This window comes from Leisingera aquimarina DSM 24565 (genome assembly GCF_000473165.1).
GTDB classification, from domain to species: domain Bacteria; phylum Pseudomonadota; class Alphaproteobacteria; order Rhodobacterales; family Rhodobacteraceae; genus Leisingera; species Leisingera aquimarina.
Genome location: NZ_KI421506.1, coordinates 61,227 through 118,613, shown reverse-complemented (window position 1 = coordinate 118,613; position 57,387 = coordinate 61,227). Strand labels below are relative to the sequence as shown.

Here is a 57,387-nt window from a genome sequence, read left to right as displayed (position 1 = left end):
TTTGGCGCGGATGCCCCTGAAGGCCTGATTCAAGTGCTGATCGGCGAACGCGATCTGGGCGAGGCGCTGACCGCCTCCAAGGATGTCGCCATCATCTCCGCCACCGGCTCGGTGCCAATGGGCAAGGCGGTAGCGGCGGATATGTCGAAACGCCTGGGCCGCACTATTCTGGAGCTTGGCGGCAACAACGCGATGATCGTGGCCCCCTCCGCCGATCTGGAAATGGCCCTGCGCGCCATTGTGTTCTCTGCCGTCGGCACCGCCGGTCAGCGCTGCACCAGCCTGCGCCGCCTGATCGTGCATGAAGACATCTATGACGCACTGATCCCGCGCCTGATCAAGGCTTACGCGGGCCTGCCCATCGGCGATCCGCTGGCGGACAGCACCCTGGTCGGCCCGCTGATCGACCGCAACGCACTGGACGCCATGACCAGCGCGCTGCAGCGTGCGCAAAGCGAAGGCGGCACCGTGCATGGCGGCAGCCAAACCTTGACGGACACCTACGGGGATGCCGCCTATGTGCATCCGGCCATCGTCGAGATGCCCGCCCAGACCACGATCATGCACACCGAAACCTTTGCCCCGATCCTCTATGCGGTGAAATACAGCGATCTGGACCAAGCCATTGAAATGCAGAACGAAGTGCCGCAGGGCCTGTCATCCTGCATCTTCTCTACGGACGTGCGTGAATGCGAATATTTCCTCTCGGCAGCGGGCTCGGACTGCGGTATTACCAATGTGAACATCGGTCCCTCCGGCGCTGAAATCGGCGGCGCCTTCGGGGGCGAAAAGGAGACGGGCGGCGGCCGCGAGAGCGGCTCCGACGCCTGGAAAGGGTATATGCGCCGGCAGACCAACACGGTGAATTATTCACGCGAGCTGCCGCTTGCTCAGGGGATCAAATTTGACATCTGAGCTGGCGTCCTGCCTCTGGCACCAAACCTGCCAGGAAAATCCAACCTTCCCGGAACTCACCGGGGAGGCAGAGGCCGAGCTCGTAGTAATCGGCGGCGGCTACACCGGCTGCTCCGCCACATTGAAGGCCGCGGAACTGGGCACCTCGGTCCGCCTGATCGAGGCAGACACAATCGGCAGCGGCGGTTCGGGCCGCAACGTGGGGCTGGCGAATGCCGGCCTCTGGCTGCCGCCCGAGGACATCAATGCCGAACTGGGCATGGAAACCGGCAGCCGCCTCTCCCAGCTTCTGGGCTGCGCACCGCAGATGGTGTTTTCGCTGATCGAAAAACACGCCATCCAGTGCGAACCCGAACGCAACGGCACCCTGCACTGCGCCCATGCCCCTTCCGGCTTGAAAGACCTGCAGCGCCGCCATGCCCAGCTGACCGCCATCGGCGCCCCGGTCGCGCTGCTGTCGCGCGAGGAAGCCGTCACGCGCACCGGCTCGGATGCCGTGCATGGTGCCCTGTTCGATCCGCGCGCCGGCACCATCCAGCCACTGGCCTATGCGCGCGGCCTCGCCCGCGCCGCCGCCGCTGCAGGCGCGCAGCTGCACAGCCATTCCCCGGCCAGCGCCATCAGCCGCGAGGGCAGCAGCTGGCACGTGGCAACCCCCAAGGGCAGCATCCGCGCCAAACACTTGATCATGGCCACCAATGCCTATGCCCGCGACATCTCCGGCTATGACGCGCCGCAAGTGATCCCGGTGCATTACTTCCAGGCCGCCACCGATCCGCTGCCTCCCGCCCTGCTCGAAAACCTTCTGCCAAAGAAAGAAGGCTGCTGGGATACCGCGCTGGTGATGTCGTCTTGGCGGCTGGATCAGGCCGGGCGGCTGGTGATCGGCGGCATGGGCGCGCTCAACCATTTCGGCAGCGCCCTGCACCGCAGCTGGCTGCCCCGTAAACTGGCAGCGCTTTATCCGGAGTTGAGGAACGCCAAGTTGCGCAGCCATTGGCACGGCCGCATCGCCATGACCACCGAACACCTGCCCAAGATCATTGACATGAACGGCGGTTTTGCCTGTTTCGGCTACTCCGGCCGCGGGATCGGCCCCGGCACCCTGTTCGGCACGCGCCTCGCCGAAGCCCTGCTGACCGGTGACAGCGCGTGCCTGCCGGTCCCGCCCGCGAAAAGCCACGCAATCCCCCTGTCAGGCCTGCGCAGCGCCTATTACGAGACCGGCGCCACTCTCACCCATCTGATCAGCGACAGGTGAAAAGGCGGGCCGCACCGGCCCGCCCGTCCATCATTCGCAACCGGCAATCGCCGCGCCGATATCCTGCAGCAGCGCCGGGTAAAACCGCGGCCCTGCCTCCAGCTTGGCGCCCAGCGGATCCAGCACCGCGGTGCCCGCTCCGGTGCCATCCAGCACCGTGGCGACCATGCCCGGGTTGAACTGCGGCTCCGAGAAGACGCAGGCCACCTTCAGATCCGCCACCACGCCGCGCACCTCGGCAATCCGCGCCGGGCCCGGCTTGGAGGCATCGCTGATCGAGATTGCCCCGGCGGCATTCAATCCAAACCCGCGTTCGAAATACTGATAGGCATCGTGGAACACGATGAATTGTTTGGCGCGGAACGGCTCCAGCGCAGCCGAGACGCTGGCGACAGTGTCCGCAATCTCCTTCTTGCCGGCTTCGGCATTGGCCATGTACACGGCCGCGTTGCCGGGGTCATGCTCTGCCAGTTCCTCCGCGATCACATCAAGCCAGGCCTGGGCATTGGCCGGCAGCAGCCAAGCATGCGGGTCGGCACCGTCATTGTGATCACCGTGATCGCCGCTGTGGTCATCCTCTTCCGCATCGTCTTCATGGGCCTCATGATCATCGTGATCGTCAGGGCCCTCAGCATGCTCTTCATGACCGTGATCATCATGATCTTCATGCGCATCGTGACCGTCATGATCCGCGTGGTCCTCTTCATCGCCATCATGCGCATGCGCCTCAAACCGGGCGCCTTCCCGGAAAGGCAGCACCACCGTGCCTTCAGCCTCCAGCAGCTCTACTCGGTGCGCGTCGCCGGCCAGTTCCTCCAGCGGGCCCTGCAGCCAAGGGGTCAGCGGCTCGCCCAGCCAGAACACCACATCCGCCTGGTCCAGCGCCCGCGCCTCCGAGGGGCGCATCGAATAGCCATGCGGCGAAGCACCGGTTGGCACCACAAGGGCCGGTTCGCCCAGGTCCTGCATCACCCGCGCCACCAACCCGTGCACCGGCGTGATATCCGCCGCCACACGCGGCACCTCCGCCCAAGCCGCCCCGGTTCCCGCCAGCAAAGCCAGTACCGCCGATCCACTTCTCCACATGCCGGAGTTCCGCATATCACGCCCCATGTAATCTTATAACATCACGCAGTTGATAAACGTCATAACATAACATATCAAGAGGCAAATCAGCCTCGACCCAAAAGGACACCGCAATGGACTCCATCGGTTTCGAACCGCATGACCACAGCAGCTGCATTCACGATTGCATCGCGGCGGTGGACGCCCAGTGCCGGACGGCTGGGCTGCAATTCACCCCGGTGCGCCGCCGGGTGCTGGAGATCCTGCTGCAGGAACACCGCGCGCTCGGGGCATATGAAATCCTTGACCGGCTGCGCGAAGAGGGCCTTGGCTCGCAGCCGCCGGTCGCCTACAGGGCTTTGGATTTCCTGGTGAAAAACGGCTTTGCCCATAAGATCGAACGCCTGAACGCCTTCATCGCCTGCACCCATCCGGGCGAGCATCACGCGCCGGTCTTCCTGATCTGCCGCGCCTGCGATGCGGTGGCTGAATCGCAGCGGGAGCCGACCCAGGGCCAGCTCGGCCAAGCCGCCCGCGAGGCGGGATTTGTCATTGAACGCGCGGTGATTGAGGCCGAGGGCCTGTGCCCCAAATGCCAGCACGTGGGCGCCGCATGAGCCTGATTTCCCTCGAACACCTGACCGTTGCCTATGGGGGCAAGACAGTGCTGTCCGATGTAAACCTGGCTATTGAGTCCGGTGAGATCGTCACCGTGGTTGGCCCCAACGGGTCCGGTAAATCTACCCTGCTGCGCAGCGTGATCGGCGCGCTGAAACCGTCACGCGGTGCGGTCAAACGCGCGCCTGGCCTGCGCGTCGGCTATGTGCCGCAGAAACTGCACATCGACCCGACCCTGCCCCTGACCGTGCGCCGGTTCCTCAGCCTGCCCGCGCGGGTATCTGACGCCCGCGCGTCCGAGGCGCTGGAGCAAGCCGGCGCCGGCGATCTTGCGGCCCGGCAGATGTCCGCCCTATCGGGCGGTCAGTTCCAACGGGTTCTGCTGGCGCGTGCCCTGCTGACCGATCCGCAGCTGCTGATCCTCGATGAAGCCACCCAAGGCCTGGACCAGCCCGGCTCCGCTGCATTTTATCAGCGCATCGAGAAGGTCCGGCAGGAGGTCGGCTGTGCGGTGCTGATGGTCAGCCACGAACTGCATGTAGTCATGGCGGCCTCGGACCGGGTGGTCTGCCTCAACGGCCATGTCTGTTGCGAGGGCGCGCCGGAACATGTCGCCTCGGCACCGGAATACCGCGCCCTGTTCGGCACCGGAACCCAAGGTGCGCTGGCGCTCTACCGGCACGAGCACAATCACAGCCATGATCAAGATTGCAACCATGGCCACCATCATCACGAGGCCGCGGAATGACCCTGCTTGACGATTTCCTGATCCGCGCAGCCCTTGCCGGCATCGGCGTGGCGCTGGCCGCGGCACCTTTGGGCTGTTTCGTGGTCTGGCGGCGGATGGCCTATTTCGGCGACGCCACTGCGCACGCGTCGATCCTGGGCGTGGCGCTGGCGCTCAGCTTTGATGTGTCGGTCTTTGCCGGCGTGCTGGCCACAGCGCTGGCCATGGCCACCACCGTGTCCGCCCTCGCCGGGCGCGGCTATGCGATGGACACGCTTTTGGGCGTGCTGGCGCATTCCTCGCTGGCTTTTGGCCTGGTCGCGGTGTCTTTCCTGCAGGGCGTGCGGATCGATCTGATGGCCTATCTGTTTGGCGATATCCTGGCAGTGGGGCGCGGCGATCTGGCGGTGATCTGGGGCGGCGCAGCCCTGGTGCTGGCACTGCTCTGGTGGCGCTGGTCCGCGCTGCTGACCGCCACGCTGAACCCGGATCTGGCCCATGCAGCGGGCATTGATCCCCGGCGCGAACAGATGGTGCTGACACTTGCCCTGGCCCTGGTGGTGGCAGTTGCCATCAAGGTGGTCGGAGTTTTGCTGATTGCCGCCATGCTGCTGATTCCGGCTGCGGCCGCCCGCCCCTTTGCCGCAACACCCGAGCGGATGGCGGTGATTGCCGCGCTGCTGGGGATGCTGGCGGCCTCTGGCGGGCTGCAGCTGGCGTTTGTGTTCGACACCCCCGCCGGTCCCAGCATCGTTTGCCTGGCGGCGGCTCTCTTTGCCGCGTCCAGCCTTGCCGGCCTGGTGCTGCAGCGGCATCGCGGCTGACTGCCGCCAGTGACAGCAAATAGCTCTAGTCCGGGAATAGCCCATAGCCGGGCCTGCCTGCGGCAACACCCTTTGCCGGCCCGCGCTGGTGGCCTCAGCTGCCAGTGCGCTGCAGGTCATCACCGCAGGTCCATTTGCTGACCGCTTCGGTGAGCGCCTTCTTGTTAATCGGCTTGCTGAGGAAATCATCCATCCCCGCCTCCAGGCATTTTTCCCGGTGGCTCTGAAGCGCATTGGCGGTCAGCGCCACGATCGGGCATTTTCGGCCGCCGGTCTCCACCTCGATCCGACGCATCTCGGTCGTGGCTTCAATCCCGTCCATCTCCGGCATCATCATATCCATCAGGACAAGGTCGGGCCGCTCTGCCTGGAACTGCGCAACAGCCTCCACACCGTTTTTGGCAACGCTGATTTTCAGCGGCGCATCTTTCAGCATCTTGGTGACGACCAGCTGGTTGGTTCGGTTATCCTCGGCAAGCAGAACTTTCAGCAGCCGGCCTTGCGGCGCTTCGTCTCTGCCGCCGCTGTCAGCAATCGCCGGTTTTTGGTCCTGAACGCTCAGCACCCGGGTGATCACCTGCCGCAGCTGTACTGCCCGCACAGGTTTCAGCGCAAACTCGCAAACCCCGATGGCCTCGCAGTCCGAACGGCTCAGCGCGTGTTCCACCGAAGACAGCACAATCAGCGGCACCGCTTCAAAACCTGGCATGGCGCGGATCCGGGCCGCCAATTCCCGCCCGTCCATCGCCGGCATCTGATAGTCCAGTATGATGAAATCAAACTGGCGCCCGTCCAGCTGCGCATCCGACAGGATCTCCAGCCCCTCATGCGCCGAGGCTGCCAGCGTGCAGGTCACCCCCCAAGAACTCAGCCGTTCAGACAGGATCACCCGGTTCAGCTCCAAGTCATCCACCAGCAAGCCGTTGAGCCCGGCAAAGCTGAGCGGGCTGCCCGCCCGTGCCGAGGCGACATGGCCGCCGGCCTGCAATGGCATCTCGATGGTGAATACGGACCCTTTGCCCAGCTCCGACTGCACTTGCACCGAACCGCCCATCAGCTCCAGCAGCCGTGCCGAGATTGCCAGCCCCAGGCCAGTGCCCTCGAAATTGCGGGTGGCGGCATTGTCTGCCTGCTCAAAGGCGCGGAAAATCTGTCCTGTCCGCTCCGGCTCAATGCCTATGCCGGTATCGGTGACCTGCAGCGTCAGCATATGCCGGCCGCCCTGCTCGCGGCCGGTTATCTCTATGTAGACATAGCCTTGGCGGGTGAACTTCACCGCGTTGCCGGCGATATTGGTGATCACCTGGCGGATCCGCCCGGCATCCCCCTCAAAGATTTCCGGCAGCGCGGGATCGTACCGCATGGTAACCTCGACCCCCTTTTCCGCCGCCTTGGGCGACAGCAGGGTGACCACATCCTCCAGTGCCGTCTGCAAGTTGAACGGAGCAAGGTTAAGTTCGACCTTGCCGGCCTCAATCTTGGAGAAGTTCAGGATGTCGTTGATAATCGTCAGCAGCGCGGTGCCGGATTTGGCAATGGTCTCTGCATACATCCGCTGGTCTTCGTCCAGCGCGGTGTCCTGCAACAGCTCTGCCATGCCGATCACCCCGTTCATCGGCGTGCGGATCTCATGACTCATATTGGCAAGGAATTCCGACTTGGCGCGGTTTGCAATATCTGCGGCCTCACGCGCCTGCTCCATTGCAAATTCCCGCTCGTCGCGCTCGGCGAACGTATCTTCCAGCACACCGACCGAAAAATCCAGTGCCCGGAATTCCCGGGATGCAAACCAGGGCAGCGGCCGCAGCGGGCTGCGCAGCCCCGCAATGGCGTCAGACATCCGGTTATGGATCATATTCAATGGCCGCAGCGCCAGAATATGCACCAGCAGCAACACCAGAAGCGACAGCGCCAGCACCGGCACAACTGTCCAAATGATGATCTGGCGCACTTTGGCCGCCACCAGCGCTTTACCGTCCTGGGTCGACCAGTCCACCACCATGGTGCCGAAGGAGGCGCCTTCCAGCTCAATCGGTCGCTCATAGATCACATGCGCGTCCGGCGGCGGCGCACCCGGCGCACCCGGCGCGTTGGCCGCAGCCAGCAGCTTGCCTGCAGGGCTGCGGATCTGGATCGACACGATCTGCGGGTTGCGTGTGACGGCTTCAATCAGCCCGGTCTCCAGGACCGGAACATCCTCTACAATAATCGATTCCAGCATCAGCCCGCTCAGCAGGGAAACCGTCAGGTCGGCCTGACCAGCAAGCTGCTCTTCAAGCCGCTGCACCTCCTGGCGCTGCGCCATATTGCCAACTGCAAAGCCAACCGCCGAAGCGGCCAGCAGCAGCGACAACACGATCTGAAAAAGGATGCCTGTACGTTTCATATCTTCACTGCGGCGCCTCAGAATGCCAGGCTTCGCTCCATCGCCCGGCGGATGATATCATAGTCGTCATCAGCCCCCAGCAAGAAGCCGTTCTTTGAAATCCGGCGCACGATTTCCTCGTTGTCCGAGGACAGCATGACCTTGCGCATCGCTTCCAGCACCGCTTGCGGCATCGCTTCCGAGGCCAGCCAGGGTTTGGTCACATTGTCAAAGGAAGCCAGCACCCGGATCGGAACGCCTTTGGCGACCAGTTTTTTGAAGGTGCTTTCCTTGAGGGCGCCCGCGGAAAATTTTCCGGCGCCCACTGCTTCGCCGACCAGATCATGACGGCCGAGATAGGCGTATTCATGCAGATCGGCGCTGCTGATACCGGCCTCCAGCAGGTACTCCTGCGCCAGGTAGCGGCCGATCGTCGACAACTCGTCGCCGAAGGCAAAGCTGAGCCCGGCCAGATCCTCAACCGACTGCACGCTGCTGTCCTTGTGCACCACGATCACCCCCTTGAACCACTTTCCGCCGTTCTTGGATTCCATCGCGACAATCCGGATTTCCGGATTCTCCTTCATCACATGCACATAAGACGCCGGGCCGAAACGGGCAAAATCCACCTCGCCGCTGGCCAGCTGGCGGATGCCCTCGCCATACTCCTTGGCGATCTTCAGCCGGATGGAAACCGGCTCGCCCAATTCCTCGCTCATCCGGCTGGACAGGAAAGACAGGAAAGGCTGGTACTTTTTGACCGTTGCAGTAGGTTTATCCGCCGCATAAGTGCCAAACACCAATTCAGTCCCGGCCTGGCCCGCACCGGGCAGAAGGGCTGCAAGTCCAACCGCCAGAACAGCCCCGGGGGCTGCTCCCCGCAGGCGTGTCCTGAAAAGATCAATGATACCAAAGGTCCACTCAAAAAGTGTCACGGTTCTAGCCTCCTGACTGCGATCGGCTGGCACGGCAGGCGGGCCGCCGTACTTCGTTACATGGCACATGGTTAAGAATACAATGTTAACGCGCTTGCAATTCTTTAAAAAATTTTACGGTTCTTTTATTCTCCGCCCCCTATCTTAACCCTTCAGTAAGCTTTTCGTAATCTTTTAGGCAAATTCGCCATAATGTCAGAATATCAGCCTCAACTGGCTCAACAGGAACTGCCGTGAAGAATACCACTTTGCCCTCCAGGACCTCCCGGTCCTTTCACCGCTCAGCACAAGTCACTGTGCTTGCATCGCTTTTTCTAGCGTTTCCCGTCGCGGCCCTGGCCATTCCATCGCCGGAACTGGTGATCGGCTCGGTGTCTTCGCTATCGCAGGTTCTGGCCGTTGGAATTGCTATGATTTCCGGCCTTGGCGCAGTCATTGCAGCGAAACTGGGTTTTACCCCCAAACCGGGCGGCTCTCCACGCCGCTACCCGGTCAAGCTGATCTCCGTCCTCGTACTGGCGGCCATTGCACTGGCTGCAGGAAACTATTGGCAATACTCCTCGCATGCGCAGGCCGAGCTGACAAGGCTGCAGACCACTTTGACGCGGCCGGCGCAGTTTGACGGCACCACCATCAAGGACGCCACCCTCAAGGAGACCAGTTTTTCCAAGCAGGAAGACCACCCGCTGGCGATGAGCACCACTGACGCCGCCGCGGCGCTGGAGGACGGCTCAACCCTGTTCTACGACATCCGCGAGACCGGCGAAAACGCCATGGGCACCCTGCCCGGCGCCACCCACATCCGCTTCCCGGACTTCCTGCAGAGCCGCCCGGTGCAGCCGGGCCAGAAGGTTGTGCTGTTCTGTCACAACGGCAACCGCTCTTCGGAAACATGCGCCAAGCTGGCGGCGATGGGCATCGACTGCAGCTTCATCGCTGGCGGCATCGAGAAATGGATCGTCGAGGGCCGCGACTTCTCCGACAAGGACGTCAAGACCCTCTCCGACCTGCGCGCCATTCCGGAATACCCGGGCAAGGACGTGCTGCTCAACACCGCTGATTTTGAGGCGCTGCTGACCACCGAGGATCTGCAGATCGTCGACACCCGCTATCCCGGCGACTTCGATGCCGGCCACCTGCCCGGTGCCGTCAACATCCCGATCCGCAAGATGACCACCGCGGACCTGATGGACCGCATCGCCGAGCTGGACCCTGACAAGCCCACCATCGCCGCCTGCTATGACCGCCGCAGCTGTTTCATGAGCCAGGTTCTGGGGCTGGAGCTGTCGCAGCAGGGCATCGATTTCCTGGGCCGCTACACCTTGCCGTGGGAATACTTCGTCGCACCCAAGCCGAAACCGCATGTGCAGGACTGGCTGGCCGATCAGCAGACCGGACTGTGGGACAAGGCGATCTCGGCACTGGCAACCGCCCTCCTCTGGGTGCATGAGCGCAGCCATATCCTCTTGGGCCTCCTGGCGCTGTCGATCGTGACCCGCATCCTGGTGCTGCCCGTCGCGCTGAAATCCGAACGCGATCAGATCATCACCAATGACACCGCGGATGAGATGAAGGCGCTGAAGGCAAAGCTGGCCCATGACCCGGTGCGCAAGGCGCGCGCGGTGCAGGCCTTCTATGCCGACAAGGGCCTGACCCCGATGAAGAACCTCACTGCGCTGCTGTTCCTGCCGGTGATGATGCTGGGTGTCTCTTCCGCACAGGAAGCCAGTGCCAGCTTGCAAACGCCTTTCCTCTGGATGGCTGACCTCGGCATGCCCGATCCGCTGTTCATCATGCCGGTACTGTTCTGCGCCCTGGCTGCCGTCTACCTCTTGTGGGCCGTCGCCAAGACCAAGCGCCAGAAACTCCTGTGGATGGTGCTGGGCATGCCTGCGCTCTTTGCCATGGTGTTTTCCCTGACAGCAGCCGCCAATGCCTATCTCTGTTTCAGTCTGACATTGCTGCTGGTGCAGCGCGCCTATGTCACCGGCATGCACCGCAATCTGGCCGAAGCCCTGTCCCTGCGCGCCCATAAACGCAAGCTTGCCAAACTGCCGCGCGGTGTGATCCCGATGGGCTACACCGAGGAACTGGCAGAGGCCGGCAACAAGGCCCTGCGCCTGTCGATCCTCAAGAATGCAGGCTTGCCGGTGCCCGGCGGCGTTATCGTCCGCTCGGATGCAATTCACGATTACCGCGCCATGTCTGATGCCCGGAAAGATGCATTTGCCGCACAGGTATTCCTGCTGGCCGGCGGCAAACCCGTCGCCGTGCGCTCCTCTGCCAGCAACGAGGACGGTGCCGATCAAAGCTTTGCCGGAGTGTTTGAATCCGTGCTGGACGTCACCGCAGACACCATGCGCGCCGCACTGGACGAGGTGGTGGAAAGCTTCTCCTCCGCGCGTGCCGCCAGCTATTCCGGCGAGGGCGACAGCACCGATCAGGGCAATATCGTGGTGCAGGAGATGGTGCAGGCGGAATTTGCCGGCGTCCTCTTCACCCAGGACCCGATGGCGCCCGGCATGGCGATGATCGAATGGGTCGAAGGCTGCGGCGAGGATCTGGTGTCAGGCCGCGTCACCCCCACCAGCTTGCGTTTCGGCCGCTACACCGGCCTGCCGGCAACAGAAGATCAGGACCAGACGCTCGATATGGCGCCGCTGCTGGCCCTTGGCAAGCAGATCGAGGACACCTTCGGCGCCCCGCAGGACGTGGAATGGGCCTATGCCAACGGCCAGTTCCAGATTGTGCAAAGCCGCGACATCACCACCCTCAGCCTGGGCACCGAGCAGGAACAGACCCGTCTCGCCGAATGGCGCGATGTGCTGGACCGCTACGCGGATGCAGATCCGGACCAAACCATCCTGGAACAGGACGAAATGTCCGAGGTCCTGCCCCGCCCCACGCCGCTCTCCTTCTCGCTGATAAGCGATCTGTGGGCGCCCGGCGGCAGCGTCGACCTGGCCTGCCGCGAGCTGGGTGTTCCCTATGGCCTGCCCGAGGGGCGCGACGGCCATCTGGTCAACCTGTTCGGCAAAACCTATGTCGATGTGGAATTGAAACAGGGTATGACCCTGAAACTGACGGCCTCCAAGGCCAAGCAGCTGCGCAAGCAGGCGCATCCGATGATCACCCGGTTCCGGGATGAGGTGATGCCGGAGCTGAAGAACAAGCTGGCGATCTGGCAGGCCGTGGATTATGCCGCCCTGCCGCAGGACAAGCTGCTGGAAACCATCGCCACGCTCAAGGAGCTGTTCATCCGCGAAATCTATCTGGAGGCGGAAAAGATCAATATCCTGGCCGGCTTCACCATGGGCGAAGCCGGGACTGCCGCCGCAGGCGATCCCGCCCTGCGCGCCCATCTGATGCACGCCGAGTTGCCCAATGCGCCCTCCAGCCTGATTGCCTCCTGCACCGGCAAGGACGCCCAGACGCGTGCCATGCAGCTGATGGGCCACCGCTCGATCTTCGATTACGAGCTGTCCTCGCCCCGCTACGCCGAGGCGCCTGCGCTGCTGAACTCCCTGCTCAGCAGCGCGGTAGAATCGATTGGCGCTGTTCCGACACCCGCCAACCTGCCGGATGAGCTGGACGATACCATCGGTATCGCCATCGCCTATCAGGACCTCAAGGAACAGGCCAAGCACGAAGCCCTGCGCGTCGTCGCCGAGCTGCGCCGCGCCCTCCTGGCACTGGGGCAGATCAGCGGGCTGGAGGATCTTGTGTTCAACCTCACCTTCGACGAGGTGCTGGACAGCAACTGGTCCAGCCCGGACGCCCTGCGCGACCTCGCCCAGGCCCGTGCCGAAAAGGAAACACTGCGAAAGAAATCCGCGCCCACCGCCGTCACTCTTACCCTGCGCGACTGCGAGATGCTGTCGCTGGGCGTCCAGGCCCAGGCCGGCGACGGCACCATGGGCGGCACCTGCGTGGCCGGCAGCGGCAGCGCCACCGCCCGTGTGTTCTGGATGGAGGACGACAGCGACATCAGCCCCGAGGCCTTTGCCGGCTTCCAGGACGGCGACATTCTGGTCTGCCGCATGGTCAACCCGGCCTGGCTGCCGTGGGTCCAGCGTTCCGGCGCGGTGCTGTCTGAGGTCGGCGGCTGGCTCAGCCACATGGCCATTGTCGCCCGCGAAAAGGACGTCCTGATGCTGGTCGCCTGCAAGGGCCTCGACAGCCTCAGCCACGGCGAACAGGTGACCGTCACCGAAGATGGCAGCATCCAGCCGATGGAGAACAAGGGCCTCAAGGTGGTTTCGGCCTGATCCGGCCAGAAAAGAACAAAGAAAGGCCCGCAACAACTGGTTGGCTCATTCCGGAATATGGGACATAGGATGGCCCCGCCGATTTTTTTCGGCGGGGCCTGTTGATTTATTTGGACAAAAAATCGGAGCGCGCCCCCGAAAGAGCTTGGCGGCTTCTTATGCCTTTGGTTCCACTACACCCATCTCAAACAGGCTTTCGATGATTGGGCAATCAGGCACATCGCCCTTCGCGCACTCGGAAGCCATATCCTGAAGCGCGCTTTCCAGAACCTGAAGGTGGGCGATCTTGGCGCGCACCGTGCCCAAATGCTGCATCGTCATGCGATGGACATCGCCACAGCTCACATCCTTCTGATCGACCATGCTGAGCAAGGCCCTGATTTCCTCGATCCTGAATCCCAGATCTCGGCTGTGCCGGATGAAGGACAATCGTTTGAGATGGTCGTGTGAATACTGCCGGTTGCCTCCAGAGGTGCGCCCAGGATCCGGCATCAGGGCAATTTTCTCATAGTATCGGATGGTTTCTATATTTACCCCGGTTTCCCGCGATATCGCTCCGATGCCATAGCCTCGCGTGTTCGTGATCCCGGACATGTCAATTCTTCCTTGCATCTGTAGCCACTACAGATTCCAGACTATCAATCAAGATGAATAGAAACGAGGATTTTCATGGTCGAGACCGTTGAACATGTTGCGAGCGATGACCGCAAAACCGCCAGGTTAGTGGCATTGGGCGGTGTCCTTGGCGCGATCGGAGCATCTACCTGCTGCATCATGCCGCTGATCCTATTCAGCCTGGGTGTGTCTGGTGCCTGGGTTGGCAATCTGACGGCCTTGGAACCCTACAAGCCGATCTTCATAATCTTCACGCTTGGATTTCTCGGCTACGGCTACTGGATGGTCTATCGCAAACCAAAAGCCTGCGCCGAAGGAGAGGCTTGCGCGCGTCCACTTCCCAATCGGTTGGTGAAGTCCGCCCTTTGGGTTTCGACCTTCCTAATCCTCATAGCACTCTTCTGGAACTGGATCGCACCCATTGTGGCCCCGATCCTGCTTGGACTTTGAAAGGAACATCATGCAACTGAACCCCCTATTCCTCAGCGCGGTGCTGGCCGCCTTTTCTTTCCCCGCATTCGCGGCAGAGCAAACGGCCACGTTCTCGGTGCCGGGAATGAACTGTCCCAGCTGCCCCTTCATCGTGCAATCAGCCATGTGCGCTGTTGAGGGCGTTCAATCGGTCGAGACAAGTCTTGAGGATCGCACGGCTCGTGTTGTTTTTGATGACGCGCTGACTGCGGCCGATGCAATTGCTCTTGCTTCAACCAATGCCGGTTATGCGGCTGAGTTGATCCAAAGCGGCAGCGCCTCCTGAGGGCTGGCCTTGTCGCGCAGATCCTACAACAAGCTGCTGACCACCGGCGTCGCCGGCACTTTCGTTGCCGCTGTTTGCTGTTTCACTCCGGTCTTGGGCGTGTTTCTGGGCGCAGTTGGGCTGTCCGCATTGTTGGGATTTCTGGATTTTGTCCTAATCCCAGCGCTTCTTGTCTTCGTCGGCATCACGATCTTCGCCCTGGTTCGCCAACCCAATCCCAGTTCCGCACCAAGAAGCGGCTCCAAAGAAAGCTGACCTCATGTCCGATTGCTGTTCTCCAGACTCGAATGCCCCATTTGACCTTGCTGTGATCGGTGCAGGGTCTGCGGGGTTTTCCGCGGCGATCACTGCTGCGGATCAGGGCGCGCGCGTAGCATTGATCGGTGAGGGAATGATCGGCGGCACCTGTGTTAATGTCGGTTGCGTTCCCTCGAAGACGATGATCCGGGCTATGGAAGCCGTTCATTCCGCAACAGCAGCGCGACGGTTCGATGGTATCGAAGTTTCCTCTCGGATAACCGACTGGGCCGCAGTCGTTCGCCAAAAACAGGCACTGGTCGAAGAACTGCGGGCGGCCAAATACACGGAAGTCCTGCCAAATTACAACGCCATCTCCTTCATGGAGGGCGCTGCCCAGTTTTCCGACGATGGCCGGTTATCTGTTGCAGGCCAACCCGTCCATGCTCGCAAGATCATCATCGCAACGGGATCGCACTCCCATGTGCCGGACATCCCAGGGCTGCGCGACGTGCCTTTTTACGACAGCACTTCGTTTCTTGAGCTTGAGACGCTGCCTGCTTCGCTCATCGTCATGGGTGGCGGCTATATCGGCGCGGAGCTGGCCCAGGTGTTCGCCCGCGCTGGTGTGAAGGTGATGATCGTCTCCCGGCGCGGCCTCCTGCCTGAGGCGGAACCTGAGATCGGCACCGCTCTGACCTCGTATTTCGAAGCTGAGGGCATCGTTGTTCGTTCGGAGCTGCAATACGAACGCGTTGATCAAGACGGCGACGGAGTGGCCCTGAGTACTTCTGTCCCCGCAGGCAAGGAAACCCTTCGTGCCGAGGCATTGCTCTTGGCCACAGGTCGAGTGCCCAATACGCAGGGTCTGAACCTTGATACAGCCGGTGTGCGGACCAACGGAAATGGCGGCATCTCCGTTGATGATGCACTTATGACCAGCCGCGAGGGCGTCTATGCGGTGGGAGATGCCACCGGGCGCGATCAGTTCGTCTATATGGCGGCTTATGGAGCCAAGTTGGCGGCTCAGAATGCCCTGAATGGCAACACGCTGTCTTACGACAATTCTGCCATGCCTGCCGTTGTATTCAGCGACCCTCAAGTTGCCAGTGTGGGCATGACGGAAGCGCAGGCCGTTGCTGCAGGGCACATTGTGAAAACCTCTGTTTTATCTCTTGAGCATGTGCCGCGCGCCCTTGCTGCAAGAGACACGCGCGGCTTGATCAAGCTCGTCGCAGATGGCGCAACCAAGCGGCTTCTGGGCGCTCATATTCTTGCGCCGGAAGGAGCCGACAGTATCCAAACCGCAGCAATGGCCATTCGCGCAGGGATGACATACGAGGAGTTGGGCTCGATGATCTTTCCCTACCTGACGACCGTCGAGGGCCTGAAGCTGGCAGCTCAAACCTTTGAGCAGAACGTAGCTAAGCTGTCTTGCTGCGCTGGGTGAATACTTCGCAAAATCAAAACCTCCGGTGGGATTCTTGGTTCAGCTATCGCGTTTCGAACTTTTTCCACAGCGGCGTTCCATGAAACAACCAGGGGCGATAGAGGAGCCGGAGCCTTCTCCATGTCTGCCCCTTTAGGGCGCTTATCGGCGCCGAGGCGGACAGCCGGAGTGCTGAGAGATGGGGCAGCCTTGCGACACTTCTCAATCCTCGCCCCCTTTTGTCCCTGACAGGGCTTGTGGATGATCCTGAAGCCGGCAGGCTTGGCTTTCCTTCCGTTTTTTCCTGGATTGAGCTTGCCGTGAGTTCCGTTGAAGATGAACTCTTCCGGCGCATCCAGATACCGCTGTCCGCAATTGCCACACACCGGCCCCTTCAGGAGATCGTTCTGAAGCCGCAGTCGGTTAAATTCGTCTTCGAAGTGATTGTTGGACAGGACATTGAACGAGATATCGCAACTTCTGTTCCGCTTTTGATGCCGGCAAACCATCTCTCGGCCATCGTCCCACCCATGAGGATCATCCTCATACTCAAAGACAGTTGAGATGCGTTGTTTCTTGTCGTCTCCGTTCAGGGTGTAAGACCTTCGACCGGATGCCAGCGCAGGAATGCTCACCGGAGCCGCCATCTTCCTCTGCTGTGCTCCCGGTTCCTTGAAAGTCGGCAAAGAAAAATCCGGGGCCACTCCGAAGTTTCCACAATCCGGATCACCACAGGTGTTCAGGTTGATTTTGGATGAAAAGGGAGGATACACTACCTCCAACGACAGTTTCGGAATACTCTTGACCATCAGACCTTCCCGTTCTCTGAGCATCAAGATGGCTTCCGTGAGCCGACTGCTATATTGGCCAAAGTTGGAAAATCCGAAGCTCTGGCATGCATTTTTTCGGAAAGTGTTACCGAGGGACTTTTCCCCTTCAGATTCCGCTCCTTCTCAAACTTTTTTCTTCCTGAAAAATCAAACGCCTACCGAGAAAAAATCTCGATAGGCGCAATCTTTATGTCCCGCTTTCCGGAATGAGCCAACAACTGGTTGCGGGCCTTTTTGCGTTGGGTAGCAATCTGCCCGCCATTCCGCCGCCACACCCTCCCCCTTGCATGATTGGCAAAGATTGCCATATGCTGTTTCAGCGAAAGGAACCCGCCATGGCCACCATGAACGTCTCCCTGCCGAACCAGATGAAAGACTGGGTCGAGGAACAGGCCCGCACCGGCACCTATGCCAATTCCAGCGATTACGTCCGCGACCTGATCCGCCGCGATCAGGCCCGCACCGCCGCCATAGGTGAACTGCAATCCGCCATCGACGCAGGCCTCGCCAGCGGCCCGGCGGAAGGGCTGTCAGCACAGGACTTCAAGGCCGCCATGCGCCGCAATGGCTGAGCTGCGCTGGCTGATCCGCCCCGCCGCCCGCGCCGACCTTTCGGCCATCTGGCGCTATGGGTTGGAAAGCTTGGGCGAGGCACAGGCGGATGCCTATGCCGACAGCCTCTTTGCCCTGTTTGAGCTTCTGGCGGATTTCCCGGAAATGGCGCGTGAACGTCCCGAATTCACCCCGCCGGTTCGTATTCACCCCTCGGGCGCGCATCTGGTGATTTACCGGCTGGAAAACTCCCGCCCCGAGATCATCCGCATCCTGCACGCCCGCCAGGACCTGACGGCCTTCCTCTCGGAATAGAACCACACGAAACACCCGTTCCGCTCTTGCCATTTTCCGCACATCTGCTCTGATACGGCGCATGGACCCGCATCTCGACCCCCGGAAAACCGCCCGGCTGATCCAGCACCTCAAGGATCAGATGGACCACCTGCCGCCCAAGCTGAAGGCGGCGGCGAAATACGTGATCGACAATCCTGGCGACTTCGGCCTCGATACCGTCCGGGTCTCAGCGCAGAAAACCGGCATCAGCGCCAATGGCTTTGTCCGCCTCGCCCAGCACCTGGGCTATGACACGTTCGAGGCCTTCCGCGCCCCCTTCCGCGCCGCGCTGACCACCACGCACGAGGCAGACCTCGGCCAGGATTGGCTCGACCGGATGCAGGACCAATGCCCCGCCGGCGCACTGCAAGCCGCCGCCGCGCGCAACCAGCTCAACATCACCTCGCGGTCATTGCGGCTGATGACCGCGGAACGCACTGAGGCTGTTACAGAAACGCTGCTCTCCGCCCGCCGCAGCTATGTCACCGCAACCCGCTCTTCCTACGCATTGGCCTACTACTTCCACTACGTTGGCCGCATGGCCCTGCCGGGGCTGGAGCTGGTCCCGCGCCACATGGGTGCCGCGCTGGACGATCTGCTGGAAATCACCCCCGAGGACTGCCTGATCGCCCTCACCTTCGCCCCCTATTCCGCCGGCACCATCCAGGCGCTGCGGTTCGCGGCTGAGCGCGGCGCCAAGGTGATCCTGATCTCCGACAGCGAAGTCATCGCCCCCGGCATCCGCACCGATCATGTGCTGGCGGTGGCTGCCAATTCGCTGCACCCATTCGGCGCCATCGGCGGCGCCATGGCAGTGCTGGAATGCCTGCTTACCCATCTGATCGAAGCTGCCGGCCCCGAAGCCCTGCGCCGCATCGAAGCCTACGACGCCCTGCGCCAAGACAGCGGTGCCTATTGGAGCGGCCCGAAATTGCCGCGGGTCAGCCGCTAGGGAACTTGGGTGAAGCAGCCTGTCAGGGCTTGCCCGCCGCCGCATTCGCGCGTCTAGTACCTGCACAATGGATGGAGAACCCCGCCATGGATATGATGATGGCTTTGGCGCTTGCGGGCGCAACCGCGCTGCTGGTCGCCGTGCCGGGACCGAATGTGGCGCTGATCATCGCCAATACCCTGGCCCGCGGCTTCCGCCTTGGCGCGGTCACGGTGCTTGGCACCACCGCAGGCGTGGCCCTGCAGCTTGCCGCTGTGGTGCTGGGGCTGGCCGCCGTGCTGGAATTCGCCGCCTCCGCCTTCCTCTGGCTGAAATGGGCCGGGGTCGCCTATCTGCTCTATCTGGGTATCCGCTCCTGGCGGCAAGGCCTTGCCGGCATGGAAGAGGCCAAGGCCAGCCGCAAACCGCTGCGCATCATTTTCTGGCAAGGGCTGCTGCTGGCCATCATCAATCCGAAAACCCTGCTGTTCAACGCGGCTTTCCTGCCGCAGTTTGTCGCCCCCGGTGCAGGATCATCGTCCCTGCTCACCGCAGCGGCGATCTACTTGGCAGTGATCTTCGCAGGCGACATGCTCTGGGCCGCCTCGGCGCAATCCGCACGGCCCGCGATCCTCCGGCTGGGCCGCCTGCGCCACCGGCTGACCGGCGCGCTGTTCATCACTTCCGGCCTTGGCCTGGCATTGGCGCGCACGGACCGCTGAGGGGCGATACCTTTTCCCTCAGACATCACCGTCAATGAACGGGTTCTGAGCCTCATATTCGTCCCGGGTGGCCCGTTTGTGATTTCCTTCCAGCCGCACCGCGGCCATCGCCCGGTCCGTATAAATCTCCGACCGCAAAGGCCAGCTCAGCGCCGCCTCAAACAGCCCCGGCATCAGGTCATAGCCTTCATTTTCCCCATCCGTGTCCCGCATCCACAGATGCGACCCGCAGGTGCTGCAAAACGCCCGTTCCGAAAAGGCCGAGGATTGATACCGGGTTACCGGCCCTTCAACCGAAACGGCCTCAGCAACCGCTTCGAAACACAGAAACAGCCCGCCGCTCCAGCGCTGGCACATGCGGCAATGACAGGCCCCGGGCCGCGGATCATGCGCCCCTTTCACTAGGATCTTTACTGCACCGCACAGGCAGCGGCCTTCCAGAACGTCATTCATAACCAAACTCCCCACAGCCCGGAAATAGGCCGCAGGCGCCGGGCAAGCGGCGGCCCGTCCGGGCGGGCTGGCGCTTTTGCTAGATCACGCCCTGCAAGCGGTCAGAGGTATGCTGCAGGGTTAATGCGGCAAACGCAACGGCAGGCGCCGCCGCCCAACGGGCCGCCGCCTGCCCTTAGCACTTGATCAAAGCCGCAGATCCGCCTGATCCGGCGCCAGCACATATTTCAAGTCATAGACCAGCGCGCCATCAGATCCCAAGGCGCGGATCGCTTCCGCGCCCATCTCCCGGAACTCCGAATGCGCGACAGCCAGAACCATCCCGGAATAGGCCCCCTGCTCCGGCGCGGGAACCAGCGAAACCCCGTATTCTTCACGCGCTTCCTCCGGGTCCGCGTGCGGGTCAAACACATCCACCGCGACCCCGTATTCCTCAAGGCTGCGCACCGCATCAATCACCCGCGTGTTGCGCAGGTCCGGGCAGTTCTCCTTGAACGTCAGCCCCATCACCAGAACCCGCGCGCCAGCGACCGGCAGGCCGCGTTTCAGCATCGCCTTCACCATCTCGCCGGCCGCATAAGCACCCATGCCGTCATTCAGCCGCCGGCCCGCCAGCAGGATTTCAGGATGATAGCCCAGCTGTTCCGCCTTGTGAGTCAGGTAATAGGGGTCCACCCCGATGCAGTGCCCGCCCACCAGACCGGGGCGGAACGGCAGGAAATTCCATTTGGTTCCAGCGGCTTCCAGCACTGCCTGGGTATCAATCCCCATCCTGTTGAAAATCTTGGCCAGCTCATTCACCAGTGCGATATTGATATCGCGCTGGCTGTTCTCGATCACTTTGGCCGCTTCCGCCACCCGGATGCTCGCGGCTTTATGGGTGCCCGCAGCGACCACCTCGCGGTAGAGCGCATCCACCCGCGCCGCCACTTCGGGCGTGGAACCGGATGTAACCTTCACCACATCCTTCAGCCGCCGCTTCTTGTCGCCGGGGTTGATCCGCTCCGGGCTGTAGCCGGCCGTGAAATCCCGGTTGAAGACCAGCCCTGAGCGCGCCTCCAGAATGGGCACGCAATCGTCCTCGGTGGCACCGGGGTAGACAGTGGATTCATAAATCACCAGATCGCCGGGCTTCAGCACGCTCCCCACGATAGCCGAAGCCGCTTTTAGCGGGCCGAGATCAGGACGGTGGCTGCTGTCCACCGGCGTCGGCACGGTGACGATATAGATAGAGCTATCGGCAATCTCAGCCGGGTCGGAGGTGAAGCTCAGAAACTCCGCTTCAGCCAATTCCTGCGGTTCCAGCTCGCGGGTGCGGTCCGCGCCTTGGCGCAGCTCCGCGATACGGCCCGGATCGATGTCAAATCCGACAACCTTCCGGTGCTGCCCGAACGCAGCCGCCAAGGGCAGCCCCACATAGCCAAGGCCAATGACACAGATCTTATCCTGCACGCCGCTCATCCGGGCTGCTCCTTGTTCTTGCGGGGCGTCTTAAGCCCCCTGCCCGCCCACATAATGCTCTGCCCCCAAGGGGTTCAACCGCTGCGGCGCAGATTAGGCCTCACGCCTCCACAACAATCGTCGAGACCCCGCCATCGACATCCCGGCAGGCCGACAGCAGCCGTGGCATCAGATGCGACATCACGTAATTCGCATGGAACCGGCTTGGCGCCTTCAGCACCAGCCGGCCGCCAGCCCGGCTGGCCTTCTCCAATCCTTGCACCCAGGACGCATAATTCGCCGGGTCCTCCGCATGGAGCACCGCCTTGGCCAGGCTCCATTCGCTGCCGTCCGAGATATCCGGAGCCCGCGGTGCAGCCCCTGGGCGCAAAGGCACCACATTCAGCGCTGGCTCATCATTGTTTTGCATCCGGTGTTCAAAGTCCGGTCCCACCGCGCCCCAGCGCTCCTGGGTATCTGCCAGCAACCGCTCCAGGTCGATGCCGTATTCCGTGACCCGCCCGCGTGCGCCCTGGCGTTTCACCACCAGCCAGCCCCAGCCCCGCAGCTTGGCCATCTCGCGTTTCACCGTGCGTTCGTCCACATCCCACAACCGGGCAATCTCGCGCTGGCCCACCGCCAGCTCATTGCGCTGCCAGTTGTAGCGCGCGGTCATCAATGTCATGAACCGCAGCACTAGCTTTTGCGGAGCCTTGCCCTGGCCAAGCGCATACGCCCCCATCGCCGTGAGGATGTCATACTTCAATGCAGAGGCGTTGCGCCCCGCAGGCCGTTTGGCAAGCATTGCTGCCCCCGTTTCTCCCTCCCTGCCCTCCTGGGCTGGGATATGCTGCCTCAAGTGCTCTCAGCCTGTTTGCTGAGAATTGCGCTGGCGGGTTTGCCCTGAACTCAACGCTATTCGTTTGTTGTATCTGATTTGCGTCCGGAATTCCGATTCTGTCAAGCGCCGGCGGGAATTGAATTCAGCCCCAATCCCTTTTTCGAAAGAAAAATTGGTATCAATGGTATAGGGGGACATTCTGTGTGTCCCCTATTTGGGCTAAAATGTCCCCCAATCTACTGTGTCCGGCCTTGGGGTGTCCCCCTAAATCTGGTCCCTAAACGCCAGAAAAACCCAATAAAACGAATCGCTTGGCACTCACCTTCCGAATCGGTTCCGCCCTTGTTTTGCTGGGCCTTTTGCAGATGTGTCCCCGCGGGGACAGGACGCTGTTCCCAACCATATTTGCTTTTGCGTTTTTTGCAAATTCGGCGTAAATGAATATTGAGGCTGAATTAGCGTCCGCAAGAATTGGGCGCTGTAAAAAACAACACCGTGTGAGGCTAAGGAGCAGCGATGTTTACGCACGAAGACCTGTCCAAAATGCAGGCCCAATCCCTGAAGATGCAAAGCTGGATCCGCCAGCAGACCTTCTCCCCCGAAATGGAAAAGACCCTGCGCCGGTTCTCCTCCTGGGAAGTGGCGGAACTGATCTTCCGGGTCAACCAGTCGACCCTGCGGGGACGGCTGTCCGCCGATCCTTCCCTGCCCCAGGGCCATGTCGAGGAGGACGGCCGCCAGCGCTGGTATTCGCTGGAGGAGATCAACGAGCTGCGCCGCCGCATCAAAATCAACCGCAAATCCCTGCTGCCCAAGCGCCCCGCGGGGAAGCGGGCGCTGCGGGTGGCGATCTCCAACTTCAAGGGCGGCGCCGGCAAATCCACCGTGGCGCTGCATTTCGCCCATGCCGCGGCGCTGGACGGCTACCGGGTGCTCTGTGTCGACTTCGACCCGCAGGCCACCCTTTCGCATTCCATGGGCCTCAGCGATGTCACCGAGGATTACACCGTCTGGGGCATCATGGCCCGCGACCTGGTGCGCGAAACCGAGCGGATGAACGCTGTGCCGCAGGGGGCCGAGTCCGGCACAGCCCTGCCCCGGCGCCAGCTGCCCGACGCGATCACCGGCATGGGGCTGCAGGACCTGCGGGTCAGCGACTTTGTCAAACCCACCAGCTGGCCGACAATCGACATCATCCCCTCCTGCGCCAATGCGGCCTTTGTGGAATTCGCCTCCGCCCAGTACCGCCACCTCAATCCGGAGTGGTCTTTCTTTGCTGCGGTTTCCCGCTACCTCGACCAGCTGCCGGCTGAAGACTACGACCTGATGATCTTCGACTGCCCGCCCGCCATCGGCTACCAGTCGATGAATGCGGTCTTTGCGGCTGACATGCTTTATATCCCCTCCGGCCCCGGTTATTGGGAGTATGACTCGACCACGTCCTTTGTTGGTCAGCTGTCCGAGGCGCTGGAGGATTTGTCGGCCTTTAACGGCGTTGTCCCCGCGGGGACATTCACTTTGCCCAAGGTTTTTCAGGACGTCCGCTTCCTTCTCACCCGTTACGAGTCCGGTAACGATTTGCACCGTGCGATGCGTTCGGCATTTATGAAGGTGTTCGAGGGTAGGATGACTGAACACCCGATCGAGATGACCCGCGCAGTCGAACAATCGGGCAGGTTCTTAAGTTCCATCTATGAAATCGACTACCGGGATATGACACGCGAAACCTGGCGGCGCGCACGTGCGTCGTTTGATCAGGCTTATGACGAATTCAGGTCTTACGCGTTGGAAGCCTGGGAAAACCTGGAGGATGAGGCATGAGCAAACGCAGAGTCTTCGACATCGACTTCCCGTCTGAACCAGAGGTGTTCCCCGCGGGGACAGCCGCAAAAAAGCCGGACGAGAAACCGTCCGAATCCCGCCGCGGGCCGATGGCCACCGCGATTTCCGAAAACGCCGATGCGTTGCGCACGCGCGCAGAGGCCGAGCAGAACATCCGCGCCGAAAACGACCGGCTGGCACATGAATTTGTCCGGCTGAAAAAGCTGGGCCTGGTGATCGACCGAATCCCGCTTGGCATGATCCGCATGGACAAACTGACCCGTGACCGCAAGGAAGAGCGCGATCCGGAACTGGATGAGCTGAAGGAATCGATCAAATCCGTTGGCCTGTCGAACCCGATCCGGGTGGAAGAGCGTGGCGACGGAAAATATGAGCTGATCCAGGGCTACCGCCGGATGCGCGCCTATTTTTCGCTGCTGCAGGAAACTGGCGACGAAAGCTACGCCGCGATCCCCGCGGGTTTGGTGGCCAAGGGCGACAGCCTGCAGGCTCTCTACCGCCGGATGGTTGATGAAAACCTGGTGCGCCGCGATATCTCATTTGCCGAGATGGCCCAGCTGGCGCTGCGCTATGCTGAGGACACCCAGACCGGGGCTGAGACCACCGAGGATGCGGTCAACGATCTTTATGCCTCCGCCGGGCGCCAGAAGCGGGTCTACATCCGCCATTTCGCCCAGGTGCTGAAGGCGGTGGGCGAGGTGCTGAAGTTTCCGGAGGCAATCCCGCGGGCGCTGGGGCTGGACCTGAAGAAACGGCTGGAGGCGGATGCGATGAACGCCCAGGTGCTGCGGGACACGCTGGCGCGGGTTCAGCCGCACAACGAAGAAGCCGAGCTGGAGGTGTTGCGCAGTTTTGCCGAGGGCAAGCGCAAGAACGCCCCCCGCACCCCCGCTGCGCCGCGTGCCGGTGTTGCCAAGACCACCCTGCGCTGCACTGTCCCCGCGGGGACTGTCCGCTGCCAGGCGCGTGACGGCAAGATCGAGATGGCGATGGAACGCGACTTCTCGGAGATCGACCGGCACAAGCTGGAGGATGCCATTGCCGCGTTTTTTGAGGCATTGGAACAGGAAGACTGACGGGCTGTCCCCGCGGGGACAGCACCGGAAAATGGCTGAGGCCCGGCAGAGATGCCGGGCCTTTTTTGCGTCTGCTGCACCCGCCCGCCGGAGTTTTCAGTGGCCTTTCCCCGCGGGGACAAGCCAGGCTGCGGGGGATGCCCAACAGGCCTCACAGTCTCTAATCCGGTTATTTGAGCCTGTATTTCTGTATCTGTCCCCGCGGGGACACTGGATGGATTTTCGCGAGCGGCGCGGCAATCCTCTTGTGCAGAAGGCCCCTTGACCGGGAACGCGAGGGCCGGAAGTTGGCACCTGTCCCCGCAGGGACAGATGTTAAAAATGCGGATCGGACTGCTGCCGGACTGCTGGGGTGGTCCCAACCGTGCGGCTTTGTTCCTGCCCGCTTTGCCCCCTGAAATTCCGGACTGTCCCCGCGGGGACAAAGGTGCAAATCCGCGGCGGCGGCCTGCAAAGGCCAGTCTGGTCCAGCGGAATTTCCGCCTCTGAGTTTAAAAAAAACCACGTGTCCCCGCGGGGACAAATCTGCGGGGGAACGGATGCTGTGCGCAAAAACGCCTGGTGTTCGCGCTGGAAATGAAACCTGCAGAGCAAGCAATCAGGCCAGCCGGAGAGCCGGAACTTTCACCTGTCCCCGCGGGGACAGATACGCATAAGACCCGCGGAAGAAATGTGTCTGGTGGCAAAAAAAGACCCGGCGCGGGGCCGGGTCCTGGGAGTATCAGGCGCTGTCCCCGCGGGGACAGGCGGGAATTTTCAAGATCAATGGTGGTTCAGTTCAAAATCTTGAACTCAATCCGCCGGTTCTTAGCCCGGTTCTGCACCGTGTTGTTGGGCACCAGCGGCGTGGTTTCACCATAGCCCACGGCCACCAGGCGGCCGTCCGGAATACCCATTTTCTGCAGATACCCGTTGACTGCCGCGGCGCGTTTCTCGCTCAGCTTCATGTTCCAGGCGGCCTTGCCCTGGCTGTCGGTGTGACCGCCGACCTCCACCACCATGCCGGGGCAGCGGCGTATGATGTCCGAAAGGCTTTCCAGAAAGTCGCGGGAACTGGCATCAAGCCGGGCGGTGGAGGGCGCAAAGTTCACGCTGCGCCCTTGCGACAGGATTTCAAACCGGCCGGCACAGGCCTCGCGGCTGAAGTCGCCGCTGGATTCCAGCGCAGTGGCGGCGCCTGCGGTGGCTGTCCCGGCAGGGAAAGCTGCGCTGCCTGGGGCCGTGCGGTCAAACATCAGATCCATGCTGACGAGGCCAACCGGGGTAATGGTGACACCTGCGGCTTCCTCCAGCTTTTCGCGGCCCGGGTTGAGGTTGAAAGCCTCCAGTTTGAGGATGACCGGTTGCACAGTGGCAACGGCGACGCGGTCGTTGCCAAGCAGTGTTACCGCTACCGGAATGGTCAGATCTGCCGTGACCCCGTGCAGCGACAGGGTGACCGGCAGCGCGATCTGTTTGCGCTGCGCTGCAGCAAGATCGGCGATCAGCGCCGGGTCAATGCGGGCAGTGATCACGGCTTCGGGATAGGTGAAGGTTTCAAAGAACAGGAACCGCATCCGCACGTTGCGCAGATCAATGGAGGTATCGACGGAATCCAGCGCGATATGGATCTTGGCATCGCCCTGCTCGGAAATACTGCCGGAAAAGGCGGCAAAGCGGCTGGATTCCGCAATGCTGCCCTTTTTGATCGATATAAAGCGGATGGCGGAGGATTCGGGGTTGAGCTGCCAGCCGTGTTCAAACGGGCCGGCAGCCAGGGCTGGACGGATAAGAAGAAAGAAAACTGTTAAAAATGAAAGGGTTGTACGGAGCATGCGCGATCCATTTGGGTTGCCAGCGTGAAATCCCTGCCGCCAGGCAGGGACAAAAGAGATGGGCCCAGACTAACAGCACACTTGCTGCCGGGCGCAAGGGCACGATAGTTTCGTAACCAAATACCCTTAAGAATTGGGAAGCTGCCCTGAAGGGGCGAGAATTGGAGCAGGTGCGTGCGTGGTTTGATGATCTGGGTCCGGCTGGCGGTGCTGGCTGTTGCGGCGGCCTGCTGGGGTGCCAGAGCGCTGGCCGAAGAGCGGCTGGCGCTGGTGATCGGCAACTCGGCCTATGGTTCGGTGCCGTCGCTGGACAATCCGGTGCGCGACGCCCGGCTGATTGCAGAGACGCTGGAAGGGCTCGGCTTTGATGTCACTCTCGCGGCTGACGCCAAGCAGATAGACATGAAGCGTGCCATCGGCCAGTTCGGGCGCAAGCTGCGCGGGGCAGGGGAGGACGCGACCGGCCTGTTCTATTATGCCGGCCACGGGGTGCAGAGCTTTGGCAGCAACTATCTGCTGCCGGTAGATGTGGCGCTGGCGGATGCGGCCGACCTGGATCTGATGGCAGTAGAGGCGCAGTCGGTTCTGCGGCAGATGGCCTCGGCCCGCAACCGCACCAACATCGTGATCCTGGACGCCTGCCGCAACAACCCGTTTGAGGCGGTGGCGGATTTGAATGAAAGCGGCCTGGCGGAGATGAAGGCGCCGACCGGCACCTTCCTGGCCTATGCAACGGCACCCGGCGATGTGGCGCTGGACGGGGAGGGGGCGAACAGCCCGTTCACTGCGGCGCTGGCGCGCGAGATCACCGCGCCGGGGCGGCCGGTGGAACAGGTCTTCAAGCAGGTGCGCCGGGCGGTCCTGGAGCAAAGCGGCGGCAGCCAGACACCCTGGGACACGTCCTCGCTGGTGAGTGATTTTGTCTTCGCAGAGGCCGGGCCCGAGGTGGTGATGAGCGCCGCGGAGGTGCAGGAAATGCAGATCTGGACCTCGGTCAAGGCATCGCGGGATGCGATGCAGATCATGCTGTTCCTGCGCGGCTATGGCGATGGTAAATACGCGGATGAGGCCCGCGCCATATTGGGGGAGCTGATGGCGGAAGAGCTGCAGGGCGGTGCTCCCGCACCGGCAGTTGCGGCTGCGGCCCCTGCAGCGGCCCCTGCACAGGACGCCGAAGCGGCGATGTTCCTGGCGGCGCAGGGTGATGGCAGCAAGGCGGCCTATGAGGCCTATCTGATGGCCCATCCGGAGGGCCGGTTTGCGGAGATGGCGTCCGCCGAGCTGGCGGCGATGCGGGCTGGCGCGGGCCAGGACCCGGAGGCTGGCAGCGAGGTGGCGGCAGCGGCCCAGCAACCTGAGCCGGAGCCGGTGAAACTGGCGGAACCCGGCCCGGTGACCTATGCCAGCCCGCTGCATACGGAGATGGCTGAGATTTCCGGGCTGACCCTGGCAGAAGCGGTGACCCGCTCGCCGGCTTTTCCGCCGGTTGAAGGCCTGCCGGAGAGCTATTGGAAGGACCAGGCCTGCAGCTCTTGCCACCAGTGGACGCGGGAGCGGCTGTGCACGCAGGGCAACACGTATCTCAGCCTCAACATGCAGCGCTCGTTGGGCAAGCAGCACCCGTTCGGCGGGGCATTGAAACAGGCGCTGAAGAGCTGGGCCGCGGGCGGTTGCCAGTAACGGCCGCAGCCCCAGGCGCAGCGACGCAGGAGAGGGGCTCCCGCCTGGTCCGGCGCATTTCACGAAATGCACCTTCCCAGTTGGGCGCGGCGCTGTGCTTCGCACAGCGCGGGGTTTCACCTTCGGGAAAGCAGACCCTTCGCAATACGGCATTTGCGGGTTGATTTGCTGAGAAGTGCTTAAGGGCAGGTTTGCCCTTAAGACACCATGCCGAGGATAATCCTCCCATTGCGGCCTCAGGGGTGAACCACGCGTGCCGGGCGGCTGCTGACGCAGCCCTTGACCCCGTAAAGAGCGGGGGAGAGCGCTGCGCATTAGCGCAGCGCCGGGCCCAAGGCCGCCAAGGTGCGGCGGCGCAAGCCGCGCGCCTGCGGGCGCGGGAGTACTGCCCTGGCGGCAGGGGTTACGGGGCGTGGGTCGTGATCAGGAAATAGACCCATTCGCCTTTGAAGTCCGGGTGCCGGCCGCGGGCCACCGCCACTTGGGTGCGCAGGTACTCCAGGTAGGGGACTGCAGGCTCGCTGATCGGGCGGGTGCCTTCGTAGAGAGGGTGGGAGGCGGCGAAGGCGACGGCGATTTCCTGGCCGTAGGGCGGGCCGACGGTGATTTGCAGGCCCGGGTCTCCCGCTTGTTTGGCGCCGACGCGCAGGGCGCTTTGGGGGGGTGTCTCCGCCAGCGGCACCAGCTCGTTCGGCGACAGGTGCAGGACTGCTCCGCCGGCGTCGAAATAGTCGACATAGACGTAAGCCGGATAGTCGGGGGCGGTGAGGTCGAAGAACAGCCGCTCGCCGCCGGAATAGTCGAGCACCCGGGCATGGGCGTCTTCCCCCACCAGCAGCGGGTTGGTGATCTGGTCGGTGCTTTGCGGCAGGCCGACGTTTGCGATCCCCGCCAGCGCGCCGCATTGCGGGCGGGGCAGCAGGCGCATCTGGTCGGAGACGGTGATATCGGCGCCCATCTGCGCCTGCAGCGCGGTCAGAACGGGTGACCGCAAACCATTCTCGGGCAGGTGGCCGCGGACCTCCAGCGTGGTGGTTTCCGGGACAAAGGCGACCTGCAGGCGGGAGCAGGGGACGGCGGCGAGGATGCCGGAGACACCATCGCGCAATGGATCGCCTTCGGCCACTGCATCGCCCGGCTGCATGAAGCTTTGGAAGGCGGCGAGGGAGACCGGGTCTATGTCGCCGCTGCCGCCCTGGAAGGCCAGTGCCGCCTTGATGCGGGGCGGGTCTGGGATCGCGGCTGGAGTTCGCCGGGATGGCGGGACGGTGTCCGTCAGCGGCGTGGACACAGGCTGTGCCTCGGGGCTGGGCTGGCTGGCGGGGGTGGTCTGCAGCAGGGCTGCCGTATCGGGTTGCGCAGTGACCGCTGCGGTCAGCGGAGCGGCAGCGTTTGCCAGCGTAATGGCGGGCTCCTGCGCGGCGGCCAGCAGGACGGGGGCGGCCGGGCTGACGTCTGGCAAGCTGGCGGCAGGCGCGGAGGTGCTGGCGAGTTTGCTTGGCGGGGCTAGAGCAGGGGGGGCCGCGGAGACCTGAGTGGCAGCGGGTGCAAGGCTGGCTGCCAGCGGGGCCGCAGAGGCGAGGCGGTCTGCTGCGGGGGCTTTGGGCGCGGCCTTGGATTGCGGAATGCTGCCAGCGGCAAGGCCCTGGCTTTGCGCTTGAGATTCAGAAGCTTGCTCGCCTTCCGGTGCCCGGTGCACGGCCTTGGAGCGGGGGATGCGGTGGGCCTGCAGGTTGAGGTTGCTTTCGGGATTGGGCTGTTGCGGCACCGGCTCCGGTATCAGCGAGATGAGCAGCGCGCCGGCGCCCGCGGCATGGACCAGAGCCGAGGCGGCAAGCCCCAGCGCCCAAATGGCCGGTGCGCGGCTCATCCGTCCGTTTCCGGGGTGACCACCAGCACCACGTTCCTAAATCCGAGTGCCTCGCCCTGGGCCACCAGCGGCAGCACATTGCGCAGCTCGGCGGCGCGGTGGGCGTTGATGCGCAGGCGCAGCTCCGGGTCGTTCTCCAGCAGCGCGGAGAGGGCAGGGGAGAGGGCGCCGCGAGTGATCTCCTTGCCGTCGAGCGCCAGATCTCCTGTGGCGGAGATGGCCAGGGTGATACCGCCTGCGGGCATGTCGCGGCCGGTGACGGCGGTGGCGGGGCGGACGTCAAACGGGGCAGTGGCGTCCATCCGGCCGATCAGCATGAAGAAGACCAGCAGGAAGAACACCACGTCAATCAGGGCAATGATGGTTTCGGAATGCGGGTTGCGGGCCGGGCGGTTGAGCTTCATGGCGCTGCCTCCAGCCGCAGCACGCGCAGGCGGGTGACGCCGGCCAGGGCGGCGGTGTCCATCACCGTGATCAGCGCCTGGGTTTGGGCGGCGCCGGAGGGCAGGATGACGACCTGGGTCAGCGGTTCCTCAGCCATCGCGGCGGAGAGGGTTGTGCGCAGGGTCTCGCGGTCCAGAGCTGTACCGCGCAGCACCGGCACGCCGTCGGCGCCGAGGCGGATCATCAGGGTGCCTGCCGGGGTTTGGGGGCTGCCCGCGGTGCCTTCGGAGGGTTTCACTGCCGGGATCATGTCGAGGTTCAGATAGGTGGAGGTCACCATGAAGAACACCAGGAGGATCAGCATGACGTCGATCATCGGCACCAGAGATATCAGGGCGCGGGGGCGGGCGGGCCGGTTGATCATCATGGCATCCTCCCCCGTGTCAGCGCGACCCGTCGATCAAGAGCAGGCGGCCGGCGGCGCTTTCGATGGCTTGCGCCGCGGCGTCGATGCGGGCGGCAAACAGGCCTGCGGCGACAGCGGCGGGGATGGCGACCAAGAGGCCCGCGGCGGTGGTCAGCAGCGCTTGCCAGATACCGCCTGCCAGTACCGAAGCATTGGCCGCGCCCTGCGCCAGCTCCAGTTCCTGGAACGATTGGATCATGCCGAGCACGGTGCCGAGAAGGCCGAGGAGGGGCGAGACCATGGCGATCAGTTCCAGCAGGCGGATGAGGGAATTCATCCGGCTCACTTCCTCGTTGCCGCGGCGCTGCAGTTCATCCTGCAGAAGCGGGCCGCGCAGGCCTTCTTGCAGGGCCTGCATGGCGTAGGCCATGACCCGGTCGGCGGGGGATTTCCCGGCTGAAACACTGTTCTGCGCCTGCTTGCGGTCGCCGTCCTTCCACAGGGCAAGGGCCTGTTCACGGGTGTCCTGGCCGGAGCGGACCGGCCAGAGCTGGATCAGTTTGACGGCGATCACGGTGAGCGACAGCAGCGACATCAGCGCCAGAAGCGCAATCACCGGGCCGCCGGTGCCAAAGATTGCCCAGGTGCCGGCCATGGCTTATTTCACCAGCGGGGCGGCGGCGCGGGAGCCCAGTTCAAGGATCGGGAAACAGTCCATCTGCGCCTCGTTTTGGGGCTGGCAGGATGTGATGTCATGCAGCAGAATTTCCGAGATGTTGCTGCAGGCGATTTCCGGAATCTCAAACAGTTTCAGCGTGGTGCGCTGTACGGGCAGGGGGGCGGCGTCGATCGACAAGAGCCGGTCGATCACCCCTTGGCCGTCGAGGATGGCGAGCGACATCTCAAACCCTTCGAAGCTTTTGCCGGTCTGATTGCGGAACAGGAAGAAGGCGCGGCAGCCGCCGGTGTCGATCTCCTCGGTTTTGTTCAGCTCGACCCGCAAGGGGCCGGTTTCGGCAGCCGCCGCCAGCGGCAGGGCAGCGAGGGCGAGGGCAGATAGCAGGCGTTTCAAAGGCATCACTGTCTCCGGGTTCCGGTTATCGTCGGCCAGCCCGCGGCGCGCGGATTGGGGTGTTTGGTCAGACCAGGACGGTCAGCGCCTTTTCGATCTTGTCCATGGCGTCGCGGGCCGAGTCGAGGTCGCGGCGTTTCAAATGGCGGGCGGCCACATGCAGGGCGCGGCCCAGCCGGTCGCGGACCTTGCCCGGAGCGCGGGCGACATTGGCCTGCAAGGATTGGGCGCGTTTGACCTGGGCGCCCAAGGACCGCTGGTCCATCTCGCGCTGGCCGCGCTTCAGGGTCTTGGCCTCGTCCTCGCGGTCCTGGCCGATGCGGGCCACAGCGCGTTCGATCACCACAACCATCGTCTCGGCCTCTTGCAGGCGGCCGTCGTTGATCAGGCTGACGGATTTGGCGAGGGCGCGTTTGAGTTTCAGCTCCAGAGGGCCGGGTGCCAGGCCGATACGCGGCTGGATGCGTTTCAGCCGCCGTTTCAGCGGTGCGATGGCGCTTGCGTCGATGCCTGAGGCGGAAATGTCGGAGGTGTCCTCTTCTGTCACCTGGCCTTCGGATTTTTCCGGTTTGAGGCTGTCGAGCAGGTTGCCGCCGTCATCGTAAAACAGCACGTTGACCTGGGGCTTGTTGCGTTTAAGGAAATTCTTCAGTTCGGTGACCATCCGCTGCGGCGCGGTTTCGCAGGTCATTTCCATCTCGCCGGAGCGCACGACATAGGTGCCCCAGGCCATCGGCGGGCCGCCGCCCTCCTTTTTCATCGGGTTCTTCAGGGTTTCCGGTTTCTTGCCCGGCTGGATCATCAGCAGCGGATCTTTGGCCTGGTCCAGACAGAAGGCGAAACTCATCCGTTTCTTGGCCCCTTCGCGAACCATCGCTTTGACTTCCTTGCCGGAAATGCGCTCAATACTCATTATTCGCCCGCCGCAAAAAGCTGTGAAAACATTTGACTTTAGGATGCCGATAAGGCTCTCTTGGGGTCAAGTTTTAGTTTGAGATTAGGGCAACCTTAACCACCGGACCTGAAAAGGGTGGGGGTTTGCTTGACGTTACGTCAATAGGGCCGCAAAACCGGAAAAAACGGGGGGCACATACATGGATCCAGCAGCATTACTGCAATCCAAAGGGGGCGACGCACCCAGCGGCGAGAACCTCGAATACGATCCAGCCTTCACGGAGATGGAGCTGGCCGCCCAGCCGGGGGAAGAATCGGTTGTGGGCAACGAGACGATCGAGGCGACGGATCCAGATTACCGCGAAGTTCAAAAGAAAGCGCTGGAAGTGCTGGAACGCAGCCATGACCTGCGGGCGGCAGTGTTCCTGGGCGATGCGCTGCTGCACTCCGAAGGGCTGACCGGTTTTGCCGATGTGACAGCCTATGTCCGCGGCTGCCTGGAAGAGTTCTGGGAAAGCTGCCATCCGGAGTTGGATGAGGACGACGGCGATCCGACGATGCGGATCAATGCGGTGCAGGATCTGTGCGGCCAGCCCGACGGCATGGCGGGGGCATCGCCGCTGTACCGTTCGCTGCGCCGGGCGCCGCTGTCCGAGAGCCGCGGCTTCGGGCGGTTCTGCCTGCGCGACATCGAGATTGCCGAAGGGGTGATGACCGCCCCGGAAAGCATGGAGCATATTCCGGACACCGCCACCATCGGTGCCGCCTTTCAGGACAGCGACGAAGCGATTGTGGCGGAACGGCTTGCGGCGATTGAAGCGGCGGAAGAGAATGTCCGGGCGATCTCGGCGGTGTTTGATGAGCAGACGCCGGGGCAGGGACCGGATCTGAGCGGGCTGATCAAACTGTTGCAGCAGATTGCCAAACGCATCCGTGAGTATGGCAATATCAGCGCAGGGTCAGAGGCCGCGGATGAAGAGGCTGCCGAAGACGGCGCCGCCGAGGACGGCGGGGCTGCTGCACCGGCGGCAGGCGGGCGGGCCGCGCCCGGCGCGCCCGGGGTGATCAATTCGCCCGTTGACGTGTCCAATGCGCTGGACCGGATCATCGGTTATTACCGGCGGGCGGAACCCTCAAGCCCGCTGCCGATCCTGCTGGAGCGGGCAAAAAAGCTGGTGGGGGCCGATTTCCTCACCATTATGAATGATATGGCGCCGCAGGGGGTGGAGAATGTCCACCTGATCGGCGGGATCGACGAAGATGACGACGACTGACGGACGCGGGATCTGCAGCGGCGGAACGGGCCGCGGCAACCGCGAAAGCAAGACGAGTAAGGAGACCTAGATGGCCGGAAGTTCACAGAAATTCATTGCCCGCAACCGGGCACCAAGGGTCCAGATCGAATATGACGTGGAGCTGTACGGCGCCGAGAAGAAGGTGCAGCTGCCGTTTGTGATGGGCGTGATGAGCGACCTGGTGGGCAAATCCGAAGTGGAGCAGCCCGCGGTTGCGGACCGCAAGTTCCTGGAAATCGACGTGGACAACTTCGATGACCGGATGAAGTCGATGGCGCCGCGCGCCGCCTTCACGGTGCCCAACACGCTGACCGGCGAGGGCAACCTGGCGGTCGACATCACGTTCGAGAGCATGGACGATTTCAAGCCCGCCGCAATTGCTGCCAAGGTGGAACCGCTGCGCGAGCTTTTGGAGGCCCGCACCCAGCTCAGCAACCTGATGACCTATATGGACGGCAAGACCGGCGCCGAGGATCTGATCTCGAAGATCATCCAGGATCCGAGCCTGCTGAAGACGCTGGCAGCGCAGCCGAAACCCGGCGGCGACGCCGACAGCGAAGAATAAGAGCGGAGGACGAAAATGGCTGAAGAAGAACTCCAGGCGGAAGCCGCTGGTGGTGAAGCCGCCTTTGGCTCGGCTGAATTTGCGAGCCTGCTGCAAAAGGAATTCCGCCCCAAATCGGACCAGGCCAAGACGGCGGTTGAAAGCGCGGTCAAGACCCTGGCCGAACAGGCGCTGGCAAACACCGCGCTGGTGTCCGACGATGCGCTGCGTTCGATCGAGAGCATCGTGTCGGCGATTGATGCGAAACTGACCGAGCAGGTCAATCTGATCCTGCACAACGAGGATTTCCAGCAACTGGAAAGCGCCTGGCGCGGCCTGCACTATCTGGTCAACAACACCGAGACCGATGAGCAGCTGAAAATCCGGGTGATGCCGATCACCAAGAAAGAGATGTCGAAGACCCTGAAGAAATTCAAGGGCACCGCCTGGGACCAGTCGCCGCTGTTCAAGAAGATCTACACCGAGGAATTCAGCCAGCTGGGCGGCGAGCCCTACGGCTCTTTGGTGGCGGATTATCATTTCGACCACTCGCCGCCGGACATTGAGCTGCTGGGCGAGATGTCCAAGATCGCCGCGGCCGCCCATGCGCCGCTGATCACCGGCGCCAAGCCGACCCTGTTCCAGATGGACAGCTGGTCGGAACTGTCGAACCCGCGCGACCTGACCAAGATTTTCCAGACCCCGGAATATGCCGCCTGGCGGTCCTTGCGCGACAGCGAGGATGCGAAATACGTCGGCCTGGCAATGCCGCGGTTCCTGGGGCGTCTGCCCTATGGCTCGAAAACCGATCCGGTCGACGAGTTTGCATTCGAGGAGGACACCGCAGGCGCCACCAGCGAGAAATACGGCTGGGTCAACGCGGCCTATGGCATGGCGGTGAACATCACCCGGTCGTTCAAGATGTACGGCTGGTGCTCGCGGATCCGCGGTGTGGAAAGCGGCGGCACGCTGGAAAACCTGCCCTCGCATACCTTCCCGACCACCGATGGCGGCGTCGATCAGAAATGCCCGACAGAGATTGCCATCGACGACCGGCGCGAGGCGGAACTGGCGAAGAACGGCATGATGCCGCTTATTCACCGCAAAAACACCGATGTCGCCACCTTTATGGGGGCGCAATCGCTGCACAAACCGGCCGAATATGACGATCCGGACGCCTCAGCCAACGCCAATCTGGGCGCGCGGCTGCCGTATCTGTTCGCCACATGCCGGTTCGCGCACTATCTGAAGTGCATGGTGCGGGACAAAGTCGGCTCGTTCAAAAGCCGTCAGGACATGGAATCCTGGCTGCAGGACTGGATCAACAACTATGTTGATTTCAACGCGGATATCTCTTCGGAGAACGAGAAGGCGCGCAAACCTCTGGCCGCAGCCGAAGTGGTTGTGGAAGAGGTCGAGGGCAACCCGGGGTATTATACCTCAAAATTCTTCCTGCGCCCGCATTACCAGCTTGAGGGGCTTTCTGTCTCGCTGCGGCTGGTATCCAAACTGCCCTCGGAAAAGGGAGGCTGATTTTCCACTCCCCAGCCTCAAACGATCATAGTGCAGTAGAGATCTTAGTTATTGAAAGGATAGAAAAATGGCTGCTAACATGTTTGTGCAAATCTCGGATGTCGAGGGTGACGCCACCGAAGAACAGCACAAGAAATGGATCGTCATCCAGTCCGCAAGCTGGAACGTCGAGCGTGCCGTTGAAATGACCGACCTGGGGTCGACCCAGCGGATGCATGCGAACTCGAACTTCGGCAAAATCGAGCTGACCTCGCAGATGGGCAAAGCGTCGAACGGTCTGGCGCTGTCGGTGGCCAACGGCACCGTGCGCCCGGAAATCATCATGCATTGGTGTCGGTCCGGCGACAGCGCCAGCGCGGGCCTGCTGGTCTATTCGGTCTGGAAGCTGAAAGACGTGGTGATCGACAGCTATTCAATTTCGGGCAGCGAAGACGGCATTCCGGAAGAGACCTGGTCGCTGGCTTATGCCTCGATCGAACATGAGTACAAATCGACCAACCAGAAAACCGGCAAACTGACCACTGAAGGCACCTTCAAGTGGAACGTTCAGACCGGCAAGGTCGAGTAAAACCAATGGCTGGCCCCGGGCGTATTTGCGCCCGGGGTCCGTTTTTTCTGACGTATTTGCAGCATCCACCCTAGTTTCGGAGTAGACCCCCATGACACCCGAAGAGCATCTGAAAGCTGGTGATCCCAGGGCGGCGCTGGAAGCGCTGCAGCAAAAGATCCGGGGTGATGCGAGCAACGCCAAGCTACGGGTTTTCCTGTTTCAGCTGCTGTGTGTGCTGGGCGACTGGAATCGGGCGATTGCGCAGTTGAAGGCGGCCGCGGGGCTGGATGAAGGCGCCACGGTGATGGCGCAGGCTTACCGCGAGGCGATTATTTGCGAAGTCTACCGCGAGAAGGTTTTTGCAGGCGAGAAGGCGCCGCTGATCCTGGGCGAGCCGGAGGAATGGCTGGCGCATTTGATTGAGGCGCAGAAACTTCTGGCGCAGGGCAAGGCGAAGGAAGCCGCTGAACTGCGCACAAAAGCGTTCGATGCGGCCCCTGCCAGTTCTGGCGAGGTCAACGGCAAGAAGTTCGACTGGATCGCCGATGCCGACATGCGGCTGGGTCCGGTGCTGGAGACCGTGGTCAACGGCAAATACTACTGGCTGCCGTTTTCGCAGATCGTCTCGTTCGAGGCGGAGGAGCCGAGCGATTTGCGCGACGCCGTCTGGACAGCCGGCACGCTGACCCTGGCGGGCGGCGGTTCGGTGGCAGCAATGATCCCGACACGTTACCCAGGCTCGGAAAAGGCGGACGGGCTGTCGATGCTGGCGCGTGCCACCGTGTGGCAGGATGCCGGTGCGGAAACCTATACCGGTCTTGGCCAGCGGCTGCTGGCGATCGGGGATGAGGACATTGCCATCATGGATGTGCGCACACTCCGGATGGATGGGCATGACTTAGAGAATGGCTGACAAAACTCTGGCCGAGCGCCTGCAGCCCTCGCTGCTGGACCGGCTGACAGACAATGCACCCGGCGATCAGAAGGAAACCCGCGAGAGCCGGGTTATTGATCTGTCGCGCTTGCGGGAAATCATTCAGCGAGATCTGTCCTGGCTCTTGAACACCCAGAATGTCGAAAGCCATTTCGATGCGCAGAGATACCCATCGGTATCGGCGTCTGTGCTGAATTACGGGCTGATCGAAGTGGCAGGCGAGGCCTCGACCAGTGAAAAGGCCGAGGCGATCCGCCAATCGATCAAGCAGGCGATTGCCACTTATGAGCCGCGGATCATCGAAGGGTCGGTGGATGTGCGGCTGCAGGATGGAACCGATGCGACCGAGATGACCGTGGGGCTGGAGATACGTGCTGATATGTGGGCGCAGCCGATGCCGCTGGAGCTGTATTTGCGCAGCAAGGTCGATCTGACCACCGGCGAAGTGCAGATGGAAAGGGCCATGTGATGGATACACGGCTGCTGACCCATTACGAGAACGAGTTGAACTACCTGCGCGACATGGGCGGGGAGTTTGCGGCGGCCTATCCCAAGATCGCCGCGCGGCTGGGGATGGAAGGGGTTGAGGTTCTTGACCCTTATGTGGAAAGGCTGCTGGAGGGGGCGGCGTTTCTGACTGCCCGCGTCCAGCTGGAGCTGGAGCTGCAGTATCCGAACTTCACCTCGAACCTTTTGGAGATCATCTATCCGCATTACCTGGCGCCGACGCCGTCGATGATGATTGCGTCGTTTGAACCGGATGTGGCGAATTCAGCGGTCAAAAGCGGCTATGTGCTGAAGCGGGGGGCGACTTTGCGGTCGCGGCTGAGCGAGGGCGAGCAGACGCCTTGCGAATTCCGCACCTCTGCCGATCTGACCATGTGGCCGATCCAGATCACCGAGGCGCATTATATCGACGGGCGCGGCGAGCTGGTCGCGGCGGGGGTTGCTGCTGGATATGATGCGCGCGCGGGCATCCGGTTGCGGATCAAGCGGATTGATGGCGATCCGATCAGCAAGCTGGGGATGGATGATCTGTCGCTGTATCTGACCAGCGAGGCGGGCAACAGCTGGCCATTGCTGGAGCTCTTATGTACCCAGGTGCAGGGAATTGTCGCGCGGTCCACCGACCGGCGGGCGGATTGGCAGCTGCCGCTGCGCGGGGCCAAAGTGGTGCAAAAGGGCTTTGGCCCGGAGGAGGCGTTGCTGCCGCTGCCGCGCCGGGTCTATGACGGCTACCGGTTGGTGCAGGAATATTTTGCGATGCCGGAGCGGTTCCGTTTTGTGGAACTGCAGGGGCTGCAGGCGGGATTGGCAAAATCCGCAGGCGATGAGGTGGATCTGTATATCCTGCTGCGTGAAGGGATGCCGGAGATTGCCCCGATCGTGGTGCCGGAAGTGTTCAAGCTGAACACGGTGCCGGCCGTGAACCTGTTTGAAAAACGCTGCGACCGGGTGCGGATTGCGCCGATTGATACCGAACACCACGTGATCCCGAACCGGACCGCGGGTCTGGATTTTGAGATTTACGGCTTGAACAGCGTGACCGGGATCAGCGGCGAGGGGGAGGACGACGTGATCTTCCGCCCGTTCTATTCTGCCAATGATTTCACTGCCGCGGGCGAAAGCCACCCGGCCTATTACACCGTCAAACGGCGGATGCGGCAGCGCTCGGAGAAAGAGCGCTTGCGCGGGGTGCGCAGTTCCTACCTGGGGTCGGAAGTCTACCTGACGCTGGTGGACCGGTCGCAGGTGCCCTATTCCTCGGGGCTGGAGCAGCTGGCGGTCAATGCGCTGTGCACCAACCGCGACCTGCCGATGCTGCTGGCCACCGGTAATGATGATGTGTTCCACCTGCCCGAGGGCGGCCCGGTGCGCAAAGTGACGCTGCCGGTGTCCCCGACCCGCCCGCATCCGACACTGGCGCAGGGGGATACCGCCTGGCGGTTGATCTCTCACCTCAGTCTCAACTACGTGTCGATTGCTGAGACCGGCAAGGGCCAGTCGGCAGAGGCGCTGCGCGAGCTGGTCGGGCTTTATGCGCCCCTGGGCGACCGGGTGACCGAAAAGCAGCTGGAGGGGATCCTGTCGGTGGGCGCCCGGCCCATCGTGCGGCGGATGAGCGACGAGATCCTGTCGACCGCAGTGCGCGGGCTGGAAATCACCCTGGGCTTTGATGAGAGTTATTTCGAGGGCAGCAACATCTACGTGCTGGGGGCCGTGCTGGAGCGGTTCTTCCGCGGCTATGCCAGCATCAATTCATTCACGGAGACAGTCCTGAAGACTGAAAAACGCGGGGAAATTGCCAGATGGCGACCGGAAAAGGGCCTCGGCCGGACGATCTGAGCCTGTATGGCCGATTGGCCATGGCGCCTGAAAAGCACCATGTTTTTCAGGCCTTGCGGGTATTGGAGGCGCATTTCGATGACGCCCCGCGCCTTGGCGAAAGCCGGCGCCCGCGCGAGGACAAGCTGCGTCTGGGGCAGGAGGCGGAACTGGCGTTTCCGCCCTCGACCATTGCGGATTTCAAACCGGCCGAAGGCGGCAAGCCCGCGGTTCTGACCAACCGCTTCTTTGGCTTGTTCGGGCCGCAAGGGCCGCTGCCGCTGCATCTGACCGAATACGCCCGCGACCGCAAACGCAACCACCGCGACCCGACGATGGTGGCCTTTGCCGACATGCTGACGCACCGGCTGATGAGCCTTCTGTACCGGGCCTGGACGCAAGGATCCCCGGCGGTCAGTTTTGACCGGGCGGATGATCCGATGGCGCGCAAAGTGTCCTCGCTGATCGGTTATAACGGGTTCAAATTCGGCGACCGGGACGAGATGCCCGATCTCGCCAAGCTGCATTTTGCCGGCCATCTGGCCAAGGGTGCCAAGAATGCGGAGGGGCTGGTGTCGATCCTGTCGGCGTTTTTCGAGGTGCCGGTGCAGCTGCAGGAGTTTGTCGGCAGCTGGCTGGAGCTGGAGCCGGACGATCGCTGGCAGCTGGGTTACGGTGGACTGGGGCAGGCCACCAGCATCGGCGAGAAGGTCTGGAGCCGCTCGGCCAAGTTCCGCATCCGCATCGGACCGTTGAAACTGGAAGATTACGAGCGGCTGCTGCCGGGCGGCGAGGCGTTAAAACGGCTGCGGGCGATTGTGCGGTCATATGCCGGTGACTTTCTAGATTGGGATGTGAACCTGATCCTTGCAGGCGACGAGGTGCCGCGCGCGTCGTTGGGGGGCACCACCCGGCTGGGGCACACCAGCTGGATCCGGTCGCGTCCGGATCCGGATGCGGACCAGCCGGATGTGAGTGATTTATACCTGTACCCGGGATTTGGCGCCGGGGCTGAAGAGCGAGTAGAGGGAGGGATTTAAGATGACCGAGATCAGCCGCGTGGCGCTGTTTGGCAAGCTGAACAAGCTGGGATACCAGGCCGTGGAAAGCGCAACCGTGTTCTGCAAGATGCGGGGCAACCCCTATGTCGAACTGGTGCATTGGCTGCATCAGCTGCTGGCGCAGCAGGACAGCGACATTCACCGGATCATCCAGCATTACGATCTGGATGCGGGCAAGATCGCAACCGAACTGACCCGGGCGCTGGATATGCTGCCGCGCGGGGCCTCGACGATCTCGGATCTGTCTGACCATCTGATGGATGCGATGGAACGCGGCTGGGTCTGGGGGTCATTGCTGTATTCGGCGGGGCAGGTGCGCAGCGGCCATTTGCTGCTGGGCATGCTGAAAACTCCGGCGCTGCGCAACATCCTGTCGAACATGTCTCCGGAGCTGGCGAGCGTCGGCGCCGATGACCTGGCGGATAATTTCAACGATGCCACTGATGGCTCGCCCGAAGAACGGCTGGGCGCGCAGGATGGCTCCAACGTCACCGGCGGCGGGGCGGAGCCGGGCGAGGCCTCGGGGTCGATGGCGCCGGGTGCCATGGGCAAGGGCGAGGCGCTGGAGCAGTTCTGCACCGATCTGACCGAGCAGGCGCGCAACGGCGAGATCGATCCGATTGTCGGCCGCGATGAGGAAATCCGCCAGATCGTCGATATTCTGATGCGGCGCAGGCAGAACAACCCGATCCTCACCGGTGAGGCCGGGGTGGGCAAAACGGCGGTGGTTGAAGGCTTTGCCCTGCGGATTGCGCGCGGCGACGTGCCGCCGGCGCTGCAGGATGTGCGGCTTTTGGTGCTGGATGTGGGCCTCTTGCAGGCTGGCGCCAGCATGAAAGGTGAATTTGAAAACCGCCTGCGCCAGGTGATTGACGAGGTGCAGGCCAGCCCGGTGCCGATTGTGATGTTTGTCGATGAGACCCACACGCTGGTCGGGGCTGGCGGTGCGGCAGGCACCGGCGACGCGGCCAACCTGCTGAAACCGGCGCTGGCACGCGGCACGCTGCGCACCATCGGCGCGACCACCTGGGCCGAGTACAAGAAATATATTGAGAAAGACCCGGCTCTGACCCGCCGTTTCCAGGTGGTCAAGATTGATGAGCCGGGCATTCAAAAGGCAATCCTTATGATGCGGGGCATTGCCTCGATGCTGGAAGGCCACCACAGGGTGCAGGTTCTGGACGAGGGGATCGAGGCTGCCGTCAGCTTGTCGGCCCGCTATATCCCGGCGCGGCAATTGCCGGATAAATCGGTAAGCCTGCTGGATACGGCCTGTGCCCGCGTGGCAGTCAGCCAGCACGCAGTGCCGGCCGAGGTGGATGACAGCCAGCGCCGGATTGAGGCGTTGACCACTGAGCTGGAGATCATCGGCCGCGACGAGACCGCGGGTTACGAGGTCGCTGACCGGCGCGAGGCAGTGGAGGCTGCCAAGACAGCTGAGGAGGAACGGCTGGCCGGGCTGACAGAGCGCTGGAACAAGGAAAAGGCGGTTGTCGAGGGCATTCTGGAGCTGCGCGCCAAGCTCCGGGAGGGGGCCGCGCCCGTGGACGCTGCCCCGGATGCCGGGGATAACGCAGCGGAGGGCGCTGCCGACAGCCCGCTTTCCGATGAAGACCGTGCCAAGCTGATGCAGGAGCTGAAGGACAAGAACGCCGAGTTGGAAACCTTGCAGGGCGATTCTGCGCTGATCCTGCCGATAGTTGACCATCAGGCGGTGGCGAGCGTGGTGGGCGACTGGACGGGCATCCCGGTGGGCCGCATGGTCAAGGACGAGATCGAGACGATCCTGAACCTGGAGGAACATCTGGCGAAACGGGTGATCGGCCAGGATCATGCGATGAAGATGATCGCCAAACGTATCCAGACCAGCCGCGCCGGGCTGGACAACCCGAACAAGCCGATCGGGGTGTTCATGCTGGCGGGGACCTCGGGCGTGGGTAAGACGGAAACCGCGCTGGCGCTGGCAGAGGTGCTGTATGGCGGCGAGCAGAACGTCATCACCATCAACATGTCGGAATACCAGGAAGCCCATACGGTCAGCAGTTTGAAAGGCGCGCCTCCGGGCTATGTCGGCTATGGCGAAGGCGGGGTGCTGACCGAGGCGGTGCGGCGCAAGCCCTATTCCGTCGTGCTGCTGGATGAGGTTGAGAAGGCGCACCCGGATGTGCATGAGATTTTCTTTCAGGTGTTCGATAAAGGGGTGATGGAAGACGGTGAGGGCCGCATCATCGACTTTAAGAACACGCTGATCCTGCTGACCTCGAATGTCGGCACCGAAACGATCATGGATCTGTGTTCGGACCCGGATCTGATGCCGGAACCGGAGGGTATGGCGAAAGCCTTGCGCGATCCGTTGGTGAAAGTTTTCCCGCCGGCTTTGCTGGGGCGCCTGGTGGCGATCCCCTATTATCCGCTCAGCCCGGAGATGATCGGCGAAATTACCAAGCTGCAGCTGGGCCGGATCCAGAAGCGGGTGCAGGAAACCCATGGGGTGCCGTTCGAATACTCGGATGCGGTGGTCGAGGAAATCGTCAACCGCTGCCAGGAGCTGGACAGCGGCGGCCGGATGATCGACGCGATCGTCACCAACACCATGCTGCCGGATATTTCAAACGAATTCCTGCGCCGCCTGATGGAAGGCAAGGACGTGGAGAAAGTCGCCATTGGCGTCACCGACGGGGAGTTTTCATACGCGTTTGATTGATCGCGCTTGAGGGTAATCAGTGGGAAGGAAATCCTATGGTTAAACATGTTGTTATGGACCTGAAAAACCTGGACATTAAAGTGTCCGGGCTGGAGATGGTCGAACCGCCGAAACTGTCGTTCAAAGTGGTGGTCGAGCTCGACAAGAAGATGGAAAAGGGGGTCGAGAAAGACCCGCTTTTGCAGCAGGAATTCCATGCCGGTGCCAGCGAGGTGCTGGAGCAAACCAAGGACACCATCGAGAAGAAGTGCAAGGTGTTCGACAAGCTGTTTGTCCAGATGGTGGCCAAGGGCGCTTCGGATAAAGACATGGAAAAGCAGCTGAAAGGGCTGAACGACGCCATCAAGAATGACGTCAAAGTGGCCGAAAAGGGCGCTGAACTGGCTGCGCAAAAGGCCTGGACCAGCCTGCAGAAGAAGAAAAAGGAATGGTCCAAGTTCAAGATCAAGATCGGCGTGTCCATTGCCGGTACCCTGGCCGGTCTGGCGGTGAGCATCGCCGCTATGGCGACCTCGCCGTTCTCCGGCGGCGCGGGCGCGGCCTTTGGCATCATCGGCCTGATCAAGTCGGGGGTGACGCTGGCCAAGGACATCGGCAAGCTGGCGATCAATATCGATCAGTCCAAGACCATACTGGTGAAGAACCTTGCGGTGGTGGAAAAGGCGGCCTCCAACAAGGCGCTGAATGCGGCGAATGAGGTGTCGGCGGCGGTGTTCCAGGAGTTCCTTGGGATCTCGCAGCCTTCGGTCAAGACGGTGGAGGATGCGGCTGATACGCTGAAGGCGAAATACGCGCAGATGGTCGTCAAAATGCATGACCTGTCCAAGAACCTGAACAAGATTCTGAAACAGCAGGAAAAGCTAAAAAAGGAATTCCTGGCCGAGGTCGGCAAGAAGCTGAAAAAGCATCCCGTCAAGGACAAGAAGACCCAACTGGTGATGATCAGCAAGGCGCTGGATACGGCCTTGGCGAAAAACTATGCCGAGGTTCAGAGCGCCATCGATAAGATCCAGATCATGTACAGCGATGCGCGCGGCTGGGCCAGCAATATCAAGGAGCTGATGAAGCGGGTGAAGGCGCTGACAATCAAGGACCCCAAAGCGCTGAAGGTGTTCCGTGAGGGGCTGAAGTTCGCAGCCCTGGCGCTGTCGCCGATTGATGGCAACTCGATTGCCACCGGCGCCAAGGATCTGGCCCTGGGCGTGGGCGGCGCGGTCGGCGGCTATGCCTACGACAAAATCACCAGCAAGGCATTGGACGGGACTGTGTTCGACGCGGCCTGACGAATGATGAAAGACCGCCGGGCGCAGAACGTGCCCGGCAAGACTTGAAAGACCGGGTGGAGAAACAAATTGGACAGCAGCGCGCAAACCGAAGGGACGCTCCGGGACCGGGCCCGGGAATTTGTTGAGCGCCAATGGGTGACCAATGCCATTCTTGGCATCATCATCTTCAATGCGATCACACTGGGGCTTGGCACTTCTGCTGCGGTGCGGGCGTATGCTGGCGGTCTGCTGGATGTCATCGACTCTGTTGTTCTGGGCATTTTTGTTCTGGAACTGGCGCTGAAACTCTTTGCCTATGGTCTGCGCTTCTTTGCTTCGGCCTGGAATATCTTTGACTTGATTGTGGTTTCTTTTGGTTTGTTCCCGGACAGCCAGGGCCTGTCGGCACTGCGTGGGCTGCGGGTGGTACGGGCACTGCGGCTGCTGTCGGTCATCCCGCAGATGCGGGCCGTGGTGCAGGCGCTGCTGGATGCTTTGCCGGGCATGGGCGCGGTGATCGTGATGATCTCTATCGTGTTCTATGTCTTCGGCGTGATGGCGACGATGATGTACGGACAGGCCTTTGATGAATGGTTCGGCACCCTGGGGCGGTCGCTGTATTCGCTGTTCCAGATCATGACCTTGGAAAGCTGGTCGATGGGCATCGTGCGGCCGGTGATGGAAGAGTTCCCCTTTGCCTGGTCGTTCTTTGTGCCGTTCATCGTGATCACTGCGTTTTCGGTTCTGAACCTGTTCATCGGCCTTTTGGTCAACACCATGCAGACCGCAGTGGAGGCGGACGCCGAGGCCGAATTCGAGAAACTGCGCGATCTGGTCAAATCGGAGACCGATGTGGTGGACGCGCATGTGATGGAGCTGCATGAGGAGATCAAGGCGCTGCGATCGGAGATTGCGCAGCTGAAAGGGCAGGGAAATGGCTGATAGCTCGCAAAAGTTCATTGCCCGCAACCGGGCGCCGCGCGTTCAGATCGAATATGATGTGGAGCTTTATGGCGCCGAGAAGAAGGTGCAGCTGCCGTTTGTGATGGGCGTGATGAGCGATCTGGCGGGCAAATCCACAGTTGAACAGCCCGGCGTTGCAGACCGCAAGTTTCTGGAAATCGACGTCGACAATTTTGACGAACGGATGAAAGCATTGGCGCCGCGCGCTGCCTTTGCCGTGCCCAACACGCTGACCGGCGAGGGCAATCTAGCGGTGGATCTGACGTTTGAAAGCATGGCGGATTTTTCGCCCGGCGCCATTGCCGCCAAGGTGGATGCGCTGCGTCCGCTGCTGGAGGCGCGCACCCAGTTGCAGAACCTTATGGCCTATATGGACGGCAAGACCGGTGCCGAGACGCTGATCGAGACGATCCTGAACGACCCGTCGCTGCTGGCGGCAGTGTCGGCGCCGGCGGGGGACGCCGGCAGCGCGGCCGCTTTGGACAGCCTGCGCAATCTGGAACTGCCCGCGGAAGAAGCCGATACCAGCGACGATGTGCTGGCCGGGCTTGCGGCTGCGGCTCCGGAGGCTGCAGCGCCCGCGGATGCATCCGGCGGAATTCTGGACGCACTGCGCGACGCGGCGCCGGAAGACCAGGCGGTTGACGACGACTCGGCGGGGGTTCTGGAAGGATTGCGGGGTGCTGCCCCACAGGAATCTGCACCGGAAGTTACAACCGCTGACGTGCTGTCGGATCTGAGCGCGGCCGCACCGGCAGATCCCGAACAGCGGGATGATACGGCGGATGCTTTGGCGGCTTTGGCTGCAACCGATGTGCCTGACCCCGAAGAAGAGGACGGCGCAGCCTCTGTTCTGGAGGGACTGGCGCAGGCGGATGTGCCTGAAACGGAAGATGCAGATACCTCCGGTGATGTGCTGGCAGGGCTGGCGGCGCAGGAACCCGGGGACGCCGGCGCCGGGGATGTGTCCGGGATGGTGCTGGACAGCCTGGCAGCGGCGGACGTGCCGGAGGATGAAACGGAAGATCATTCCAGTGTTCTGGATGCGCTCGCGGAGATTGACGTGCCAGAGCAGGCAGACACGGCAGCGGATGATGCGCTGGAAAGCCTCGCGGCGGTTGAAACTGCGGAGCTGCCCGCGGAGGATCACGCCGGCATTCTGGACGGTCTGGCGGAACAGGCGCTGGAGGATGAAGCGGAAGACGATACCGCGGGTTCTGCCTTGGAGAGCTTGGCGGCGGCAGAGGTTCCGGATGCGGATGTCTCTGATGAGTCTGCATCGGTTCTGGACGGGCTGGCTGCGATTGAAGTGGAAGACGGCAATGATGACACCGCCGGTGCCGCGCTGGAAAGCTTAGCGGCGGCAGACCTGGAGGTGCCGGAGCCTGAGGAACACTCGGATGTTCTGGACGGGCTGGCCGGTTTGCAGCAGGAAGAAGCAGGCGCCGATGACGCGGCGGAGGCAGCCCTGGAAAGTCTGACCCCGGTAGAGATAGCTGAGGACCAGGGCGAAGATATTGCCGGTGTTCTGAGTGACCTTTCAGATGTTGAGCCGGTTGCAGGGGATGACGGCAGCGAAGCCGCTGCGGCGCTGGACAGCTTGGCTGAAGCAGCAGCCGAAGACGGCATTGAAAACGACGGGCTGGATGGCGGCCTGGACGATGTTCTGGACGGGCTGCTGGACGATGCTGCGGTGGAGGAAGCCGACGGCAGCGCGGCGGCGGATGCACTGGACAGCCTGGTCTCGGTTGAGACAGCGGAAACGGCGGAAGACGACGCCGGTGATGTACTGGAAGGGTTGCTGGCGGGCGGCTCGGAGCAAGATAAGGATACAGGTGAAGATCTGAGTTCGGTGCTGGACAGCCTTGAGACGCCTGAGGAAACGGGCGGCGAAGACAGCGCCGCAGACGTGCTGGCCGGGCTGGCAGAGGATCTTCCGGAGGACGCACCAGTAGAGGGGGGTGGGCTGGACGGTATCCTCGGCGGGCTGGAAGAACCGGAGGACGATGCCGGGGACAACGATCTGAGCGCTGCGCTGGACACGCTGGAGGCGCCTGCAGAAGAAGAGGCCGGGGATAGCGGGCTTGATGATTTGCTTGCGGGCCTTGGCAGCGATGCGCCCGAAGAGGCCGCCGTGGTGGACGTCTCTGATGACATACTGGCGGACCTTGCCGAAGACGATGCCTCCGCGGATGATCCCGATGCGCTTTTGAGTGATCCGGGCGACGAACCATCTACGGAGCCGGAGGATGACGGCAGCAGTTTGGATGATTTGCTGGGGGATCTGGACAGCCCAGAACCTGCAGAGGACGACAGTTCCGAACTGAATGCGCTTCTTGAAGACGGGGATGACGGCGATGATCTGGACAGCTTGCTGGGTAGTCTGGACGAGCCGGAAGATACCGCCGCTGAAGAGAGAGAAGACAGCAGCCTGGATGATCTGCTTGGCGGATTGGGCGGTGCTGACGATGAAGCGGCGGGCGGTGATGATCTGGACGCGCTGCTAAACGGGCTTGATGAGAACGGCGCAGAGGAGATGGAGGACGCCAGCCTTGATGATCTTTTGGGGGACCTCGGCAGCGAGGAAGAGGAGGGCGATCTGGATGGTCTGCTGGCAGGCCTCGGCGAGGAGGCCTCAGCGGAGGAGGCGGCAGAAGACGGCGGTGCCGAGGATGATCTGGATGCGCTGCTGGGCGGGCTGGGTGATGCGGACTCCGATCTGGACAGCCTGATGGGTGATGATGGCGATATGGACCTGGACGATTTGCTGGGGGATCTCGGCGGCGATGACGAGGATGATGAGGAAGACGGGGGCGCTGGCGGTGATGATCTCGACGCGCTGCTAGGGGATTTGGACGCCGGCGGTGATGAACCCGCAGCTGAGGCTGCAGAGGTCGAAGTATCAGAGGATCCCGAGTTCGCTTATGGCACCATGAGCGCGGAGCGTCCTGACCCGCAGAAGCTGGAGCGCAAGCGGTTCCGGCTGGCCATTCTGGGTGATTTTTCCGGCCGCGCGGCGAAGGGTCAGCTGGAGACCGGCGATGCGCTGGCGGCCCGCAAAGCGATCCTGCTGGATCCGGATACGGTCGAGGATGTGATCGAGAGCTTCGCGACTGAGCTGGTGCTGTCGATCGGCAAGGACGGCGCCGGGATTGCGGTCAAGCTGGAGGATCTGGACGGGCTGCATCCGGATGAGCTGTATGAAAATGTCGAACTGTTCTCGGAGCTGGTGGGGCTGCGCAAACAGCTGCAAAGCGGCGCGACAGCGGATCATGCGGCGGGCACGCTGAAGGCTTGGGCGGAGAAACACGGCACCAGGGCGCGGGCGCCGAAGCGGACGTCGGCGGGAAATTCAGTGCCGGCCGACAAACGGCTGAGCGCCTTTCAGCAGCTGATCGGGGCAACCGGCATCACCCCGCGTCCGGCCTCGCCGGTGGAGGAGTTGCTGGCGCGCGTCGTCGGCCCGCATATCAGGGCGCTGCCGGACCCGGATGCAGCAGCGATGCAAAAGGCGGTGGATGAGGCGCTGTCCGATGCGATGCGGCTGGTGCTGCACCATCCGGAGTTCCAATCGGTGGAGGCGCAGTGGCGCTCGCTGGATCTGATGGCGCGCTCGATCGAGGATGACGATACGCTGGATGTGATGCTGTATGACATCTCGGCGGAGGAGTTGGCGGCGGATCTGGCAGCTACAGAAGACCTGTCGAAAACCGGTTTTGTGCGGCTGCTGACCGAAGAGCCGCTGGACGAGGAGAACGGGCGCGGTGGCTATTCGGCGCTGATCGGCATGTATCAGTTCGAGGAAACCCCGCCGCATGCGGAACTGCTCGGACGCATCGCGCGGGTGGCGGCACATGTGGATGCGCCGTTCTTTGCCGCGATTTCGCCCGAGTTCCTGAAGACGCCCAAGGCGGAGCGGCCCAAGCTGGTGGCCGAGGCCTGGGATACGTTGCAGGGCATGGCAGAGGCCGGGCATCTGGGGCTGGTCAGCCCGCGGTTCCTGCTGCGCCGCCCTTATGGCGAGAAGACCGAACCCTGTTATGAGTTTGATTTTGAGGAGTTTACCGAATCCGAGGGTCTGAAGGGGATGCTTTGGGCGAATCCGGTGGTGCTGGTGGCAATCCTGCTTGGGCGGTCGTTCCGTCAGAACGGGCCGTCCCTGCAGCTGGGTAAAATCATGACTTTGGGAGAGATGCCCTATCATTATGTGAACGACAAGTTCGGCGATCAGGTGGCGCTGCCCTGCACCGAGCGCAATATTGATCTGGGCAAGATTGCGCTGGCGCAGGAACGCGGATTTATGGCGGTAAGCGCGGTCAAGGGGCGGGACGAGGTGCGGCTGACGTCCTTTAATTCTCTGAAGGGCAGCGAGATACTGGGGCCCTGGACCGGCGTGCCTGCGCCGGAACCCTCGCCGCCTGATCCGCGCGGGCTGCCGGAACCGGCGGCGCCTGCAGGCGGTGATGAAGACGATGATCTGGATTTGGGCGGAGATGATGGGGATGATCTCGGCCTGGACGATCTGGATCTTGGAGACGGCAGCGGGGATGACGATGGCCTCGGGGATCTGGACGACTTGCTGGCGTCGTTCGGGGACGACGGCGATGACGATGACGACGGCGGTGATGACGAAATGGATGCAGACCTCGCCGCGCTTTTGGATGATTTATGATGCGAATGTTTGAGAACACTGCCGGCGATTTCCGGCCCGGTTCCCGTCGCGGAAAGGAGGACCCATGGTTGTAAGTAAGGGCCATGAAAACGACCTCGCCTGGATGTCGGGGACATATTCCACCGACGGCCTGATGATGAGCCGTGCGATTGTGCGCGAGGGGCTGAGCAAGCTGACCGAGACCACAATCGAATTTGCCGCGACCAAGAGCCAGCCCAAGCTGCAGGATCTGGTCGGCAAGCAGATGAATGTGCATGTGATGCGCCAGCAGACAGAGCATCAGTTCAACGGGCTGTGCATTTCGGTCGAGTATCTGGGCTTTCGCAACGGGTACGAGATGTATGTGGCGGAGGTGCGCCCCTGGTTCTGGCTGCTGACGCGGACCAGCGATCTGCGGGTGTTTCAGGAAAAGACCTCGGTCGATATCATCAAACAGCTGTTCAGCGAGTACGGTTTCAGCGATTTCACCGACAAGCTGAGCGATTCCTATGAGGCGCGCGAATACTGCCTGCAATACCGTGAAAGCGACTATGCCTTCCTGTGCCGGCTGATGGAGGAAGAGGGGATATATTTCTACTTCGACAGTCCCATTGGCGATACCGCGATTGAAAAGCTGGTGCTGTGCGACGGGGTCAGCGGGCACGCGCCGATCAAGGGCGGCGCAGGGATTGAGTTCCACGCCCGTGATGACAGCGACCGTCGGCGCGAGGAGCATATCTCGGAATGGACCAAGGATGAGATCCTGACACGCGGCAAGGTCACGCTGAATGATTTCAACTTTGAAACGCCCTCGGCGGATCTGAAGGCTGCCACTGAAATCGCCAAGGGCAGCCATTCCTACGATGATTATGAAGTTTATGACTACCAGGGCCGTTATCCGTCCAAGACCCCATTGGGAGACAAGCGTTCCAGGGTGCGGATGGAAGCGGAGGCGATCAGGCACATCCGCTGGCGCGGCGCGTCCAGTGTGGCGACCCTGGGCACCGGCAGCACCTTCACGATGGAAAAACATCCGGTGAAGGAGAACAACAAGGAATATCTCGTCATTGAGACAGAGCATCATGTCAAGGTGGCTTGGGACTACGGTGAGCGGGAGAGTCAGCAGAAGAAAGAGGTTGCCACCAAAGGGGCGATGCGGCGCGACCTAAAGGCGCGCAACATGGATGTGCCCGAGGAGATGGAGCACGACGTCTATGCCTCGACGTTCAGTGCCATTCTGAAATCCGATCAGTTCCGGGCGCCGCTGGTGACCCCCTGGCCGGAAGTGCAGGGGCTGCAGACCGCAACCGTGGTCGGCCAGAGCGGCGAAGAGATCTGGACCGACAAGCATGGCCGGATCAAGATCCAGTTTCATTGGGACCGGGAAGGCAAGAAGAACGAGACTTCGTCTTGTTTTGTGCGGGTAGTGACGCCCTGGTCCGGTAAGAACTGGGGCATGGTGGCGATCCCGCGCATGGGCCAGGAGGTTGTGATCCAGTTCGAGGACGGCAACCCCGACCGGCCGATCTGCACCGGCATGCTTTACAATGCTGAAACGATGCCGCCCTATACCTACCCCGACGATCAGACACAGCTGGGGATCAAGACCAATTCCTCCAAGGGCGGCGGCGGTTACAACGAGCTGATGTTCGATGACAAGAAAGACAGCGAGCTGATGCGGGTGCAGGCCGAGAAGGATCATCAGATGCTGGTCAAGGACCGCTCAACGGTGACTGTTGGCATGGATGCTCCCGACCCGGAAGTCACTGAGGCGGACGAGAAGAGCTATGTTTTCACGGTCCAGCAGCACATGACGGAAACCGTGCATGAGGGCGACCGGACCGAGGTGGTGGAAACCGGCGACAAGTCCGAGACCATCCAGACCGGCAACATGACCCTGGACGTGGACACCGGCGACCTGACCGAAACCATTTCAACGGGGAACCATACAGAGACCGTGTCGATGGGCAATCTGACGGTGGATGTGACCGCGGGCAAGATCGCCATGTCGGCGGGGCAGGAGATCAAGCTGACTGTGGGGGCATCCGAGGTCAAGATCGACAATTCCGGTGTTACGATCAAGGGGCCGATGATCAAGATCGAAGGCTCTGGAATGGTTGAGGCCAAGGCGCCGATGACCACCGTGAAAGGCGAGGCCATGCTGACCCTGAAGGGCGGCCTCACGATGATCAACTAGGTGGTGCAGATGTCGGCAAGATTTGAAAAGCTGGTGAAAATGCCCGCTGACCCGGTGGCCAAGCTGCTGTCACGGGCAAATGTCATCCTGAAAACACCGCTGGAGGCACCGCCAACGGCGCTGGCAGGAACCGTGCTGGAGGAGCTGGACCGCAAGGGCGCGCTGGTCGATCTGCTGCGCACGCTGGCGGTGCTGCTGCCCCCGCGCGAGCGGGTGTGGTGGGCCTGCCTCGCGGCGCGCGATTACATCGGGCCGCGTTCGGACCAGGATCCGGCCTCGCTGACCGCGTCGGAGACTTGGGTGTTTGAGCCATCCGAGGAAAACCGCGACAAGGCGCGCATCACTCTGGATCATGCCTATGTGGATGATGATACGGTGAATTGCGCGCTGGCGGTGCTTTATGCGGCCGGAACGCTTGGACCGGGAGAATTGAATCAATATCCCGCCCCGGCGGGGGCGTCCGAGGCGGCGGCCTTTGCCATGAATATGGTGGCCTTGGGTCAATTGTCTGATAAGTTTGAAGAACACGGCGGCGTTCTGATTGAGCGCGCGCTGGATATTGCGCGTGGCGGCAAGGGGCAGGTGGTCCAGGTGCCGGAAGCGGCAACGCAAAGCTGAGAGAGGATGTAAGTAATGGGAATGCCACAGGCCCGGATGACGGATCTGCATGCCTGCATGCTGCCCTCAACCCCGCCGCCGCCGGTGCTGCCGGTGCCGACGCCGATCCTGCCGCCCTGCGCGGTGACCGTGCTGGTGGCCAATCTGCCGGCTGCCCGCCTAGGTGATATGTGCACCGCGGCGCCTTCGCCGCACCCGATCATCAAAGGTTCGGCCACGGTGCTGATCAACAACATGCCGGCTGCGCGGATTCTGGACAACACGGCCTGCGGCGGCATGGTCGCCAAGGGTGAAGTCACCGTGCTGGTGGGAGGTTAAGCCCAAACATGGGAGTGACGTTGAAATTCCAAAGCTCGGGCGCAATGCCCGGCGATGCGGCCCCTGTTCCGATGCGGGGGCCGAGCCTGACTGTGGGGCGGGGCGCCAGCTGCGACCTGGTATTGCCGGACCCGGACCAGCTGCTGTCGCGCAATCACTGCGTGATCGAGGATCACAATGGCAATGTGGTGGTGGTTGACCTCAGTTCTAACGGCACGTTTCTGAACTATTCCAAAATTCCGCTGGGCCGCACACCGACGCCGCTTAACAACGGGGATGTGCTTTGCGTCGGCAACTATGAGCTGGTGGTGGAAATCCGCGATGATCTGGCGGATGTCGGCGGCATGATTGCTGCCCCCGCCGCGCAGGGGCCGGCCTCGCACGGCAATGCCGCCAATGCGCCGGATCCGCTGCAGCTGCTGGAAGATGCAGGGCCGGGCGGTGATTTCCTGGATGATTTGCTGGGTGAGGGCCTTAAGGGACCGGCGCAGCTGAATCCGATGGATCCGATTGATGAACTGCTGCCGCCCCTGGGCGAGGAAGAAGATCCGTTTTTTCAGAAAGCCAGCGACGGGCGTGAAGGGGAGGGGGCCAGTCTGGCCAACCACAACCCGACCGCTTCGGACGGGTTTGCCGTGCCTGCGGCGCAGTCGAACATGATCCCGGACGATTGGGACGATGATTTCCTGACGGGAATAGGCGAGCCGGAAACTCCGGTGCCTGCCCCCGATCCGCAACCCGCGCCACCGCCGCGTGAGGTTCCGGCCCCGGTGCCGGAAACCCCGCCCGCAGCGCCGCCGCCGGAAGTGCCGCCCGCACCGCCGACCGAGATACCGCCGGTGCAGGATAGGGCTGCCGGGGAGCTAAAAACCATTGCATCCGCGGCGCCTCCGTCAGCAGAGTCGCAAGACGCGGTGGCCGCGTTCCTGAAGGGTGCGGGCGCCGAAGTCAGCCTTGATCCGGCGGAACACGCCAGCACCATGGCGCGCATGGGCCGGGTGATGCGGACGCTGGTCATCGGCCTGCGCGAAATCCTGATGACGCGGACCTCGATCAAATCCGAATTCCGGATTGAACAGACGATGATCTCGGCGGGTGGAAACAACCCGCTGAAATTCTCGATTACGCCGGAGCAGGCGGTTGAAGCGATGGTGCGTCCGGCGACCAAGGGCTACTTGTCGCCAGAGACGGCTGCCGAAGAGGCGTTGCGCGATATCAAGGCACATGAGGTGGCGATGGTCACCGGCATGGAGGCGGCGCTGAAAGGTGTCTTGAAACGGCTTGATCCCAAAGCATTGGAGAGCCAGATCGAAACCAAGGGCGGCCTCAAGGACCTCCTGCGCGGCAAGAAGGCGCAGTACTGGGACGTCTACGAACAGCTGTATGCGGAGATTTCCGATCAGGCTGAGAATGATTTTCACGACTTGTTCAGCCGCGAGTTTGCGCGTGCCTACAAGGATCAGCTGGACAGGCTGAAGGACTGATGCGCACCGCGCCGCTGGCGCGTGCCCGCAACTGAGAGGAGATCCCGGTGTCCTGGGACAGTAAAGTACTTTGGACGGAGGGGCTGTTTCTGCAGCCGCATCACTTCCAGCAGTCCGACCGGTATAACGAGGCGCTGGTTGCCGGGCTGGCGCGGCGGCTCAGCCCCTATGCCTGGGGCGTGAACGGGCTGGAGATCGACCATGAGGCGCTGAAGATCGGCCAGTTCGCAGTGAAGTCCTGCGAGGGGCTGACCCATGACGGCACCGTGTTCCGGGTGCCGATGGCGGACCCGCACCCGCCGGCGATGGAAGTGCCCTCGACGGTCAAGGATTGCATCGTCTACATGACTGTGCCGCAGCGCCGCCAGGGCGCCACCGAGGTAGATCTGAGCGGCGCCGAACGTTCGGCCAGCCGGTTGCGCCCGGACAAGCAGGAAGTGACCGATGTGACCTCGACCGAGCGTAAGCCGGTGGAGCTGGATGTGGGCAAGATGCGGCTGCAGTTTGCGCTGGAGGTGGACGATCTGGCCGATCTGCTGGCGATCCCCGTGGCGCGCATCATCGAGGTGCGCCCGGACAAGGAGATCGTGCTTGATCAGGCCTTTGTCCCGGCTTGCTTGGACGTGCGGGCGGCGCCTGCGCTTAGCGGTTTCCTGCGTGAGCTGGAGGGGTTGCTGGCGCACCGGATGGAGGCGCTGGCGGGCCGCTTGTCAGAGGCCGGCGGCGCCCGCGGGGTGGCGGATGTGTCGGATTTCATGCTGCTGGCAGTGGTCAACCGGATGCTGCCGCAAGTACGCCATCTGCGCAATATCGAGAACCTCCATCCCGAACGGCTGTTCACCGCCTGTGCGGGGCTGGCCGGGGAGCTGTCGGTGTTCATGTCGACCGAAAAACAGGCGCCGGAGTTTCCGCCCTATACCCATGACAATCTGGTCGAATGCTTTGCGCCGGTGATCCGGGTGCTGCGCCAATACCTGAGCTCGGTTCTGGAGCAGACCGCGATCCCGATCAAGCTGGAGGCGCGCAAATACGGTATCTCGGTGGGGGTCATTGCCGACCGGAAACTGCTGGGTAATGCTGGTTTTGTGCTGGCGGTCAGCGCGGATATTCCGGCCGAGGATGTGCGCAAGCATTTCTCGGGCCAGGCCAAGATCGGCCCCGTCGAGGAGATCCGCCAACTGGTGAACTCGGCGCTGCCGGGGATCACCCTGCGGCCTTTGCCAGTGGCACCGCGGCAGATCCCCTATCACTCCGGCGTGGTCTATTTCGAGATGGATGCGGACAGCCCCTATTGGCGCAAGATGACCACTTCGGGCGGCATCGCGGTGCATGTGTCTGGGCAGTATCCGGGGCTCAAGATGGAGCTTTGGGCGATCCGTAATGCGTAAGGGAAGATGCTGAGATGGCTGATTATGACGATCCCTTTGCCGAACCGGGGGATACCGACAAGACGGTGATCAAGCCGAACCCGGGCGGGCGGCGGACGGCCACGCCGGTGCAGCAGCCGGAAACACCGCAGATCCAGCCTGGAGCGGAACAGCCTGCGGCCCCGGCAGAACCCGGATTGGATGCCTATGGCGTGCCGCAGGCAGCAGCACCGAAACCGCAGGCTGCGGCGGGCGGGGCGAAGGCGCCGAAAATGGCGCTGACGGGGATGAACCAGCTGACGGCCTGTGCCTCCACCCTGTTTGCGCTGATCAGCCGGATCCGCAACCGGGCCCAGCACATGGACCCGGATGGGCTGCGCAAGAATGTTGTGGCTGAGGTACGTGCGTTTGAAAACCGC

General features: G+C 62.3%; 50 protein-coding genes and 1 pseudogene (2 of these 51 running past the window's edge). 36 read left to right on the top strand and 15 right to left on the bottom strand.

Annotated features, from left to right (window positions below; translation table 11 throughout):
- Together amaB and AQUI_RS0126490 are read left to right on the top strand one after the other, a co-directional pair.
- Window positions 1-915: the 3' portion of an L-piperidine-6-carboxylate dehydrogenase gene (amaB, locus tag AQUI_RS0126495; RefSeq protein ID WP_027260208.1), read on the top strand. It extends 588 nt beyond the left edge of the window; the window shows 915 of its 1,503 coding nt (coding positions 589-1,503); the start codon falls outside the window, past its left edge; the stop codon is at window positions 913-915.
- Window positions 905-2,176: an NAD(P)/FAD-dependent oxidoreductase gene (locus tag AQUI_RS0126490; protein WP_027260207.1), complete on the top strand. Its 1,272-nt coding sequence runs from the start codon at window positions 905-907 to the stop codon at window positions 2,174-2,176. The genes amaB and AQUI_RS0126490 overlap by 11 nt, the downstream gene beginning before the upstream one ends.
- A 30-nt stretch (window positions 2,177-2,206) precedes the next feature.
- Here AQUI_RS0126490 and AQUI_RS0126485 read toward each other — a convergent pair whose 3' ends face one another.
- Window positions 2,207-3,262 carry a zinc ABC transporter substrate-binding protein gene (locus tag AQUI_RS0126485; RefSeq protein WP_035920611.1) on the bottom strand — a complete coding sequence of 352 codons (1,056 nt, stop codon included), beginning with the start codon at window positions 3,260-3,262 and terminating at the stop codon, window positions 2,207-2,209.
- Between the two features lie 113 nt (window positions 3,263-3,375).
- Between AQUI_RS0126485 and AQUI_RS0126480 the strand changes: the two genes are divergently transcribed.
- From AQUI_RS0126480 to AQUI_RS0126470, 3 genes are read left to right on the top strand one after another with little or no spacing between them, the layout of a single operon-like run.
- A complete protein-coding gene (locus AQUI_RS0126480; protein ID WP_027260205.1) occupies window positions 3,376-3,858 on the top strand; it encodes a Fur family transcriptional regulator in 483 nt (160 codons plus the stop codon).
- Window positions 3,855-4,607, top strand: a complete 753-nt coding sequence (gene znuC, locus AQUI_RS0126475; RefSeq protein WP_027260204.1) for a zinc ABC transporter ATP-binding protein ZnuC — start codon at window positions 3,855-3,857, stop codon at window positions 4,605-4,607. The genes AQUI_RS0126480 and znuC overlap by 4 nt, the downstream gene beginning before the upstream one ends.
- Window positions 4,604-5,410, top strand: coding sequence for a metal ABC transporter permease (locus tag AQUI_RS0126470; RefSeq protein WP_027260203.1), 807 nt, complete (start codon window positions 4,604-4,606; stop codon window positions 5,408-5,410). The genes znuC and AQUI_RS0126470 overlap by 4 nt, the downstream gene beginning before the upstream one ends.
- A 94-nt stretch (window positions 5,411-5,504) precedes the next feature.
- Here AQUI_RS0126470 and AQUI_RS0126465 read toward each other — a convergent pair whose 3' ends face one another.
- Together AQUI_RS0126465 and AQUI_RS0126460 are read right to left on the bottom strand one after the other, a co-directional pair.
- Complete coding sequence (locus AQUI_RS0126465; protein WP_027260202.1) at window positions 5,505-7,796, bottom strand: response regulator; 2,292 nt, start codon at window positions 7,794-7,796, stop codon at window positions 5,505-5,507.
- A 17-nt stretch (window positions 7,797-7,813) separates the two neighbouring features.
- Window positions 7,814-8,710 carry a PhnD/SsuA/transferrin family substrate-binding protein gene (locus AQUI_RS0126460; RefSeq protein ID WP_027260201.1) on the bottom strand — a complete coding sequence of 299 codons (897 nt, stop codon included), beginning with the start codon at window positions 8,708-8,710 and terminating at the stop codon, window positions 7,814-7,816.
- 410 nt (window positions 8,711-9,120) lie between these two features.
- Here AQUI_RS0126460 and AQUI_RS0126455 point away from each other — a divergent pair, with 410 nt between their 5' ends.
- Complete coding sequence (locus tag AQUI_RS0126455) at window positions 9,121-12,978, top strand: PEP/pyruvate-binding domain-containing protein (protein WP_245597003.1); 3,858 nt, start codon at window positions 9,121-9,123, stop codon at window positions 12,976-12,978.
- 156 nt (window positions 12,979-13,134) lie between these two features.
- Here AQUI_RS0126455 and AQUI_RS0126450 read toward each other — a convergent pair whose 3' ends face one another.
- Complete coding sequence (locus tag AQUI_RS0126450) at window positions 13,135-13,572, bottom strand: MerR family transcriptional regulator (RefSeq protein WP_027260199.1); 438 nt, start codon at window positions 13,570-13,572, stop codon at window positions 13,135-13,137.
- 75 nt (window positions 13,573-13,647) lie between these two features.
- Here AQUI_RS0126450 and AQUI_RS0126445 point away from each other — a divergent pair, with 75 nt between their 5' ends.
- From AQUI_RS0126445 to merA, 4 genes are read left to right on the top strand one after another with little or no spacing between them, the layout of a single operon-like run.
- Window positions 13,648-14,043: a mercuric transporter MerT family protein gene (locus tag AQUI_RS0126445; protein ID WP_027260198.1), complete on the top strand. Its 396-nt coding sequence runs from the start codon at window positions 13,648-13,650 to the stop codon at window positions 14,041-14,043.
- 10 nt (window positions 14,044-14,053) lie between these two features.
- The gene (locus tag AQUI_RS31060; protein ID WP_027260197.1) at window positions 14,054-14,350 is read left to right on the top strand and encodes a heavy-metal-associated domain-containing protein; all 297 of its coding nucleotides are present in this window, start codon (window positions 14,054-14,056) and stop codon (window positions 14,348-14,350) included.
- Window positions 14,351-14,359: 9 nt separating this feature from the next.
- Entirely contained in the window at window positions 14,360-14,605 is a 246-nt protein-coding gene (merF, locus tag AQUI_RS31055; protein WP_027260196.1) for a mercury resistance system transport protein MerF, read from the top strand.
- A gap of 4 nt (window positions 14,606-14,609) precedes the next feature.
- The gene (gene merA, locus AQUI_RS0126430; RefSeq protein ID WP_027260195.1) at window positions 14,610-16,037 is read left to right on the top strand and encodes a mercury(II) reductase; all 1,428 of its coding nucleotides are present in this window, start codon (window positions 14,610-14,612) and stop codon (window positions 16,035-16,037) included.
- Here merA and AQUI_RS31635 read toward each other — a convergent pair.
- Window positions 15,989-16,825 carry a hypothetical protein gene (locus AQUI_RS31635; RefSeq protein ID WP_211236078.1) on the bottom strand — a complete coding sequence of 279 codons (837 nt, stop codon included), beginning with the start codon at window positions 16,823-16,825 and terminating at the stop codon, window positions 15,989-15,991. The two genes, merA and AQUI_RS31635, sit on opposite strands and share 49 nt — an antisense overlap.
- A gap of 356 nt (window positions 16,826-17,181) precedes the next feature.
- Between AQUI_RS31635 and AQUI_RS0126415 the strand changes: the two genes are divergently transcribed.
- The 4 genes from AQUI_RS0126415 (at window position 17,182) to AQUI_RS0126400 (ending at window position 19,387) form a co-directional block, all read left to right on the top strand.
- On the top strand, window positions 17,182-17,418 hold the full coding sequence (locus AQUI_RS0126415; RefSeq protein ID WP_027260193.1) for a type II toxin-antitoxin system ParD family antitoxin: 237 nt from the start codon (window positions 17,182-17,184) through the stop codon (window positions 17,416-17,418).
- On the top strand, window positions 17,411-17,713 hold the full coding sequence (locus AQUI_RS0126410) for a type II toxin-antitoxin system RelE/ParE family toxin (RefSeq protein ID WP_035920607.1): 303 nt from the start codon (window positions 17,411-17,413) through the stop codon (window positions 17,711-17,713). Before AQUI_RS0126415 ends, AQUI_RS0126410 begins: the two co-directional genes overlap by 8 nt.
- 61 nt (window positions 17,714-17,774) lie before the next feature.
- A complete protein-coding gene (locus tag AQUI_RS0126405; protein WP_027260191.1) occupies window positions 17,775-18,686 on the top strand; it encodes a MurR/RpiR family transcriptional regulator in 912 nt (303 codons plus the stop codon).
- Window positions 18,687-18,772: 86 nt separating this feature from the next.
- Window positions 18,773-19,387, top strand: coding sequence for a LysE family translocator (locus AQUI_RS0126400; RefSeq protein WP_027260190.1), 615 nt, complete (start codon window positions 18,773-18,775; stop codon window positions 19,385-19,387).
- A gap of 18 nt (window positions 19,388-19,405) precedes the next feature.
- On the opposite strand, the gene AQUI_RS0126395 is transcribed toward AQUI_RS0126400, so the two are convergent.
- The 3 genes from AQUI_RS0126395 to AQUI_RS0126385 all read right to left on the bottom strand — a co-directional run bounded on the left by AQUI_RS0126395 (window position 19,406) and on the right by AQUI_RS0126385 (window position 22,085).
- On the bottom strand, window positions 19,406-19,840 hold the full coding sequence (locus AQUI_RS0126395; protein ID WP_027260189.1) for a GFA family protein: 435 nt from the start codon (window positions 19,838-19,840) through the stop codon (window positions 19,406-19,408).
- 186 nt (window positions 19,841-20,026) lie between these two features.
- Window positions 20,027-21,301 carry a nucleotide sugar dehydrogenase gene (locus tag AQUI_RS0126390; RefSeq protein WP_035920605.1) on the bottom strand — a complete coding sequence of 425 codons (1,275 nt, stop codon included), beginning with the start codon at window positions 21,299-21,301 and terminating at the stop codon, window positions 20,027-20,029.
- Between the two features lie 100 nt (window positions 21,302-21,401).
- Complete coding sequence (locus tag AQUI_RS0126385; RefSeq protein ID WP_027260187.1) at window positions 21,402-22,085, bottom strand: DnaA N-terminal domain-containing protein; 684 nt, start codon at window positions 22,083-22,085, stop codon at window positions 21,402-21,404.
- 552 nt (window positions 22,086-22,637) lie between these two features.
- Between AQUI_RS0126385 and AQUI_RS0126380 the strand changes: the two genes are divergently transcribed.
- On the top strand, window positions 22,638-23,942 hold the full coding sequence (locus tag AQUI_RS0126380; RefSeq protein WP_027260186.1) for an AAA family ATPase: 1,305 nt from the start codon (window positions 22,638-22,640) through the stop codon (window positions 23,940-23,942).
- Window positions 23,939-25,039, top strand: coding sequence for a ParB/RepB/Spo0J family partition protein (locus tag AQUI_RS0126375; protein WP_027260185.1), 1,101 nt, complete (start codon window positions 23,939-23,941; stop codon window positions 25,037-25,039). The genes AQUI_RS0126380 and AQUI_RS0126375 overlap by 4 nt, the downstream gene beginning before the upstream one ends.
- Before the next feature lie 773 nt (window positions 25,040-25,812).
- Here the strand turns inward: AQUI_RS0126375 and AQUI_RS0126370 are convergent.
- Complete coding sequence (locus tag AQUI_RS0126370; protein ID WP_027260184.1) at window positions 25,813-26,853, bottom strand: OmpA family protein; 1,041 nt, start codon at window positions 26,851-26,853, stop codon at window positions 25,813-25,815.
- 174 nt (window positions 26,854-27,027) lie between these two features.
- Here AQUI_RS0126370 and AQUI_RS0126365 point away from each other — a divergent pair, with 174 nt between their 5' ends.
- Entirely contained in the window at window positions 27,028-28,533 is a 1,506-nt protein-coding gene (locus AQUI_RS0126365; RefSeq protein WP_342665624.1) for a caspase family protein, read from the top strand.
- A 403-nt stretch (window positions 28,534-28,936) separates the two neighbouring features.
- Here AQUI_RS0126365 and AQUI_RS0126360 read toward each other — a convergent pair whose 3' ends face one another.
- The 6 genes from AQUI_RS0126360 to AQUI_RS0126335 form a co-directional block, all read right to left on the bottom strand.
- Window positions 28,937-30,403, bottom strand: a complete 1,467-nt coding sequence (locus AQUI_RS0126360) for a DUF4384 domain-containing protein (protein ID WP_027260182.1) — start codon at window positions 30,401-30,403, stop codon at window positions 28,937-28,939.
- A complete protein-coding gene (locus tag AQUI_RS0126355) occupies window positions 30,400-30,807 on the bottom strand; it encodes an ExbD/TolR family protein (RefSeq protein ID WP_027260181.1) in 408 nt (135 codons plus the stop codon). The genes AQUI_RS0126360 and AQUI_RS0126355 overlap by 4 nt, the downstream gene beginning before the upstream one ends.
- A complete protein-coding gene (locus AQUI_RS0126350) occupies window positions 30,804-31,214 on the bottom strand; it encodes an ExbD/TolR family protein (protein ID WP_027260180.1) in 411 nt (136 codons plus the stop codon). Before AQUI_RS0126350 ends, AQUI_RS0126355 begins: the two co-directional genes overlap by 4 nt.
- Before the next feature lie 16 nt (window positions 31,215-31,230).
- A complete protein-coding gene (locus AQUI_RS0126345; protein WP_027260179.1) occupies window positions 31,231-31,848 on the bottom strand; it encodes a MotA/TolQ/ExbB proton channel family protein in 618 nt (205 codons plus the stop codon).
- Window positions 31,849-31,851: 3 nt separating this feature from the next.
- A complete protein-coding gene (locus tag AQUI_RS0126340) occupies window positions 31,852-32,271 on the bottom strand; it encodes a hypothetical protein (protein ID WP_027260178.1) in 420 nt (139 codons plus the stop codon).
- A 61-nt stretch (window positions 32,272-32,332) separates the two neighbouring features.
- Window positions 32,333-33,178, bottom strand: coding sequence for a hypothetical protein (locus AQUI_RS0126335; protein WP_027260177.1), 846 nt, complete (start codon window positions 33,176-33,178; stop codon window positions 32,333-32,335).
- Between the two features lie 181 nt (window positions 33,179-33,359).
- Between AQUI_RS0126335 and tssA the strand changes: the two genes are divergently transcribed.
- The 19 genes and pseudogenes from tssA to icmH form a co-directional block, all read left to right on the top strand.
- On the top strand, window positions 33,360-34,433 hold the full coding sequence (gene tssA, locus AQUI_RS0126330) for a type VI secretion system protein TssA (RefSeq protein WP_027260176.1): 1,074 nt from the start codon (window positions 33,360-33,362) through the stop codon (window positions 34,431-34,433).
- A gap of 70 nt (window positions 34,434-34,503) precedes the next feature.
- Complete coding sequence (tssB, locus tag AQUI_RS0126325; protein ID WP_027260175.1) at window positions 34,504-35,019, top strand: type VI secretion system contractile sheath small subunit; 516 nt, start codon at window positions 34,504-34,506, stop codon at window positions 35,017-35,019.
- Window positions 35,020-35,034: 15 nt separating this feature from the next.
- Complete coding sequence (tssC, locus tag AQUI_RS0126320) at window positions 35,035-36,531, top strand: type VI secretion system contractile sheath large subunit (protein WP_027260174.1); 1,497 nt, start codon at window positions 35,035-35,037, stop codon at window positions 36,529-36,531.
- A gap of 67 nt (window positions 36,532-36,598) precedes the next feature.
- Window positions 36,599-37,099: an Hcp family type VI secretion system effector gene (locus tag AQUI_RS0126315; RefSeq protein WP_027260173.1), complete on the top strand. Its 501-nt coding sequence runs from the start codon at window positions 36,599-36,601 to the stop codon at window positions 37,097-37,099.
- A 91-nt stretch (window positions 37,100-37,190) separates the two neighbouring features.
- Complete coding sequence (locus AQUI_RS0126310; RefSeq protein WP_027260172.1) at window positions 37,191-37,994, top strand: type VI secretion system accessory protein TagJ; 804 nt, start codon at window positions 37,191-37,193, stop codon at window positions 37,992-37,994.
- The gene (gene tssE / locus AQUI_RS0126305) at window positions 37,987-38,484 is read left to right on the top strand and encodes a type VI secretion system baseplate subunit TssE (RefSeq protein WP_027260171.1); all 498 of its coding nucleotides are present in this window, start codon (window positions 37,987-37,989) and stop codon (window positions 38,482-38,484) included. Before AQUI_RS0126310 ends, tssE begins: the two co-directional genes overlap by 8 nt.
- Window positions 38,484-40,361, top strand: coding sequence for a type VI secretion system baseplate subunit TssF (gene tssF / locus AQUI_RS0126300; protein ID WP_027260170.1), 1,878 nt, complete (start codon window positions 38,484-38,486; stop codon window positions 40,359-40,361). The genes tssE and tssF overlap by 1 nt, the downstream gene beginning before the upstream one ends.
- Entirely contained in the window at window positions 40,325-41,380 is a 1,056-nt protein-coding gene (gene tssG, locus AQUI_RS0126295) for a type VI secretion system baseplate subunit TssG (RefSeq protein ID WP_027260169.1), read from the top strand. Before tssF ends, tssG begins: the two co-directional genes overlap by 37 nt.
- Before the next feature lies 1 nt (window position 41,381).
- Entirely contained in the window at window positions 41,382-44,105 is a 2,724-nt protein-coding gene (tssH, locus tag AQUI_RS0126290; RefSeq protein WP_027260168.1) for a type VI secretion system ATPase TssH, read from the top strand.
- A gap of 35 nt (window positions 44,106-44,140) precedes the next feature.
- The gene (locus AQUI_RS0126285; protein ID WP_245597001.1) at window positions 44,141-45,388 is read left to right on the top strand and encodes a hypothetical protein; all 1,248 of its coding nucleotides are present in this window, start codon (window positions 44,141-44,143) and stop codon (window positions 45,386-45,388) included.
- A 69-nt stretch (window positions 45,389-45,457) separates the two neighbouring features.
- Complete coding sequence (locus AQUI_RS0126280; protein ID WP_027260166.1) at window positions 45,458-46,312, top strand: ion transporter; 855 nt, start codon at window positions 45,458-45,460, stop codon at window positions 46,310-46,312.
- Window positions 46,305-46,796, top strand: a pseudogene (tssB, locus tag AQUI_RS32165) (type VI secretion system contractile sheath small subunit); the annotation flags it as partial. The gene AQUI_RS0126280 and the pseudogene tssB (AQUI_RS32165), both read left to right, overlap by 8 nt.
- A gap of 510 nt (window positions 46,797-47,306) precedes the next feature.
- Window positions 47,307-51,005: a type VI secretion system contractile sheath domain-containing protein gene (locus AQUI_RS32375; protein WP_342665626.1), complete on the top strand. Its 3,699-nt coding sequence runs from the start codon at window positions 47,307-47,309 to the stop codon at window positions 51,003-51,005.
- 64 nt (window positions 51,006-51,069) lie between these two features.
- A complete protein-coding gene (locus AQUI_RS0126270) occupies window positions 51,070-53,181 on the top strand; it encodes a type VI secretion system Vgr family protein (RefSeq protein WP_027260164.1) in 2,112 nt (703 codons plus the stop codon).
- A 9-nt stretch (window positions 53,182-53,190) separates the two neighbouring features.
- Window positions 53,191-53,799 carry a DUF6931 family protein gene (locus AQUI_RS0126265; protein ID WP_027260163.1) on the top strand — a complete coding sequence of 203 codons (609 nt, stop codon included), beginning with the start codon at window positions 53,191-53,193 and terminating at the stop codon, window positions 53,797-53,799.
- A gap of 15 nt (window positions 53,800-53,814) precedes the next feature.
- On the top strand, window positions 53,815-54,117 hold the full coding sequence (locus AQUI_RS0126260; RefSeq protein ID WP_027260162.1) for a PAAR domain-containing protein: 303 nt from the start codon (window positions 53,815-53,817) through the stop codon (window positions 54,115-54,117).
- A gap of 14 nt (window positions 54,118-54,131) precedes the next feature.
- Complete coding sequence (gene tagH, locus AQUI_RS0126255) at window positions 54,132-55,601, top strand: type VI secretion system-associated FHA domain protein TagH (RefSeq protein ID WP_342665625.1); 1,470 nt, start codon at window positions 54,132-54,134, stop codon at window positions 55,599-55,601.
- Window positions 55,602-55,648: 47 nt separating this feature from the next.
- Window positions 55,649-56,989, top strand: coding sequence for a type VI secretion system baseplate subunit TssK (tssK, locus tag AQUI_RS0126250; protein ID WP_027260160.1), 1,341 nt, complete (start codon window positions 55,649-55,651; stop codon window positions 56,987-56,989).
- A gap of 14 nt (window positions 56,990-57,003) precedes the next feature.
- Window positions 57,004-57,387, top strand: the 5' portion of a protein-coding gene (gene icmH / locus AQUI_RS0126245) for a type VI secretion system protein TssL, long form (protein WP_027260159.1). The gene runs 1,050 nt beyond the window's last position; only the first 384 of its 1,434 coding nucleotides appear in the window; its start codon is at window positions 57,004-57,006; its stop codon lies off the right edge, out of view.

Excerpts from the sequence above, each read along its gene's own strand:
- tssH (WP_027260168.1), top strand. The coding sequence starts at position 41,382 with ATGACCGAGATCAGCCGCGTGGCGCTGTTTGGCAAGCTGAACAAGCTG.
- AQUI_RS0126410 (WP_035920607.1), top strand. The coding sequence starts at position 17,411 with ATGGCTGAGCTGCGCTGGCTGATCCGCCCCGCCGCCCGCGCCGACCTT.
- merA (WP_027260195.1), top strand. The coding sequence starts at position 14,610 with ATGTCCGATTGCTGTTCTCCAGACTCGAATGCCCCATTTGACCTTGCT.
- AQUI_RS32375 (WP_342665626.1), top strand. The coding sequence starts at position 47,307 with ATGGTGCTGGACAGCCTGGCAGCGGCGGACGTGCCGGAGGATGAAACG.
- AQUI_RS0126335 (WP_027260177.1), bottom strand. The coding sequence starts at position 33,178 with ATGAGTATTGAGCGCATTTCCGGCAAGGAAGTCAAAGCGATGGTTCGC.
- AQUI_RS0126285 (WP_245597001.1), top strand. The coding sequence starts at position 44,141 with ATGGTTAAACATGTTGTTATGGACCTGAAAAACCTGGACATTAAAGTG.
- tssB (WP_027260175.1), top strand. The coding sequence starts at position 34,504 with ATGGCCGGAAGTTCACAGAAATTCATTGCCCGCAACCGGGCACCAAGG.
- AQUI_RS0126465 (WP_027260202.1), bottom strand. The coding sequence starts at position 7,796 with ATGAAACGTACAGGCATCCTTTTTCAGATCGTGTTGTCGCTGCTGCTG.
- AQUI_RS0126415 (WP_027260193.1), top strand. The coding sequence starts at position 17,182 with ATGGCCACCATGAACGTCTCCCTGCCGAACCAGATGAAAGACTGGGTC.
- tssE (WP_027260171.1), top strand. The coding sequence starts at position 37,987 with ATGGCTGACAAAACTCTGGCCGAGCGCCTGCAGCCCTCGCTGCTGGAC.
- AQUI_RS0126345 (WP_027260179.1), bottom strand. The coding sequence starts at position 31,848 with ATGGCCGGCACCTGGGCAATCTTTGGCACCGGCGGCCCGGTGATTGCG.
- AQUI_RS0126340 (WP_027260178.1), bottom strand. The coding sequence starts at position 32,271 with ATGCCTTTGAAACGCCTGCTATCTGCCCTCGCCCTCGCTGCCCTGCCG.
- AQUI_RS0126310 (WP_027260172.1), top strand. The coding sequence starts at position 37,191 with ATGACACCCGAAGAGCATCTGAAAGCTGGTGATCCCAGGGCGGCGCTG.
- AQUI_RS0126455 (WP_245597003.1), top strand. The coding sequence starts at position 9,121 with ATGATTTCCGGCCTTGGCGCAGTCATTGCAGCGAAACTGGGTTTTACC.
- AQUI_RS0126395 (WP_027260189.1), bottom strand. The coding sequence starts at position 19,840 with ATGAATGACGTTCTGGAAGGCCGCTGCCTGTGCGGTGCAGTAAAGATC.
- AQUI_RS31635 (WP_211236078.1), bottom strand. The coding sequence starts at position 16,825 with ATGGTCAAGAGTATTCCGAAACTGTCGTTGGAGGTAGTGTATCCTCCC.
- AQUI_RS0126385 (WP_027260187.1), bottom strand. The coding sequence starts at position 22,085 with ATGCTTGCCAAACGGCCTGCGGGGCGCAACGCCTCTGCATTGAAGTAT.
- AQUI_RS0126375 (WP_027260185.1), top strand. The coding sequence starts at position 23,939 with ATGAGCAAACGCAGAGTCTTCGACATCGACTTCCCGTCTGAACCAGAG.
- AQUI_RS0126315 (WP_027260173.1), top strand. The coding sequence starts at position 36,599 with ATGGCTGCTAACATGTTTGTGCAAATCTCGGATGTCGAGGGTGACGCC.
- AQUI_RS0126360 (WP_027260182.1), bottom strand. The coding sequence starts at position 30,403 with ATGAGCCGCGCACCGGCCATTTGGGCGCTGGGGCTTGCCGCCTCGGCT.
- AQUI_RS0126270 (WP_027260164.1), top strand. The coding sequence starts at position 51,070 with ATGGTTGTAAGTAAGGGCCATGAAAACGACCTCGCCTGGATGTCGGGG.
- tssF (WP_027260170.1), top strand. The coding sequence starts at position 38,484 with ATGGATACACGGCTGCTGACCCATTACGAGAACGAGTTGAACTACCTG.
- AQUI_RS31060 (WP_027260197.1), top strand. The coding sequence starts at position 14,054 with ATGCAACTGAACCCCCTATTCCTCAGCGCGGTGCTGGCCGCCTTTTCT.
- AQUI_RS0126400 (WP_027260190.1), top strand. The coding sequence starts at position 18,773 with ATGGATATGATGATGGCTTTGGCGCTTGCGGGCGCAACCGCGCTGCTG.
- znuC (WP_027260204.1), top strand. The coding sequence starts at position 3,855 with ATGAGCCTGATTTCCCTCGAACACCTGACCGTTGCCTATGGGGGCAAG.
- AQUI_RS0126485 (WP_035920611.1), bottom strand. The coding sequence starts at position 3,262 with ATGTGGAGAAGTGGATCGGCGGTACTGGCTTTGCTGGCGGGAACCGGG.
- tssG (WP_027260169.1), top strand. The coding sequence starts at position 40,325 with ATGGCGACCGGAAAAGGGCCTCGGCCGGACGATCTGAGCCTGTATGGC.
- AQUI_RS0126380 (WP_027260186.1), top strand. The coding sequence starts at position 22,638 with ATGTTTACGCACGAAGACCTGTCCAAAATGCAGGCCCAATCCCTGAAG.
- AQUI_RS0126350 (WP_027260180.1), bottom strand. The coding sequence starts at position 31,214 with ATGATGATCAACCGGCCCGCCCGCCCCCGCGCCCTGATATCTCTGGTG.
- AQUI_RS0126445 (WP_027260198.1), top strand. The coding sequence starts at position 13,648 with ATGGTCGAGACCGTTGAACATGTTGCGAGCGATGACCGCAAAACCGCC.
- AQUI_RS0126260 (WP_027260162.1), top strand. The coding sequence starts at position 53,815 with ATGGGAATGCCACAGGCCCGGATGACGGATCTGCATGCCTGCATGCTG.
- tssC (WP_027260174.1), top strand. The coding sequence starts at position 35,035 with ATGGCTGAAGAAGAACTCCAGGCGGAAGCCGCTGGTGGTGAAGCCGCC.
- tssA (WP_027260176.1), top strand. The coding sequence starts at position 33,360 with ATGGATCCAGCAGCATTACTGCAATCCAAAGGGGGCGACGCACCCAGC.
- AQUI_RS0126355 (WP_027260181.1), bottom strand. The coding sequence starts at position 30,807 with ATGAAGCTCAACCGCCCGGCCCGCAACCCGCATTCCGAAACCATCATT.
- AQUI_RS0126470 (WP_027260203.1), top strand. The coding sequence starts at position 4,604 with ATGACCCTGCTTGACGATTTCCTGATCCGCGCAGCCCTTGCCGGCATC.
- AQUI_RS0126450 (WP_027260199.1), bottom strand. The coding sequence starts at position 13,572 with ATGTCCGGGATCACGAACACGCGAGGCTATGGCATCGGAGCGATATCG.
- AQUI_RS0126480 (WP_027260205.1), top strand. The coding sequence starts at position 3,376 with ATGGACTCCATCGGTTTCGAACCGCATGACCACAGCAGCTGCATTCAC.
- AQUI_RS0126370 (WP_027260184.1), bottom strand. The coding sequence starts at position 26,853 with ATGCTCCGTACAACCCTTTCATTTTTAACAGTTTTCTTTCTTCTTATC.
- AQUI_RS0126390 (WP_035920605.1), bottom strand. The coding sequence starts at position 21,301 with ATGAGCGGCGTGCAGGATAAGATCTGTGTCATTGGCCTTGGCTATGTG.
- AQUI_RS0126405 (WP_027260191.1), top strand. The coding sequence starts at position 17,775 with ATGGACCCGCATCTCGACCCCCGGAAAACCGCCCGGCTGATCCAGCAC.
- AQUI_RS0126265 (WP_027260163.1), top strand. The coding sequence starts at position 53,191 with ATGTCGGCAAGATTTGAAAAGCTGGTGAAAATGCCCGCTGACCCGGTG.